This is a genomic window from Leifsonia sp. Ger2509, assembly GCF_055231915.1.
In genome coordinates this window covers 1-54,911 of the sequence record NZ_JBUYVB010000003.1, presented here as the reverse complement: position 1 = coordinate 54,911, position 54,911 = coordinate 1, and the positions used below count along the sequence as shown (strand labels likewise).

Sequence of the window (54,911 nt, the reverse complement as noted above, 5' to 3'; positions counted from 1 at the left end):
CTCGCCTGCCGTAGCAGACGGCCGCTTTCGCGGAGCAGTTTGGTGAGGGGCTTGTTCGCCTCGAACACCTGGAGTCCCGCGACGTCTTCGACGACGGGCAGGAAGCGCGCGCCGTCGTCGACGGAGATGATGACGGGGATGCCCGCCGCCTCGCAGACGCGCTGGTCGTCTTCACCGTAAGCGGGGGCCTGGTGCACGATGCCGGTGCCGTCTTCGGTCGTGACGTAGTCGTCGACGAGGATCTGCCAGGCGTTCTGCGTGCCGAACGTCGACACATCCGCGTAGTAGTCCCACAGCCTGTCGTAGTGGACGCCTTCGAGCTCGGAGCCGAGGATACGCCGGTTGATCGCGGCCAGCGCATCCGCCGCCGAGGCGTAACCGAGGTCCTTCGCGTAGTTGCCGACGAGGTCGACGGCCAGGAGGTACTCCGCGCCGAAGTCCTCGTGCTCGGGGCCGCCGGTGCCGTCGGCCGCGCCGTTCGGTCCTGCCGGAACGACCGCGTACTGGATGTCCGGGCCGACCACCAGCGCCAGGTTCGTCGGAAGCGTCCACGGCGTCGTCGTCCATGCCAGCGCACGCACAGCGGTCAGGCCGAGCGCCTCCGCCTTCTCGCCGACGAGCGGGAAGGTCACTGTGACGGTCTGGTCCTGGCGCATCTTGTAGACGTCGTCGTCCATGCGCAGTTCGTGGTTGGACAGCGGCGTCTGGTCGCGCCAGCAGTAGGGCAGCACCCGGTAGCCCTCGTAGGCGAGCCCTTTGCCGTGCAGCTGCTTGAACGCCCAGATGACCGACTCCATGTAGTTCACATCGAGGGTCTTGTAATCGTCGTCGAAGTCGACCCAGCGCGCCTGCCGGGTCACGTACTCGCGCCACTCGCGCGTGTACCGCAGCACGGAGTCGCGGGCCGCCTGGTTGAAGACCGCGATGCCCATCTCTTCGATCTGGCTCTTGTCGGTGATGCCGAGCTGCCGTTCCGCCTCGAGCTCGGCGGGCAGTCCGTGGGTGTCCCAGCCGAAGCGTCGCTCCACCTTGCGGCCGCGCATCGTCTCGAACCGAGGAAAGACATCCTTGGCGTAGCCCGTCAGAAGGTGGCCGTAGTGCGGCAGCCCGTTGGCGAACGGCGGGCCGTCGTAGAAGACCCACTCCGGCGCATCCGCCCGGTTGTCGATGGATGCGCGGAAGGTGCCGTCCTTCTTCCAGAAGTCGAGGACCTCGGTCTCGATCTCGGGAAAGTTCGGCGACGGCGTGACGCCGCGGGCGGCGTCGTCTGACTGCTGGTCGCCGGGGTTCGACTTGGGGTACGGCATTTCACTCCTGGGCAGGTTCTGTGTCTGCACGAGGACGCCAGGCGCTCGAGGCGCGAGTCGCGGTACCACCCCGCTTGCCGCGACTGCCTTCTTCGGCAGGCGCGACCGCTTGTTCGTTGGCTGTGACGGGCCAGCCCCGTTCGGTTCTACTGGGCGCGAGGTGCTGCGCCGTTCTTCCGAAGACTCACCGGTGATGGCCGGGTCGACGTCTGTGCCTTCGATTCTAGCTGGTCGCCGCCTGGCGATCGAGCATCCCCTGGTATCCGGAGCACACCGGAGTGATGGCATCGGCGACGTAGGGCGTGAGTGCGCCGCGGTGAACGCCGGCGCGCGCCCACACCCCGGCCGCCGCGACCGCGGCACCGATGACGGCGGTCGCGATCGCCTGCGGTTGGAGAGCGCCCGGCCCCATCCTGAGCCGCCGCGCGATGTCGCCGCTGAGCTGGCGCACGACGGCCGTGAACCGTGCCAGCGCCGAAGACTCGAGCTCGGCACTGGTGCCCATCAGGTCGAACTGGGTCAGGGCGATCGGGACCCTCGCCGGGCTGAAGTCGCCCGCGAGCGCCAGGATCGCACTGCGCACGGCCGACATCACCGGTACCTCAGCGGGGACGGATGCGAGGATCTCTCCGAAACTGCGCAGACTGTCGTCGACCTCGTACCAGAGCACGTCGCTCTTCGCCGGGAAGTAGTTGAAGAAGGTGTTCCGGCTCACGCCGGCCCGCTGCGCGATCTGGTCCACGGTCGTTCCAGCGTAGGTCTGCTCGAGGAAGAGTTCGGCGGCCGCCTCGGCGAGCATGGCCCGGGAGGATGCCCGCGGCCGTCCTGTGCCGGCGCGAGGAATGCGGGAATGTTCGGCTGCACACATGCGTTCCCCCTCACGCCTATTATTGGACCCGATCCAAATACTAAGACCGCCACAAGCGACAACAGACAAAGGACCGTTCGTGAGTTCATCCGACACCCTGACCTTCAGCGAGACCGATCGTCCAGGGATCACCCCCGGCACCGCCCGACGCGTCACGATCGCGTCGTTCGTGGGCACTTCGCTCGAATCGTACGATTTCTACCTCTTCGCCTACTTCAGCGCCTTCTTCGTGGGGCCGCTGTTCTTCGCGCCGCTCGGCACCTTCGGCGGAGTCCTCGCGGCGTTCCTCACGATCGCCGCCGGGTTCGTCATCCGTCCGGTCGGCGCCATCGTCTTCGGGCACCTCGGCGACCGCATCGGTCGTCGGGCGACGCTGCTCATCACGATCACCATCATGGGCGTGAGCACCGGACTCGTCGGGCTGCTGCCCACCTATGCTGTCGCGGGCTGGTTCGGAGCGATCGCGCTCGTCCTCCTGAGGCTCATCCAGGGACTGTCGCTCGGCGGGGAGTGGGGCGGATCGATCCTTCTCGCGACCGAGTACGCGAACCCGAAGCGCCGCGGATTCTATGCGTCGCTCCCGCAGCTGGGATCCCCGGTGGGCTCCATCCTGAGCGCGGTCGTGTTCATCGCCCTGCCGCTCATGCTCACGCAGGCTCAGATCGCCGAATGGGGCTGGCGCATCCCGTTCCTCACCGCCATTCCGCTCCTGCTCGTGTCGCTCTACCTCCGCTGGTCGATCGACGAGACGCCGGTCTTCAAGAACCTGGTGGCGACCAACAGCCGCGACCGGTTCCCGCTGGCGGACGTGCTCCGCAACTCGGCCATCCCGTTCGTCATCGCGATCGGAGCGGCGGTCCTCGGGATCGGCTCGTACTCGCTGATGAACACCTACATGGTCAACTACGGCACGAGCACGCTGGGCTTCAGCTTCAACGACCTGCTGATCGCGACGACGATCGGCGGTCTCCTGCAACTGGTGACCATCCCCTTGTTCGGAGTGTGGGCCAACCGCATCGGGTCCGCCCGCGTCGTGGCGATCGGAGCCGTCGGAACGCTCCTCATCACATTCCCCATGTACTGGTTCCTGCAGTTCGCGACGTTCCCCATCCTCGTCGGGACCATGATCATCGGCGGCATTCTCCCGACCCTCTCCTGGGCCGGTCTCGGGGGCCTGATGTCCGACCTCTTCCCGAGCCGCAACCGGTACAGCGCACTCTCAGTGGCCTACAGCATCGCAGCGCTGCTGACCGCGTTCATCCCGGCCATCACCCTCACGCTCGGCCACGCCACCGGGAACGCCTGGTGGCACCCCGGTCTCATCCTCGCTCTCATGTCCGTGATCACGCTGGTCTCGGCGGCACTCGCCGCCCGGCGCAAGCCGATCATCGACGAGCTGCCGCTCCCTGCGCCCGCCGAGACATCGGCCGCGGCCACGCCTGCCACCGCGTAGCCGACCGACCAGTCCGAGCAGAGTGCCCGTTGCGGGCGAGCGTGCCTGTTGTACAGGGCACTCTCGTGCGGAGCGGGCACTCTCGGCGTGCGCCCCTGAGCGTCCGGTACCCTTTAATCACCGCACACTCAGGCACCCCACCATTGACACGGTGCCGCACATATCGATTCGGAGATGCAATGAGCGCCGCCACCCCAGTGCCAGACAAGCCCGCCCTCGAAGGGCTCGAAGCCAAATGGGGCGGCCGCTGGCAGTCCGACGGCGCCTACCTCTTCGACCGAGCGGGTGCCCTGGCAGCAACGGACCGGGCGTGCATCTACTCGATCGACACTCCCCCGCCCACGGCGTCGGGGTCCCTCCACATCGGGCACGTGTTCAGCTACACACACACCGACATCGTGGCGCGCTACCACCGGATGCGTGGCCAGCACGTCTTCTACCCGATGGGCTGGGACGACAACGGCCTCCCGACCGAGCGGCGCGTGCAGAACTACTACGGCGTGCGCTGCGACCCGTCGCTGCCCTATGACGCCGCCTTCACGCCGCCCTTCGAAGGGGGCGACAACAAGAGCTCCAAGGCCGCCGACCAGCTGCCGGTCTCACGCCGCAACTTCATCGAGCTCTGCGAGCGGCTCACCGTCGAAGACGAGAAGCAGTTCGAGGCCCTCTGGCGTTCGCTCGGCCTCTCGGTCGACTGGTCGCAGACCTATCGCACGATCGGCACCGAGTCCCTGCACACCTCCCAGCTCGCGTTCCTGCGCAACATCGAGCGCGGCGAGGCCTACCAGGCCATGGCCCCGACCCTCTGGGACGTGACATTCCGCACCGCGGTCGCGCAGGCGGAACTCGAAGACCGTGAGCAGCCTGGCACCTACCACCGGGTCTCGTTCCATAGGGCCGCAGGCCCCGTGTTCGTCGAGACGACCCGCCCCGAGCTCCTGCCCGCCTGCGTGGCGCTGGTCGCGCATCCGGACGACGAGCGCTACCAGCCGCTCTTCGGCACCACCGTCACGACGCCCGTGTTCGGCGTCGAGGTGCCTGTGCTCGCTCACCACCTCGCCCAGCCCGACAAGGGCACCGGAATCGCGATGATCTGCACCTTCGGCGACATCACGGATGTGGTGTGGTGGCGCGAGCTCGACCTTCCGAACCGCGCGATCATCGGATTCGACGGCCGTATCGTGTCCGAGGCCCCGGATGCGATCACCACCGATTCGGGCAAGGCGGCGTACGGGCAGCTGGCGGGCAAGACCATCTTCTCCGCCAAGCAGGCCGTCGTCGAACTCCTGAAGGAGTCGGGCGACCTCATCGGCGACCCGCGCCAGATCACCCACCCCGTGAAGTTCTTCGAGAAGGGCGACAAGCCGCTCGAGATCGTCTCGACCCGCCAGTGGTACGTGAAGAACGGCGCCCGCGACGAAGAGCTGCGTGCCCGGCTGATCGAGCTCGGGAAGGAGCTCCACTGGCACCCCGAGTTCATGCGCGTGCGCTACGAGAACTGGGTGGGCGGTCTCTCCGGCGACTGGCTCATCTCGCGCCAGCGCTTCTTCGGAGTGCCCATCCCGGTCTGGTACCCGCTCGACGCGGACGGCAACCCGGTCTTCGACCAGCCGATCCTGCCGTCGACCGAGAGCCTCCCGGTGGACCCGTCGTCGGATGCCGCCCCCGGCTTCGACGAGAGCCAGCGCGACCAGCCCGGCGGCTTCGTCGGCGAGCACGACGTCATGGACACCTGGATGACCTCCTCGCTGACTCCGCAGCTGGCCGGCGGCTGGATGCGCGACGAGGCCTTGTTCTCCGCCGTCTACCCGTTCGACCTGCGTCCGCAGGCCCAGGACATCATCCGCACCTGGCTGTTCTCGACCGTGCTCCGCTCGCAGCTCGAACAGGGCGTCGCGCCGTGGGCCCACGCGGCGATCTCGGGCTTCATCGTCGACCCCGACCGCAAGAAGATGTCGAAGTCCAAGGGGAACGTCGTGACCCCGCTCGACATCCTGGAACAGCACGGCTCGGATGCGGTCCGCTACTGGGCTGCCTCCAGCCGACTCGGGACCGACGCGGCCTTCGACCCCCAGAACCCGACCCAGATCAAGATCGGGCGGCGACTGGCGATCAAGATCCTCAACGCGGCGAAGTTCATTCTCGGCTTCGAGGCTCCGGACTCAGACGACCTCGGCCTCGTGACCCAGCCGCTCGACCGCAGCATGCTCCAACAGCTCGCCGCCGTCGTCGCCGACGCGACCGACGCGCTGGACGGCTACGACCACGCGCGGGCGCTCGAGCAGACCGAGACCTTCTTCTGGGCGTTCTGCGACGACTACCTCGAGCTGGTCAAGGAGCGCGCATATTCGACGGCCGGGCCCGCGCAAGTCTCCGCGGTCGTTGCCCTCCGCACGGCACTCTCGTCACTGCTGCGCCTGTTCGCCCCTGTCGCGCCGTTCGCGACCGAAGAGGCGTGGTCGTGGTTCAACGACGGTTCGGTGCACCACGCGGCCTGGCCGACGGCTGCCGAAGTCACGGGAGAGTGGTCTGACCAGTCCGGTGTGCTGTCGTTCGCGAGCGAAGCGCTCACCAGCATCCGACGCGCGAAGACCGACGCCAAGGCATCGCAGAAGACCCTGGTCGACAGCGCCGTCATCGCCGGCCCCGACGAGGCGATCGCCGCCCTCCGGCTGGCCGCCGACGATCTCAAGGCCGTCGGACGAATCGCCGACGTGCGCTTCGAATCCGCCGATGCACTCGTGGTGACCGATATCCTGCTTGCGCCCATCCCCCAGACCGAGGAGGCCCGATGACAACGACCGTGCGCCGCGTCGACGACGGTGAGTTCTTCACCTGGCTTGACCTTTACAGCGGCTACGGCGAGTTCTACGAGACGCCGCTGACCGATGAGAAGGCGGTGCTCGTCTGGAGCTGGCTGTCGGACCCGACGCACGAGCTCGAGGCCTATTTCGCGCTCAACGACGACGGCGAGCCGATCGGCCTCGCCCACGTGCGCGTGTTCTCCCGGCCGCTCGCAGGAAGTCGCGGACTGTTCCTCGACGACCTTTTCGTCACACCGGATGCACGCGGCGAGGGCGCGGCCACCGCGATCTTCGAGACCCTGAAGACCCGCGCCCGCGACGAGGGGCTCTCGGTCGTGCGCTGGATCACCGCCGCCGACAACGCCGATGCGCAGCGCCTCTACGACCGTGTCGCCGAGAAGACCGAGTGGGTCACCTACGATCTCGTTCCGTGACCTGCGCTGAAACCTCACCGTCTCAAACATCGACCATGGGTGTGCCCGCGCGATAGGGTCGAGAGCAGTAACGACTCTCAGCCTGCGGGGTCTGGCGACAGGAGGCACCAATGTCGATAACGGTTCGACCGGCTGCAGAAGGCGATTTCTTCGCCTGGCTCGGCCTGTACGAGAAGTATGCCGCGTTCTACGAGACCGCTCTCACCGATGAGAAGGCACTTCTCCTGTGGAGCTGGCTGATCGACCCCGGGCACGAGGAGAGCGCGCTGGTCGCCGTCGACGACGAGGCGGATGACGGCAGCCAGCTGGTCGGGCTCGCACACTATCGGGAGTTCACCCGCCCGCTCGAAACGGATCGTGGCCTGTTTCTCGACGACCTCTACGTCGACGAGCCCGTGCGCGGCCACGGCGCAGGCAAGGCGCTGATCGAGGCGGTAAAAGGTATCGCCCAGGAGCGCAACCTCGGTGTCGTCCAATGGATCACCGCCCCCGACAACGAGACCGCCATCCATTTGTACGACGAGCTCGGCAGCCGCACGGCCTGGGTGACGTACGAGATCGAACTGTAGATCATGCAGCTCGGCACTCGCTGGCCGGTCGGAAGCCAGTCTCCGGAGTCCCTTCCCGAGGTGGTGGCCTACGCCGTTTCGACGGTCGAAGAAGAGCTGGTCGCCCTCGATGTCGACACTGCGACCTGGCGGTGGACCCTGACCTGGCTCGAAGGGAGACCGGTCGTCGAGCTCGATGACGGCACGGTCATCCGCTACAACCCCACCGAGGATTCCGCGACGATCACGCAGCCAGTCGAGTCAGAGCCCGACGAGTTCGACCGAGACTGACCGCGCCGGCGGGGCATCGCCGCGGAGTCATCGTGGCAGCATCGGGAGGTTCCACGCAGCCGAGTCGCGACGGTTCTCGAATGCGGCCGCCTGGTCGGCGAAGACCGGGATGCTGCGACGCTCGGCCCTGCGGATTCCCCAGATGGCGATGGCCGTGCCCGCGCTGATGAGAAGGCGGTCGAGTCGCGTCGGAGTGGTCGCACGAGGGTGTGCGGCTGTGGAATACGGGATGACGGTCATGATGCGTTCGCTTCCGTTTCGTTCACGTGTTCCGGCACCTGGGTGCCGGCGGAGAGCAGGAGCCGTACTGCGCTGAACGCGAGCACGACGACGACGGCACCGCCGATGACGAACGGCAGCCTGAGGTCGATCCGGGCGACGAATCCGCCCAGGATCGTGGCGATCGGAGTGAGTCCCCACCCGATCGTCCTGATGATGCCCATCGCGCGACCGAGCATGTCGGACGGCACGATGGCCTGACGGAGGGCGCCCCACGGCACATTCCACACGGCGACACCGAAGGCGCCGATCGCGTAGGAGCCGATCGCCAGGTAGACGTTCGACGTCAGGCCGACGCCGAGGAGTCCGGCGCCTCCGACAAGTGTGGCGCCGAACATCACGCGGCCTCGCCCGAATCGTTCGACGAAGATGCTCGAGGTGAGGGCGCCGACGAGGGCGCCAGCGCCCACGGCCGCCGTCACCACGCCGATCGCGGCGGCGGGTACCGAGAAGGTCTGCAGCAGCAGGAGCACGACGCTCCCCTGGGCGAAGGCGAGGGCGGAGGCCGTCACCGAGGTGAGCACGATCATGTTGCGGAGGAACCGCTGGTGGAGCAGGAAGGATACGACGGCGCCGAACGACGGCCGCGGCGTGTCGCCCTCTCCACCGGTGCCAGCGCGGCCCGCCGTGTACCCCCTCGCGGCCGCAGCAGGGATCGCCAGCGCGAGGAGCCCCGCGACGAGGAATCCGCTGCCGGTCAGCCAGATCGGCAGGCCGATCGCCACGGCGAAGAGGAAGCCCGCGATGGGCGTCGCGATGAAGTTCTGAACAACGATCTCCGCCGACTGCATCCGGCCGTTCGCCCGATCGAGCTGGTCACGGGTGACGAGGCTCGGCACCACGGTCGTCGTGGCATTGTCGAAGACGGTCTCGCCCATCCCGAACAGCAGTACGCACGCGTAGAGCCACCAGATCGTCAGCTGGTCCGTCGCGATCAGCACCGAGAGCAGCGCGGCGACAGCGAAGCGGATGGTGTTGGCGATCGCCATGGCGATCCGCCGGTCCACCCGGTCGAGGAGCACGCCGGCTGGGATGCCGAAGATGAGCCAGGGCAGGAACGTGACGGCCGTGAGCCCGGCGATGAGTGCGGGGTCGCGGGTCAACGTCGTCGCGATCAGCGGAACAGCGGTGCGCCCGATCCCGTCGGCCAGGTTGCTGGCGATCGCCGCGCTCCAGAGCCGGTTGAAGCCCGCACTGAACGGCGTGCGCTTCAGCTTCGCAGTGAGGACCGGGGCGGTCATTCGCCGTCACCGGCTTCGTCGTCGACGACGTCGACCTCAGTAACGTCGACCTCAGTGACGTCGTCCTCACCGGTCTCGTCGATCAGGGGGAAAGCATTGAACTGGATCTGCGTGCGGCGAGCACCCGGCGTCTCCTGGCCACGGTACTTCGCCGTGAGGGTCGCGAGAAGGTCCTGGTATTCCTCACCGAACGCCTTGAGCTGCTCCTTGGTCAGCTTCAGGTGGGCGGTGGAGAGCGATGAGGCCTCCATCCAGTCCATCCCGAGCTTGTCGATCCCGTAGCGCATGAAGGCCGTGAGCCGACGCCCGTTGTTGTACTGCCACTCGCGGGAGACCAGTTCTGTCGCTTCGCGGCCGGCCGGCGTTTCGAGGATCTCCGGCGTACCGATGGTGACGCCGCCGGGCGACATCTCCCACCACCGTTCGCGTGCCGACCCCTTGCCCTCGACCTCGCGGATGATGTTGTGCTTCGCGAGCTGGCGCAGGTGATAGCTGGTGGCACCGCTCGACTCCCCCAGGCGGGACGCCAGTCCGCTAGCGGTCAGCGGCCCGAAGTCGGACAGTTCGTTCATGATGTGCACCCGCAACGGGTGCGCGAGCGCTCGCAGCGCCTCCATGCCCAGCGGCTTGAAACGATCGCTGGCCTTCGGGGTCTCATCCGCGGTGCTCATAGCAACAGGCTAAGCCTGCAAAGAGTTCTTTGCAAGCCTTTCTTTGCAATTAGCACTTTGCAATGCTGCGTTTGCAACGAAACGTTTGCACTTTGACCTCCGCGCATCCGGACTGCTACGCCGTGGCGATGATCTCCCCGTGCGGCATCGCGTACCAGCCGTCCGTCGCGGCCGCCCACGCCAGCCATGCATCCGAGATCCGCCTCATGGTCGACAGGTCGGCCAGGCCGGTCTCGATCGCATGGGCGGCGAAGTCCGACTCGATGGAACGAACACTCCACGACTCGCCCCACCATTCGCGGTCGGCGTCGGATGCGAAACACCAGACGGACGCGGAACTCATGACCTCCAGGAATCCGGCTTCGAGCGCCCACCCCTTCAGGTGGCGTCCGGCGAACGGGTCTCCCCCGTTCGCACGCTGCACCGCCTGGCTGATGCGCATCCAGTCGTTCAATCCGGGAAGCATCGGTGCCCAGATGGTCCCGCCCCAGTCGACGTCGCGGGCGGCGACGATCCCACCCGGTTTCGTCACACGACGGAATTCGCTCAGCACCGCGACAGGATCGGCCATGTGCTGGAGCACCTGGTGCGCGTGGACCACGTCGAACGAATCATCGTCGAAATCGAGGCGGTAGGCGTCGCCGACCTCGAAACGCACGTTCTTCAGGCCGTTGTCCTCGGCGAGTCCGGTGGCATGCGCGACGATCCCCGGAGACGTGTCCACGCCGACCACCGCACCCGGCGCTACGCGGCGGCCGAGGTCGAGCGTGATCGTCCCTGGTCCGCTCCCGACGTCGAGGACGGCCAGCCCGTGCCTCAGGTGAGGGATCAGGTAGGCCGCCGAGTTCTCGACCGTGCGCCAGGTGTGCGAGCGGAGGACGCTCTCATGGTGGCCGTGGGTGTAACGCTCCTGGGTTGCCATAGCCACATCGTAGGCACGCGCGGTTCTAGGCTGGGGCAATGGCAGATTCGACCAACCCATTCTTCACTCCGAGTTCACTTCCCTACCAGTTGCCGCCCTTCGCCGACATCCGCGACGAGCACTACCGGCCGGCATTCGAGCGGGGCTTCGAAGATCAGTTGGCCGAGGTCCGCTCCATCACCGCGCAGGCGGAGCCGCCGAGCTTCGACAACACGATGGTGCCCCTCGAGAAGAGCGGCCGGCTCCTGCTGCGCGTCGCGGAGGTGTTCTACAACAAGAGCTCCTCCGACAGCACCGATTTCACAAACGCTCTCGAAGAGGAGATCGCGCCCCTGTTCGCCGCCCACGACGACGCGATCAAGCTCGACCCGGCACTTTACGCACGCATCTCGGCGATCCACGACCAGCTCGGAACACTCGGCCTCGACGACGAGTCGGCCTACCTCGTCCGCCGCTACTTCGCCGAGTTCACCCTCGCGGGCGCCGGGCTGAGCGACGACGACAAGGGTCGGCTCAAGGAGTACAACCAGCGCCTGTCCACGCTCACCACCCGTTTCGAGAAGAACCTGCTCGCCGACACCAATGACCTCGCCATCGTCGTCGACGACGTCGCGGAGCTCGACGGCCTGGCCGAGGGCGAGATCTCTGCCGCCGCCGAGGCGGCCCGCGAACGCGGCCTCGAAGGAAAGTACGTCATCACCCTCGTCCTCCCCACCGGGCACCCGTTCCTCGCTGGGCTGACGCACCGCGGCCTGCGCGAACGCATCATGTCCGCCTCGCGGTCGCGCGGCATCCGCGGCGGTGACAACGACAACCGGGAGCTCGTTCTGGAGATCACACGGCTGCGTGCGGAACGCGCACGCCTGCTCGGGTTCGCGACCCACGCGGCGTATGTCACGGCGGACCAGACGGCGAAGAACCCGGAGGCGGTCGCCGACATGCTGGGGCGGCTCGCACCGGCGGCGGCACGCAACGCTCGCGCTGAACAGGCCGACCTGCAGGAGCAGATCGGCAATGACTTCGCTCTCGCCAGCTGGGACTGGGCGCACTACACCGAGAAGGTGCGCCAGGCGAAGTACGACGTGGACGTCGCTGCGATGCGTCCGTACTTCGAAGCCGAACGTGTGCTCCGCGACGGCGTCTTCTATGCCGCGACCCGCCTGTACGGCATCACTTTCGCCGAACGCCCCGACCTCGTCGCCTACCACCCGGACGCCAGGGTCTTCGAGGTGACGAACGAAGACGGCTCGCCGCTCGGCCTCTACATCCTCGACCTCTACACGCGCGACTCGAAGCGGGGCGGCGCCTGGATGAACCCCCTCATCTCGCAGTCCGAACTGCTGGGCAACCCGACCATCGTCGTCAACAACCTGAACGTGCCGAAGCCTGCCGCCGGCGAGCCCACGCTGCTCACCTACGACGAGACGAACACGCTGTTCCACGAATTCGGCCACGCGCTGCACGGGCTGTTCGCGCACGTCACCTTCCCGAAGTTCGCCGGCACGAACGTCTTCCGCGATTTCGTCGAGTTCCCGAGCCAGGTAAACGAGATGTGGATGCTCTGGCCCGAGATCCTCGAGAACTACGCGGTGCACTTCGAGACCGGCGAGCGCATGCCGCACGAACTCGTCGACAAGCTGAACGCGTCGTCCTCCTTCAACGAAGGCTTCAAGACGAGCGAATATCTCGCTGCTGCGCTGCTCGACCAGGCCTGGCACACGATCACCGCCGACGACGCGGTCGCCGACGTCGCGGCATTCGAAGCGGATGCGCTCGCGAAGATCGGACTCGACAACCCGGCCGTCCCGACACGGTACGCGAGCACGTACTTCGCGCATACCTTCTCGGGCGGCTACGACGCGGGCTATTACTCGTACATCTGGAGTGAAGTGCTCGACGCCGATACCGTTGAGTGGTTCAAGGAGAACGGCGGTCTGACCCGCGACAACGGCGACCGGTTCAGGTCGCGGCTGCTCGGTGTCGGCGGATCGAAGGATCCGCTCGAGGCCTACCGGGACTTCCGGGGACGGGATGCGGTGATCGAGCCGCTCCTGAAACGGCGCGGACTCGACGGCTGACCGGCCGGAGGGCGACAGAGGCAACGCGGATGGATGGGGCACCATGACAGATCAGCCGGCACCGACAGACATTCCGACCATCCGCACCCTTGTCCGGCTCTCGGTCCCCGCCGTGATCGTCGGCGTCGCCTCGGCCCTCGTGCTGTTCGCGCTCGACTGGGTGGCGGACGTCATCGACAAGGGCGTCTGGACGGACCTCCCGAAAACCATCGGGGTGGACCCGTCATCGGGCTGGTGGATCTTCGGCGTCCTCAGCGTCACCGGACTCGCCGTCGGCCTCGTGGTCTGGTTGGTGCCGGGTCATGCGGGCCCCGATTCGGCGACGACCGAACTGATCGGGCCACCGCTCAAGCTGGCCGTCCTGCCGTCTCTCGCACTGGCTACCGTCCTGGCTCTGGCCGGTGGCGTCAGTCTCGGACCCGAGAACCCGATCATCGCCATCAACACCGCCCTGTTGGTGGCGCTCGTGGCACGGCTCTGGCCGCGAGTCCCCTCGCAGCTGATCGTCCTGATCACGGCGGCGGGCACGATCGGCGCGCTCTTCGGCACACCGGTCGCCGCGGCACTGGTCTTCACTGGCATCGTCGCCGCCCTGAAGACGGGGGGAGCCCTCTGGGATCGCCTGTTCCTCCCCCTGGTGTCCGCCGCGGCCGGTTCCCTGACGATGACGCTGCTCCAGCATCCGAAGTTCACCGTCCCGATGCCCGCGTACACGACGGTCCACGCGATCGACCTCGTGTCGGGCGTCGTGATCGGAGTCGTCGCAACCCTCATCGGTCTTGTGGCCGTCTACCTGTTCCCGCTGGTTCACCGCCTCTTCCACGCGATCGGCAATCCGGCCATCTACATCACGCTCGGTGGCATGGTGCTCGGTGTCCTCGGCGCGATCGGCGGGCCGATCACCCTGTTCAAGGGCTTGTCGCAGATGAGTGAGCTGATCCAGACGCGCACGAATTATTCGGCGTGGCAGCTGGCGATGATCGTCATTGTGAAGCTGATCGCGCTGGTGGTTGCCGCGTCGGCCGGCTTCCGCGGCGGTCGGATCTTCCCGGCCGTGTTCATCGGAGCCGCCGTTGGCGTTCTCGCGAACGCAGTGGTGCCATCCGTCCCGATGGCGGTGGCGGTCGGCTGCGGCATCCTCGGTGTGACGCTGGTGATCGCACGGGATGGGTGGATCGCCATCTTCGTCGGTGTCGCAGTGACCGGTTCGATCGCCGTTCTTCCACTGCTGTGCCTGGTGGTGCTGCCGACCTGGTTGATGGTGTCGCGTGCGCCCGAGATGCGTATCAGCCTGCCGGTGGTTCCTGCCCCCGGCCCGAAAGCACCGAGCACGCCGGCGTCGCCCCCGTCAGGAGCGTGAAGCCCGTCAGGAGCGTGAACAGCTCGCTGCTTAGGCGGATTTCTCTTCGCGACGCGGGCGGTGAGGGACGATCGTCGGTGCCGCGTTCTCGAGCACGGCCTCACGGGTGACGACGACACGCGCGACTTCGCTGCTCGAGGGGACCTCGAACATGATCGGCCCGAGCACCTCTTCCATGATCGCGCGGAGTCCGCGAGCACCGGTCTTGCGCAGCACGGCCAGGTCGGCGATAGCCTCGAGGGCCGAGGGCTCGAAGTCGAGTTCGACGCCGTCGAGTTCGAACATGCGCTGATACTGCCGCACGAGCGCGTTCTTCGGCTCGGTCAGGATCTGCATGAGTGCATCCTGGTCGAGCGGGGTCACCGTCGTGACGACCGGAAGCCGTCCGATGAATTCGGGGATGAGGCCGAACTTGTGCAGGTCTTCGGGAAGAACCTCGCTGAAGAGGTTCATATCGTCACCCTTGCTGTGCAGCGGGGCGCCGAAGCCGATGCCTTTCTTGCCTGCGCGCTGGGAGATGATGTCTTCGAGCCCGGCGAACGCGCCGGCGACGATGAACAGAACGTTCGTCGTGTCGATCTGGATGAACTCCTGGTGCGGGTGCTTGCGGCCGCCCTGGGGCGGCACCGAGGCGACCGTGCCCTCGAGGATCTTGAGGAGCGCCTGCTGGACGCCCTCACCGGACACGTCACGGGTGATCGAGGGGTTCTCGGCCTTGCGGGCGATCTTGTCGACCTCGTCGATGTAGATGATGCCGGTCTCGGCCCGCTTGACGTCGTAGTCAGCGGCCTGGATGAGCTTGAGGAGGATGTTCTCGACGTCTTCGCCGACGTAGCCCGCCTCGGTGAGCGCTGTCGCGTCGGCCACGGCGAACGGAACATTGAGACGCTTGGCGAGCGTCTGCGCGAGATAGGTCTTGCCGCAGCCGGTCGGGCCGATGAGGAGGATGTTGCTCTTCGCGATCTCGATGTCGTCGATCGTGTCGGCCGAGGTGATCGTGGACCTCGCGCGAACGCGCTTGTAGTGGTTGTAGACGGCGACGGCGAGGGCGCGCTTGGCAGCCTCCTGCCCGATCACGTACTCCTCGAGGAAGCCGAAGATCTCTTTCGGCTTGGGAAGGTCGAACTCGCTGGTGGCTTCTTCGCCGGCCTCTGCGAGCCGTTCTTCGATGATCTCGTTGCAGAGTTCCACGCACTCATCGCAGATGTAGACGCCTGGACCGGCGATGAGCTGCTGGACCTGCTTCTGGCTCTTGCCACAGAAGGAACACTTGAGCAGATCGGCGCTTTCCCCTATGCGAGCCATCCGTCACCCTCCTCCTTGGGTACTTTCTTCGAGCCTAGCCTGTGCGAGCGACATCGAGCGCGCAATCGTCGAAGCGAAACGGCGCGCCGCCCGAGGGTGACGCGCCGTTTCCGCAGATGTCGCTATTTGACGAGAGCCGGAAGAGTCTTGCGGCTGGTCAGCACCTGGTCGATGAGACCGTATTCGAGTGCTTCCTCGGCCGACAGGATCTTGTCGCGGTCGATGTCCTTGTTCACCTGCTCCTGCGAACGGTTGGAATGACGCGCGAGCGTCTCCTCCAGCCAGGTGCGCATGCGCATGATCTCGTTGGCCTGGATCTCGATATCCGACGCCTGCCCCTGTCCGGCCTCGCCGACGGCGGGCTGGTGGATGAGGATGCGCGCGTTCGGCAGTGCGAGACGCTTGCCCGGCGTGCCTGCCGCGGTCAGCACGGCTGCTGCGGACGCCGCCTGGCCGAGGACGACCGTCTGGATGTGCGGCCGGATGTACTGCATCGTGTCGTAGATCGCGGTCATCGCGGTGAACGAGCCGCCCGGTGAGTTGATGTACATGACGATGTCGCGGTCGGGGTCCTGGCTCTCGAGCACGAGGAGCTGGGCCATGATGTCGTCAGCCGAAGCGTCGTCGACCTGTACGCCGAGGAAGATGATGCGGTCCTCGAAGAGCTTCGCGTAGGGGTCCTGGCGCTTGTAGCCGTAGGCCGTGCGCTCCTCGAAGCTCGGCAGGATGTACCGCGACCCCGGAGCCTGGACTCCGTTGAACGCCTGTCCGCCGAAAGTGGGGATGTTCATGTTCTTTCCTGTTCCTTCCGGTGGTCTACTTGACGTCCGTGCCGCCGCCGCCGACGACCTCGGTTGCGGTCTCGCGGATGTGGTCCACGAAGCCGTACTCGAGGGCCTCCTGGGCGGTGAACCAACGGTCGCGGTCACCGTCGGCGTTGATCTGCTCGACCGACTTGCCCGTCTGGGCTGCGGTGATCTCGGCGAGGCGCTTCTTCATGTCGAGGATGAGCGCCGCCTGCGTCTGGATGTCGCTGGCGGTTCCGCCGAAGCCACCGTGCGGCTGGTGCAGCAACACGCGCGCGTTCGGGGTGATGTACCGCTTGCCCTTGGTCCCCGCGGTCAGCAGAAGCTGGCCCATCGACGCGGCCATGCCGATGCCCACGGTGACGATGTCGTTGGGGACGAACTGCATCGTGTCGTAGATCGCCATGCCTGCGGTGATCGAGCCACCGGGCGAGTTGATGTAGAGGTAGATGTCTCGCTTGGAGTCCTCGGCGGCGAGCAGGAGCAGCTTCGCTGCGATCTCGTTGGCGTTCTCGTCACGCACCTCCGACCCGAGCCAGATGATGCGGTCCTTCAAGAGTCGGTCAAAAACACTCGGTTGCATGCCCGATTCGGCCATGTCTCGCTCCATTTCCTTGTCGCTTCGGAATCGAATCTATAGGAGCCAACACACGGAATCCGGTCTGTTCGCCGTGGGCAGATCAGCGCGCCGTGCAAGCGCGCCGATCTGGCGACGTCGAACCGAAACAGGCACAGTGCCGTGGGCAGGTCAGCGCGCCGTGAGTTCGGATGCGTAGCCGGCGACCGCGCGGCTGTAGAGCGGGAGGTGGGGTGCGAGCGCCGTGAGGGCGGCGGATGCGCCGGCCACGGCATCCCCTCGACTGACGAGCGCGAGCGCGAGGAACGCGCGCATCGCGTCCGCCAGGTCGTGGTCGGGATGCTCGTCCAGCTCGCCTCGCAGCAGTGCGACGCTTTCGTCGGGGCGTCCGAGGTTGCGGAGGGTGCTGGCCAGTTGGATGACCGCCTGGGCACGGTGCGGCTCGGCGAGTCCCAGGGCGAGGGCGCGCCGGTAGCGGGGTTCCGCATCCGCCTCGTCGCCCGCGTAGTCACGGGCGCCCGCCATTTCGAAGATGGCGCGGGCGTCGTCCTCCGGCCGTTCTCCGGCGAGGGCGTCGATGCGTTCGAGAACAGCGGCCTCGCCGAGCGCATCCGCCTGCGCCCAGACAGCGTCGACCCGCGCATCCCAGTCGTTCATCGTCTGTCCTTCGCTCCGCCGCAGATGCAGAACGGGCCGGACATCGTTCGACGTCCGGCCCGTTCTGTGCGGTGCTCTACTTCTTCTTCGACTTCTTGGCCGGCTTCTCGGCCGCCTCTTCAGCGGCTTCTTCGGCCTCTGCTGCTTCTGCGGTCTCGACGACCTCTTCGAAGATGTCTTCGCCGTCTTCGTCGCCGTTGTCCACGGCGGTGAACTCGGCGAGGTCGACCTTGTTGCCGTTCGAGTCGGTCACGTTCGCGCGACCGAGGACGATGGCGAGCGCTTTGTTGCGGGCGACCTCTCCGACCATCGACGGGATCTGGCCGTTCTCGCTGAGCACCTGGACGAACTCGTTGGGCTCCATGCCGTACTGCGCCGCGCCCTGGATCAGGTACTGGGTCAGTTCGTCCTGGCTGACCTTGACGCTCTCGGCCTGGGCGATCTCGTCGAGGAGGATCTGCGTCTTGAAGGTGCGCTCGCTCGACTCGGTGACCTCGGCGCGGTGCACGTCGTCCTCGAGGCGGTTCTCGCTCTCGAGGTGACGGTGCACCTCGTCTTCGACGAGCTTCTCGGGAACCGGCACCTCGACCAGCGCGAGGAGTTTCTCGACGAGCTGGTTGCGTGCATCCGCACCCTGACCGAAGGTCTTCGAGCGCTCGACCTGGCCGCGCAGGCTGCTGCGCAGTTCGCCGATCGTGTCGAACTCGCTCGCGATCTGCGCGAAGTCGTCATCGGCCTCGGGAAGCTCGCGCTCCTTGACGGCCGTGAGCGTGACGGTGATCTGAGCGTTCTCACCCTCGTGGTCTCCGCCCATGAGCGGGGCCTGGAATGTGGTGGTCTCCCCTGCGCTCAGCGAGTCGAGCGCCTCGTCGATGCCCTCGATGAGCTCGCCGGAACCGATCTCGTAGGAGATGCTGTTGGCGGTGTCGACCTCTTCGTCACCGATGACGGCGACCAGGTCGATCTGCGCGAAGTCGCCGGACTTCGCCGGGCGGTCGACCGTGACGAGCGTGCCGAAACGGCTGCGCAGGCGGTCGAGCTCCTCTTCGACGTCGTCGACGCTGACCTCGGCCGCGTCGACCGTGATGGCGACGTCGTTGTAGTCGGGAAGGGCGATCTCGGGGCGCACGTCGACCTCGATGGTCAGCAGCAGGTCGCCGGAGAAGTCCTTCTCGTTCGGCCACTCGGTGATGTCCGCCTCGGGGCGGCCCAGCGGGCGCAGGTCGTTCTCTTCGACAGCCTGGCGGTAGAACCCGTCGAGACCCTCGTTGACCGCGTGCTCCAGGACGGCAGCCTTGCCGACGCGCTGGTCGATGATGGGCGGCGGAACCTTGCCCTTGCGGAAGCCGGGGATGTTGACCTGCTCGGCGATGTGCCCGTAGGCGTGGGTGATGCTGGGCTTCAGCTCCTCCGGCGTCACCGAGATGGTGAGCTTCGCGCGTGTGGGGCTGAGCTTTTCGACCGTGGTCTTCACGTGTTGGGTTCTCCTGATAGTTGAACGATGGTCTCTGCGGAGGTTATGAGGTTGGTCGGGGCGACAGGATTCGAACCTGCGACCTCCCGCTCCCAAAGCGGGCGCTCTAGCCAAGCTGAGCTACGCCCCGGGTTCGTCGACCTCAACCCGCCCGGTCCGTTTCCGCGACGCGAACGAACCCGTCGGGGGCGAAAGACCACGCGCAAGTCTACTGCACTGGCATGGAGCCCGCTGACCCGCTCGGTGCGGTGGTCGGGGCGCCCAGCGAACCTGTACTACGATGTTCGGGTGCCCGGCTGAGCCGGCGCGGGGATGTAGCTCAATGGTAGAGCCTCAGTCTTCCAAACTGATTACGCGGGTTCGATTCCCGTCATCCCCTCCATATGAACACTGGCCTCGCGCCGATCTTCCCGCTCGGCCGTGCCCCCTAATTTCTTTGAGGACGCCCCCACAAGTCGCTACGTCAGCGGGTGTTGTGTAGTCACAACACTAGGTCTAGGCTCGTCACGTGGTCAGCAAGGGGCGTCACCCCAAGAAGGAGATAGCGGACGCGATCTTTGAGCTACCCCGTAGGAAGTTCACTGTCATCGAGATCCACAACGGCCACCGTTGGGGCGTCATCCGATGCATAGCTTGCGGAGCCACCCTCGCCATCTGGTCAACGCCGAGGGTTCCGCAATATCTAGCCGAGGCGATCGCCAAGTTCGCTATCAAACACAACCACTAGAAGGGGCAGGTCATGAGCACTCACACATTTACCGTCATCCTCGATCGTGCGCCGAGTGACGACGACTTTGACCGTATCTTTGATGTCGGTCTCGATGACACAACTCCCGAGGTCTCGGGCGGCCGAGGGCTGCTCCACGTCGCCCGCGATGCTGCGACACTCGATGACGCGATCGTGAGTGTAGTGCTCGACGCCGATCGGGCCGGATTCACCGTGACCGCGATCGAGGACGACGACCTGGTCTCTCTCAAAACGGTTGCCGAGCGCCTCGGCCGGTCATATGAGAGCGTGCGGCTCCTGGCGAATGGGCAGCGTGGCCCCGGCGGCTTCCCGACTCCGCTCTCTGGCGATGGTTGGTCTCTCTATTCGTGGGCCGGAGTCTCCACCTGGTCTCGCGAATATCTGGGGACCGGCGATGAGGTCGATGATCACGCGCGCACCCTCGCCGCGGCCGACCTCCTGGTCCGCGCGCGCCTCTTGCTCCGCGGCCGCGAAGAGCGAGATCAGCTCGGCAATATCATCTTCCTCGACCACCCCCGGGGTGATGATGACGAGCCGGGCGTTGACGTCGACTAGCTTGCCCCTCCCTAACGCACGAGTAGCCCCCCCGGCCGTGAGTGGCCGAGGGAGGGGCTAACTATCTATTCACGGGGCGGAGCTGGAGCCGTCGCCGGAACGGGCGGCACGTGCTTGTAATGGCACGAGTCACACGTCGAGCGGCAGTCGCAATTCGGTTCGGTGCAACGGTGTTGGCGGAGACAGGACATCGCTACTCGGCGGAGTGTTTACGGTCGTAGCCCGGCTTGCGGGCGACGACGAGCAGCCAGCCGAACCAGGACCACTTGCGCTCGAGCCACGAGGCCGCCGTTCACCTACGTGTACCCGCTCGAAAACCGCACGCGCGACGCCGCCGACATCATGGGCGGGCTCGCTCCCGTGCCCACTATCGTGCCCCCTATGTTTGCCACATCGAGCCACATCCAGCCAAACAACGGGGCCGAGATCCGCGGAAGATGGCGGTAGGCGACATCCAGCCACGCGGCCCCACCAAACTTCCAAACTGATTACGCGGAGTCGATTCCCGTCATCCCCTCCCAAGAATCTCCGCGATTTCGGGGTACCGAAGGTGAGCGAGTTCAAGCCCTTTCGAGACAGTCCATGTGGACCGAGGTGGACATCTTTGAGCGAAAGGGATCACGCAAATGGCTACCGCACCACGTGGCGAGCAGATCAGGCGGGCTTACGTTCCTCAAGCCTTAGTTTTTGGATAATCCGAGCTCCGATAACCGCCTGAGCCGTTCGGGGAACGATAAACAGGCTTCCCCATCCAACTCCGACCGGGTAGATCGGAATGTCCTGATGACCCGTTTGAGTGCGGACTCGGATGTTCAGCTTGCCGATCCTGCGAAGGCCAATCTTGGACACACTCGGGAGTACGTCGAGTATTACGCCTTTGGGAATCTTCGTCACCAGATTGGGGTCGCCGACGCCACCCCAAACAAGCAAAGCGTCGGAACGGACCTCGAGTACATAAGACCCTGCGCGTAAGCCTGAGTACTGGTTCCCTAGCGAGATTGCGAGCATCGTGTCATCGCGGCCCGAGAACCCGACTAAGAGCGAATCTGGATGAGCTCGCTGCACAAGAACCCTGCGCCGAGCGGAGATGGAAACGATGACAAACGCGACTCCGAAAAGGAGGACGAGACCAGTGCCAAGACCGAGCAATTGGGGCACAAGCCAGGATGCTGTGTTCGGGGCCGCGCGCACCAGCGACACGGTCACAAGGGCAGAAAAGACGAGGGCTGAAATTCGAAGAACCCATCGATTCCGCGCACTCACGCAACCCTCATCTCACGAATGTCTTTCGGCGTTTGCGGGGAATACCCGTGCCACAGCCCACCACCACGCACCCCTGCAACAGGGACGTCGGGGCGATCTTACGCATAGGAGGCGGTCCCATATTTCATGAGGACCTCACAGAAGTTGACAGCCCGCGTAATCACGCGGAATCACAGAAGGCCGCGTCCCAACAACTGGGGGATGAGGCCGCCGAATTATGCCGCTACGACGTCGCGATCGACTGCGCGATCCACCAGGAGAGCAGGCTCAGCAGGATGCCCGCGAGCGGGTAGACGAACGCGAGGCGCCGGCGGACCAGCGCTACGATCCCGCCGATGACGCCGAGGACGGTGAACACCGGCGGAGCGAACACCCCGAGGAAGAACCCGATCGCGTGCGTACCGGTGGTGTCCCAGAGGAACACGCCGAAGAACAGCCCGATGCCGAGGCCGATCGAGCCGACGATCAGCAGGACGGTGGCGACGACGTCGCCGAGGTGCGCGCTCTCGGGCTTGGCGGGTTGGGTGGACACAGGGAAACCGTAGCGTCCGGCTCCGCGTTGCGTCCAGCATCCACTCTTCTGCAGAGACGCGATTCGTGGCAGCATGCACTCATGTCCCAGAAGCCCGCGGGTCGGGCATGACTCCCCCGGAATCGTCGGCCGTGATCGATGCTGTCGTCGGCGAACTGGATGCGGTGCGTGCGCCGCTCGCAGCATCCGATGGCATCGCGGTCTTCGTCGACGTCTACCGCCAGGTGACGGGCCTCGTCGCACAACGGGTGACGGAGGGGGTCTTCCAGGACCCGCCGTTCACGGAGGCTCTCGATGTCGCCTTCGCGGACATCTTCCTGCAGGTGCCAGCGGCGATCGCGGCGTTCAAGCCGGTCGCGAGAGCGTGGGCGCCGCTCGTCGAAGCTCGGGCATCCGGCCTGTTCCCCATCCAGTACGCACTCGCCGGCATGAACGCGCACATCAACCACGATCTCGCGGTCGCCGTGGTCGAGACCTGCCGGGAGCGCAACCGCGACCCAGAGTCGGGCACGATCCACGCCGACTTCGACCGCATCAACGACGTTCTGGCCGAACTGGTGCGGCCCATCCGCCAGGAGTTCCTCGACAAGACGGTCGTGCAGTACGGAGCGCCGCTGTCGCCGCTGGCCGACATTGTGACCAGCTTCTCGATGGATCGCGCGCGGGACGCGGCGTGGGCGTCGGCGCTGACCCTGTGGACCGTGCGTGACATTCCTGTTGTGGCCCAGGTCACCGAGCAGACGCTGGCGAACACGGTCAATCTGGTCAGCCGGCAGCTGCTGACGCACTTCCCCGTGCCCCCGCTGTAAGAACAGCAGCGCTCAGAGGCTGGCCTCCCAGCCGTCGTATTCGCCGCCGCGGATGGACGCAGCGAGCCCGCCGAAGAACGCGCGCGCATCGCGGATGGCCTCCGGGGTGACGACGGCATCCCGACGCTCGGCGATGACGATCCACTCCTCGCCGACGGCGGGGGCACCGACCCGCTGGAGCACCCATCCGTGGTCGACGGCCGCGGCGCAGGCGGCACGCGCTCCGCTCTCGTCCCGGAAATAGAGGTAGTGCACCCAGTGGCGAGGCGCGCGGATATCGCTCTTCCGGGCGATCAACGCGTACAGCTCGTCGTCCGCAGGGTCGCCGGTCGACGGCACTGGCGCACGCCTGGAGAAGAGACCCATACGGGGAGCGTATCGAGAGCGCAAACGGTCCGACAGCGCCAAAAAGGGAGGACTACAGCTGGTCCCACCCCAGGACAGGGGAGGCGCTCAGCGCTGCAGGAACGCGAGCACCGCGAGGACCCGGCGGTGGTCGTCTCCGGAGTCCTCGAGCCCGAGTTTCTGGAAGATCGCGGTCACGTTCTTCTCGACCGCTCCGACGCCGATGACCAGGCGAGCAGAGATGCCGGCGTTGGTGCGTCCCTCCGCCATCAGCTGCAGCACTTCGCCCTCGCGCGGGGTGAGCGACTCCAGCGGATCCGTGCGCCGGACGAGCAGCTCGCGCACGACCTGCGGATCGAGCACGGTGCCGCCGTCGGCGACGCGGGTGATCGCATCCTTCAACTCGTCGAGCGAAGCGATGCGGTCCTTCAGCAGGTAACCCATCCCGCCGCTGCCGGCCGAAAGCAGCTCCTGTGCGTACGTCCCCTCGACGTACTGGCTGAGCAGCAGCACGCCGATGCCCGGATGCTCGGAACGCAACCGGATCGCCGCACGGACGCCCTCATCCCGGAACGTCGGCGGCATCCGCACGTCGAGCACGGCGACGTCCGGTGCTGCCTCAGCGATCCCGGCGAGCAGGGCCTCCGCGTCGCCGTACGCGCCGACGGTCTCGAAGCCGGCCTCGTCGAAGAGGCGTACAAGGCCCTCGCGAAGCAGCACCGAATCGTCGGCCACCACGACGCGCAAAGCGGGGGGATGCGCAGGCATCCCCCCAGCATATTGCTCAGTCGGTGGGCGCCTCGGGGACCGGGATCCGCACGCCGATCCGCGACGGACCGCCCGCTGGGCTGTCGATCACCAGGTCGCCGCGCAGCCCGTGCGTGCGCTCTTCGAGCCCGGCCAGCCCGTGACCCGAGGTGAGTGTCGCTCCCCCGTGCCCGTTGTCTGTGACCCAGAGGTCGAGCATCCGGGTTCCGGCCGGGTCCGTGGACACATCCACATGCAGTCGTGCAGAGCTCGCACCCGAATGCCGCGACACGTTGGTCAGGAGTTCGGCGGCGATGAAATAGGCACTGCGCTCGATCTCCGACGGCAGGCGCAGGTCGGGTACAAGGCCGTTCTCGAACAGGACGGGAACGGTGCTACGAGCGACCATGGAGTCGAGAGCGGCCGAGAGCCCACGGTCCTGGAGGATGGGTGGCGCAAAGCCCCGCGAGAGGGCGCGAAGCTCGTCGAGGGTGTCCTGGGCCTGCTGGCCGGCCTCGGCGATGATCGCGCGCGCAGACTCGGGATCGCTGTCGAGCTTGCGCTCGGCGCTGGCGAGATCCATCTGGAGTCGGATGAGACGCTGCTGCGGTCCGTCGTGCAGGTCGCGTTCCAGGCGTCGCAGCGACTGGTCCTCGGCGACGACCGCCGCACCGCGCGACGCGGAGAGGTCGGCGACCTCGCGCTGGAGCGACTCCGAGCGCCACTGCCCGAGCACTCCACGGGCGACGACCTGGTGCATGAGCGTCATGCTGTGGGTGATGAACGGCAGCGTGACGAGCAGGATCACACCCAGGACGAACTCCATGACGTTCTCGCCGACGACCGGATTGAACGGCGCGACGGAGCCGGGGAACATCCATTCGTAGATCACCTTCGAGAGGTAGATCTGGCTGTCGGGATGCGGGAGGAAGCGGCTCCAGAACCAGTAGGTGACGCCGCCGAGGCCGACAGACACCCACACGACGGTCAAGACCCAGCTGATCATGCTGATGATCGGGTTGATCACCATGGCGTGCAGAAGGTAGAGCCAGTAGTGCCCGTTCGCATACGGGCCGAAGACGCCGCGCCAGAAGGTCATCGGCTTGCCGCCCGGGTTCCAGTCCGGCTCGCGGATCTCGGGCTGACCCGACCAGCGGAGACGAACGAGTTCGAGGGTCCCGAACCCGCGGGCGATGTACAGCGAGCCCGCGACGAGGAACACCCCGATGTAGATGATGAGTGTGCCGACGCCGGCCCAGAGAACGCCGTTCAGCACGCTGAACGCGACGTAGGCGATAGGCATGGTGAGTATAAGGAACCCGAGTTCGCGAGGAACACCGCGCCAGAGCTCGCCGTAGCCGCGGCGGGACGGTTGCTGTGGTCGGATGCTGCTCACAGCATCCAGAGTGTCAGATGGGTGGGTTGCTGTAGCCGATTGGATGGACATGGTTCAAGCCTCGCGAGTCGGGCGGCGCGTGCGAACCGGGCTCCCCTCCGAATCGGTTCGGGGGTTAACCCTCGGGCCCCTCGACGGTGACTTAGCGCAGCCTCAGCTTGCTTGCGGAATATTCACCGGCGCGTACCGTTGGGAAGCAACGAAAGGACGCCACATGACTGAGACCGTCACTGTTCCCCAGAGTGTTTCCAACCCGGACGTCGCTGCCGGGGTCGCGCAGTTCCTGAGCCCTGTCGTCGTCGACCTGACCGCGATCGTGGTCAACGGCAAGCAGGCGCACTGGCATGTGCGCGGCGCCAACTTCGTCGGGGTGCACGAGCTCCTCGACACCATCGTCGCCCACGCGCAGGGGTGGGCCGACACGGCCGCCGAGCGCATCGTGGCGTTGGGCCTGCCGGTCGACGCGCGCCTCGCGACCGTCGCGGCCAAGACCTCCACGGCGCCGCTCACCGCGGGCTTCCGGCAGTCGAACGACACGATCGCAGAGATGATCGCCCAGCTGGATGCTGCGCTCGCCTCCGTGAACACGGCCGTCGTCGAGCTCGACGAGCTCGACCAGACCAGCCAGGATGTCGCGATCGAGATCGCCCGCGGCCTCGACAAGGACCGCTGGTTCCTCTTCGCGCACATCAGCGAGTAGCCCGGTACGGTTCGAGAGGGTCGCCTTCGGGCGGCCCTCTCGCCGTTAAGGCCACCTGCCGGTCCGCGCGGGCGCGAGAGGATCGCCCACTTGGCACAAATTGCTGTTTCAGCCCCGCTGATAACGGCACCTTCTGCCAAGTGAGCGATGCTCGGCCGGGCGGAGACAGTCAGCCCAGGGCGCGGTGTGTGAAGCGTCCGCCGAGCAGGGTCGCGGCTACGGGCATCCGCCGCAGTTCGGCCAGCGTGCACGCGAGCGGGTCGCGTTCAACGATCGCCAGGTCCGCGACTTCGCCGACGGCGACGGAGGTGCGGACGGATGCGCTGAGCGCCACCTCGCGCGACACCGCGTTCTCCGGATGCCACGGTTCACGATCGCCGCGGGTGCGTGCGACGGCCGACGCGATCGACGCCCACGGATCGAGGGGCGCGACCGGCGCATCCGACCCGAGTGCCAGCGTCACCCCGGCGGCGTGGAGGGCTGCGAGCGGAAAAGCACGGTGCGAGCGTCCGGCCCAGAGCTCATCCGCGACATCCCGGTCGTCCATCGCGTGTTCGGGCTGGACGCTCGCGATGACACCCAGGCGCGCGAAGCGGGCGATGTCGGTGGAGGCCAACAGCTGCGCGTGCTCGATCCGCCCTCCGCAGCCCACCGCTTCGAACGCGTCGAGCGCAAGGGTGTTCGCGTGGTCTCCGATCGCGTGCACGGCGGGTTCGATGCCGGCCTCATGGGCCAGCCTCATGAGCGCGACGAGCTCGTCGGTCGGCACCGTGAGGATGCCGTGCGGATACGCGTCCCCGGCGGAAACCGGGTAGCTGTCGAAGCAGTACGCCGTGCGCGTGTTCAGCGATCCATCGGTGATGATCTTGAACGGGCCCACGGTGAGCAGTCCCGAACCTCCGTCTATCGCGGAGCCCGTGCGGAGGCCGAGGTCGATCGCGCGCCCGAGGTCGCGCGTGTAGATGCCGAACTCGACCCGCAGGCTGTCGTTCCCGTCGTGGATCCGGCGCAGCCACACGTCGCGGTTCCACGCCATCTCGAGGTCGACGACCCCCACGATGCCGCGCTCCGCGGCACGCTCGGCCGCCTCGTGTGCCCACGCATCCGTTTCGCGCTCCGAGCCTCCGAGCGATTCGAGAGCCGCGATCACGGCGAAGGCGTCGTCCTCCCGCAGCACCGCCGCGTCCGACCCCGGAGCGAATCTCGCTGCCGCCGCCGCGTTCAGCCAGCAGGCGTGGAGATCCCCCGCTATGAGCACGACCGGCCGGTTTCCGGCCACGTCGTCGAGGAGCTGCCTTGTCGGCTGGTCCGCCCAGCGCGCCGGGTGGTAGCCGAAACCGACGAGGATCTCGTCGCCACGGCGATCCGCGGCAGCGGCGGCGACGACGCGGGCGGCGTCTGCAGCCGACCCCGCACCCGAGACATCGATGCGTCGTGAGGTGCGCGCCCACTGTGTGAAGTGCACGTGGTTGTCCCAGAGCCCGGGCACGATCCAGCGTCCGTCGACCGACAGGTGCTCGGCCGAACCGGGAATGCTGTGGCCGGTCGGCGCGATCGACACGATCCGGCCGTCGTCGATGATGATGTCGACGAGCCCGTCGTGCTCAGGCAGTCGCGCGCCGCGGAGCGCGAGGCTCATCGGCGCATGCGGTCGCGCACGCGTCGCATCTCGGCAGCAAGTCCCCCGCTCGAGTATGGCCCGTCGCCCTCGAGTTCCGAGATGATTCGGTCCACCGTCTCCGGCTGTCGGTTCTGGCTCATCTTCGACTTCGCCACGATACGGGTCGGGGTCAGGCGCACGCCGACCGTGCCGCTCGAGATGCGTTCGGCGTATTCGGAATTCTCGGGGGTTCCGCGCATGCGTCGCGGTTCGGGCATCCGGTCTTCGAAGTGGTCGACGAGCGACGCGAGCACCTCGAGGTTCTCCTCGTCGCTCAGGATCTCGGGGACGCCGCTGAGGTGCACGACGATGAAGTTCCACGTGGGCACCGCGGGCTTCGGGTCGTACCAGCCCGGCGAGATGTAGCCGTGCGGACCCTGGATGATGAAGAGCACCTCGTGCTGCCCCAGTTCGTGCAGCTGTTCGTCGGGGCGCCCGACGTGGGTGACGAGCGACAGCTCCTCGCGCGACTCGTCGATGAGGACGGGATAGTGGGATGCGACGAGACCGTCGGACGTATTGCTGACGATCGTCGCCCACGGGTTCTCGCGGATGACCCGCGCGATCTCTTCGGGATCGGCGAGGACGAAGCTGGGATTCTGGCGCATGGATCAATTCTGGTCGACGGGACACCAATAAAGCTTGCGGCCGCCCAGAAGTTCCATCACGATGTGGGTTCCGCAGACACGGCACGGAAGTCCCTCGCGCTTGTACACCCAGTGGCGGTCGTCGCGCGATGCCATCGCTTTGCGGTAGGACTCGTCGTCGAGGTCGTCCATGGTCATCATCTGGCCGGTCTCGAACCCGATCCGCAGCAGCGTGACCCAGTCGCGCCAGAGCGCTCTCGCCGCCTCCTCGGTGACCTGTCTGCCCGGCGTGTGCGGGTTCAGGCGCGCCCGGAACAGCATCTCCGCCCGGTACACGTTGCCGATGCCGCTCACCACGCTCTGGTCCATCAGCAGCAGCGCGATCGCGGTCTGCTTGCGCCGCACCCCGGTGACGAATCGCGCCTCGGCCTCGGGGCTGTCGTCGTTGAGCGGGTCGGGCCCGAGCTTGGCGATCACCGCATCGACCTGGGCGGGGTCGAGCACCTCGCACGCCGTCGGACCACGCAGGTCGGCGACGGCCGTGTCCGTCAGCAGCCGCACTCTCACCTGTCCGATCGGCTCGGGCGGAAACTCGGTGATCTCGTCTTCGAGCTTCTCCGACTCTGCCATCCGCAACCGGGTGCGCCGCGGCGCCCCGATGCTGTGCAGCGAGTTCTCCCCCGCGCTGTCGAGCACCGTGCCCCGCTGGTTCGTCTGGCCCATGCGGCCGTTGGCGGATGCGATGGTCGGGTCTATCGAGATCTCGCCCGCGAAGTCCCATGCACCGTAGATCCCGAGGTGGATGCGCAGCCAGAGCCCGTTGTCGAACTCGAGGAACATCTGCTTGCCGACGGCCTTCGCGTCGGTCATCGTTCGGCCGTCGATCAGCGCAGCGCCCTCGGCGAAGCGCCCCTGCGGAGACGACACGGCGATGCGACGCCCGACGAAGTTCTGCGCGAACTGCCGGGCGATGCGGTGGACGGAGTGACCCTCAGGCATCGGCAGCTCCTCTAGGCGTCGACGTGCTTGCCTGCGATGGTGCCGGTCGCCTCGTATTCGGCGAGTTGAGCGATGCGGCGCACGTGGCGTTCTTCGAACGAGAACGGCTCCGCGATGAACGCGTCGATGAACCCGGTCGCCTCCTCGATCGTGTGCTGGCGGGCGCCGATGGAGATGACGTTCGCGTCGTTGTGCTGCCGGGCGAGCTCAGCTGTGCTGAGGTTCCAGACCAGGGCTGCGCGCACGCCGTGCACCTTGTTCGCCGCGATCTGCTCGCCGTTGCCCGACCCGCCGAAGACGACGCCGAGGGCCTGGACGCCCGCCTGCTGGTCGATGACGACCCCCTTGGCCGCATTGATGCAGAACGCCGGGTAGTCGTCGACGGGGTCGTACTCGGTGGGCCCGTGGTCGACCACCTCGTGACCGGCGTCGGCGAGGTGCTGTTTGAGGTGCGTGCTGAAGTCGAGACCGGCATGGTCGGTGGCGATGTGGATGCGCATTCGACCAGTTTATGAGGGGCCACCGTCACGATCGGGCGGGTTCACAGCAGGAGACCATTGATCTTCGAGCCCACAAGGAGCAGAGTCGGATACAACGGTCGATTTGCGCGGAGGCGCCAGATGCCAACTTCATCGGTTCCAGAAGTACTCGTTCCCATCCTCTCCGCCGGAAAGCACCGCAACCCCCGCCGGGGTGCGTGCTTCATGGAGTTCGCCTCCTACCTGGCCGGCGAACGCTGGAGCGATCATCCGTCCTGCACCCACCCGGGCCTTGCCAATCTCGCGCGGGCGGTGAACGACACGATCTCGAACAAGGCGCGCAACACGCTGGCGCCGCTCATCCCGTCGGTGATCGGCCTGACGACCACCGACCCACGGCTCGAGATCATCATCGCGCTGCACGTCGCGTCGGCTGCGCTTCCCATCGCCTCGGAGGCCCGTCAGGATTCGCTGGCGGTCGGAGCGATCGTCTGCGACGCCGTGCTCACCCGGATGGGCGGGGCACCGAACGGAACGGAGGCTCCGATCGCGGAGGCCCTCCACGCCGCACCGGGCGCGGAGTCCTGGGCTCGTGAATTCCTCGGCCGGTACCAGACCAAGCTGCCGGATTCGACGACGCCCCGTCAGACCCAGGCACTGGTGCTCAGCGCTGTCGACGGGATCGCGCACGCGTTCGTCGAGGACAGGGATGAACGTCTCCGCTCGCTCCTGATCTCCACGATCGAGGTCAGCAAGCGTTTCATCCTGCTCGAGCAGCCCGTCGGGTCGAGGGTGCGGGAGCCGGTCGGGTCGCCCTTCGTCGCCTGATCCCTGGGAGGGCCGAACGGTCGGCGCAACCCGCCGACCGCGGTGGTGTGCGTGTCGCATAGGGTGGTGTGTTGGATCCATCCCCACGCCACAAGCGCATACCGAAGGAGTCAGCGTTGCCCGGAGAGAACCTCACCCGTGTCGAAGCACAGGAGCGCGCTGCGCTCATCCGCACCTACAACTACGAGGTCGATCTCGACCTGACGACCGGACCGGAGACGTTCCGCAGCACGACGACCGTCCGCTTCGGTGCCGCCGACGGTGCCTCGACGTTCATCGACGCGATCACCCGCACGGTGCACTCGGTGACCCTCAACGGCGTCGCGCTCGACCCAGCCGCGGTCAGCGACGGCGTGCGCATCCAGCTCGACGGGCTCCAGGTCGAGAACGAGCTCACCGTCGTCGCCGACGCGATCTACACCAACACCGGTGAGGGCCTGCACCGTTTCGTCGACCCGGTCGACGGCGAGGTGTACCTCTACAGCCAGTTCGAGGTCCCGGATTCCCGCCGCATGTTCGCGGTGTTCGAGCAGCCCGACCTGAAGGCGACCTTCCAGTTCACGGTGACCGCTCCCGGGCACTGGCAGGTCGTCAGCAACTCCCCCACCCCGGAGCCGGTCGACGCCCACGACGGTGCGAAGACCTGGACGTTCGCCGCATCCCCCGTCATCTCCTCGTACATCACCGCCCTCGTCGCGGGACCGTACGAATCGGTCCACAGCGAGCTCACCAGCCGCGACGGCCGCACCATCCCCCTCGGTGTCTTCGCCCGCAAGAGCCTCGCCGAGTACCTCGACGCCGACTACATCTTCGAGAAGACGCGCGAAGGCTTCGCCTTCTATGAGGAGAAGTTCGACTACGCGTACCCGTTCGAGAAGTACGACCAGCTGTTCGTGCCCGAGTTCAATGCGGGCGCCATGGAGAACGCGGGAGCGGTGACCTTCACCGAGACGTACGTGTTCCGTTCGAAGGTGACCGACGCGATCAAGGAACGCCGCGTCGTCACGATCCTGCACGAGCTCGCCCACATGTGGTTCGGCGACCTGGTGACCATGAAGTGGTGGAACGACCTGTGGCTCAACGAGTCGTTCGCTGAGTACGCGTCGACGCTCGCCACCGCCGAGGCCACCGAGTGGCACGAAGCGTGGACCACGTTCGCGGCGATGGAGAAGAGCTGGGCCTACCGCCAGGACCAGCTGCCGTCGACCCACCCGATCGTCGCGACCATCAACGACCTCGAGGACGTGCAGGTCAACTTCGACGGCATCACCTACGCCAAGGGCGCCTCGGTGCTCAAACAGCTCGTGGCCTGGGTCGGCCAGGACGACTTCCTCGCCGGCGTGGGCGCTTACTTCAAGGAGAACGCGCACGGCAACACCGAACTGCGCGACCTGCTCGTGCAGCTCGAGGCGACGAGCGGCCGCGACCTCACCGAGTGGTCGAAGAAGTGGCTCGAGACGGCGGGCGTGAACACGCTCCGCCCCGAGCTCGAGGTGGATGCGGATGGCGTCATCACCGCCTTCTCGGTGCTGCAGTCCGCGGCGCCCGACTACCCCACCATCCGCCCGCACCGCCTCGCCATCGGTTTCTACAACCTGGTCGACGCCGGAAACGGTGAGCACAGCCTCGTGCGTGACCACCGCATCGAACTCGACGTCGACGGTGAGCGCACGGACGTCGCCGAACTCGTCGGACTCCAGCGCCCCGACCTCGTGCTGATCAACGACGACGACCTGGCCTACGCCAAGATCCGCCTCGACGACGAATCGCTCGCGGTCGCGATCGAGCACCTCGCCAAGATCGAGAGCCCGCTGGCCCGCTCGCTGGTCTGGGGAGCCGTCTGGGATGCAACCCGTGACGCCGAGACGAAGGCCAGCGACTACGTGCGCCTCGTTCTGGGCAACATCGCCTCGGAGACCGAGTCGACGACCGTGCGCACCACGCTCAACCAGCTCGTGCTGGCCGCCGGCGCGTATGTCGCGCCCGAGCGCCAGAAGGCCACCGCCGAGGAGGCCGCGTCCGCCCTGTGGACGCTGGCCGAGCAGGCGGAGGCCGGAAGCGACGCGCAGTTCCAGTTCGTGAAGTTCTTCGCAGCGCTCGCTTCGACCGAGGAGCAGCTCGCCACGGTGGCCGCCCTGCGCGACGGCTCGACGAAGCTCGACGGCCTCGAGATCGACACCGACCTGGCGTGGGAGCTCCTCATCGCGCTGGCAGCGGGCGGCAAGGCCGGCACGGCGGAGATCGACGCGGCGCTCGCAGCGGACAACACGGCGAACGGCGCGCAGTTCGCCGCGCAGGCGGCCGCCTCGATCCCCACCGCTGACGGCAAGCAGGCCGCCTGGGACTCGGTGTTCGCCTCGGATGCACTGCCGAACACGATCGTGCGGTTCACCGGCCTCGGCTTCCAGCGCGCGGCGGACAAGAACGTGCTGGCCGCGTTCATCCGCCCGTACTTCGAGTCGCTGCAGGACATCTGGACGTCGCGAACCTACAAGATCGCGGAGTACCTGGTGGCCGGCATGTACCCGGCCCCGCTGGCGAACGTCGAGCTGCGCGACGCCACGAGGGCCTGGCTCGACGCCAACCCGGAGCCGGCAGCGCTTCGCCGCCTGGTCGTCGAGAACCTCGCCGGCGTCGACCGTGCGCTCGCCGCACAGGCGAAAGACGCCTCCTAGCGGTCTCCGCCTGACGAAGGGTCAGGTTCCGTCGGTCGGCTCCCAGCCCGACCCGCGGAACCTGGCCCTTTCGCTCGCTTCGGGGGGCTCGGACGGCGAATGCGGTGGTACTGCGGTACCACCGCGGCAGCGGCCAAGACGGGCCCAACGGCGGATTCGCGGCGGGTCCCGTGCTTCCTAGGCTCGAGACATGATCCAACTCGAACGACTGACCAAGACGTACGGCGCGAAAACCGCCGTCAACGACATCAGCGCAACAGTGCAGCCCGGAAAGGTGACCGGCTTCCTCGGGCCGAACGGCGCGGGCAAGTCGACCACGATGCGCATGATCGTGGGCCTCGACCGCCCGACCCACGGAACCGCGCTCGTCAACGGCAAGCGCTACGTGGACCACCGCGCGCCCCTCCACGAGGTGGGTGCGCTCCTCGACGCCAAGGCTGTCCACACCGGTCGCACGGCGTACAACCACCTGCTCGCCATGGCCGCCACGCACGGCATCCCGACGAAGCGCGTGCACGAGGTGATCGCGATGACCGGCCTCGAGGCTGTCGCAGGCAAGCGGGTCGGCGGCTTCTCACTCGGGATGGGGCAGCGGCTGGGTATCGCGGCCGCCATGCTCGGCGACCCGGCCACGCTCATCCTGGACGAGCCGGTCAACGGCCTCGATCCGGAAGGCGTGCTGTGGGTTCGCCAGTTCGCCCGCCAGCTCGCAGCAGAGGGCCGCACGGTGTTCCTCTCGTCGCACCTGATGAGCGAGATGGCGCAGACCGCCGACCACATCATCGTGCTGGGGCGCGGACGCATCCTGGCGGATGCACCGGTCCAAGACATCCTGACCGGCGCGACCCGCAACGCAGTGCGCGTGCGCACCCCGCATCCTGAGCAGCTCGCGAACCTCGTCGCGGGTCCGGATGTGACCATCACGGGCCTGGAGGCGCAACTCTTCGAAGTCGGCGGTCTCACCGCCGCCCAGGTCGGCGAAGCGGCGGCGCAGGCCGGAATCATCCTGCACGAGCTCACTCCCATCAACGCCTCCCTCGAAGAGGCCTACCTCGCCCTGACGCAGGACGACGTCGAATACCGGACGGAGATCTCCCGATGACCACTGCAACTCTCACCTATGGTCGTTCGGCCGGCACGGGCGCGATCACTTTCCCGCGCGTACTGCGGTCGGAATGGATCAAGCTGCGCACCCTCCGTTCGACGGTCTGGTCGTTCGCGATCGTCATCGTCGTGTCCGTCGGCCTCGCGTTCCTGATCAGCCTCGGCATCCCCGCGGGGCACGGCTTCGTGCCCGCAGCCCAGCAGCAGCAGATCGTCCTGAATGCGTCGCTGTTCGGGGTGTTCTTCGGGCAGCTGGTGATCGCAGTGCTCGGGGTGCTGGTCATCAGCGGCGAGTACACCACGGGGATGATCCGCTCCACCCTCACTGCGGTTCCCCGCCGCCTGCCCGCACTCTGGGCGAAGGCCGTTGTGCTGTTCGTCTCCTCGTTCGTGGTCGGGGCCATCGCATCCACCATCGCGTTCTTCGTCGCCTCGCCGATCCTCGGATCGAAGGGTTTCAGCGCGACGTTCGACGGCGATGTGATCATGCCCATCCTCGGCAGCGCGCTCTACCTCGCGATCGTCTCGGTCTTCGCGCTCGGTCTCGGCGCGGTCCTTCGAGCGAGCGCCGGCGGCATCGCCGCAGCGCTCGGCGCGATCCTGCTCCTTCCGATCGTGTTCACGATCGCTCCGCTGCAGTGGATGCACGACTGGGCGCCGTACCTGATGATGAACGCCGGGCTCTCGTCGTTCGGGCTCCGAGGCTTCGCCGGCGACAGCCCGCTGGACACCTGGCAGCAGGTGCTCGTCGTCGCCGGATGGGCGATCGTCTCGCTGGCAGCGGGGGCGATCCTCCTCAAGCGCCGGGACGCGTAAAGTCCCAACCATGACGCAACACGACCTCTCCCTCGGCGGGCCGGCTTCGTCCGCCGAGGGAGATCTGCGTCTGCCGAAGCCGCCGGGCGTCATCCGGCAGTTCTGGGCACGGCACCCCTGGCTCGTGGATTCCCTCATAGCCGGGTTCTACCTGCTCGGAGCGGTCGGGTCGTCGTTCGCCCAGCGGAGCGGGCCACCGACATCCGCCGCCTCGTTCGCGGTGCCACTCGCCCTTGCCGTCCTGTGCGCGGTCGCTCTGCTGTTCCGTCGCCACCGCCCGTGGGTCGTGTTCGCCGTCGGTCTCGCCTCGATGTTCGCGCTGGTACTCGTCGGGCGCGACTTCGACTTCCTGGCGGCACTGTTCGGCCTCTACGCGGTCGCTGCCTATCGGTCGACACGCGAGGGCTGGATCGCCTACGGGGTCCTCAGCGCGTTCACCGCGCTCGCGGGCGTCACTTATGTCGTGCTGCACGGCAACTCCGATGTCGCGCCGCTGGCCGCACCGCCGCTCAACGCGTTCATCCAGGTCGTGGTGCTCGCCCTGCTCGTCGTCGTCATCGCGATCAACATCGGCAACCGGCGCCGCTACCTGCAGGCTCTCATCGCTCGGGCAGGACAGCTCGCCCGCGAACGCGACCAGCAGGCGACGATCGCGACGGCGGCCGAGCGTTCCCGCATCGCCCGCGAGATGCACGACATCGTCTCGCACAGCCTGACCGTCATGATCACCCTGGCCGATGGCAGTGCCGCTCTCACCGCGACGGCGCCGGAGCGCTCGGCTGCGGCGATGCGACAGGTCGCCGAGACCGGTCGCTCCGCGCTCGGCGACATGCGGCGGATGCTCGGAGTGCTCAGCGAGGATGCGGGTGAGGATGCCGCGCGCGGGCCGCAGCCGGGAGCCCGCGACCTCGCGAACCTGATCGAGACGTTCCGGGCCGCAGGTCTTCCCGTGCGGTTCCGGGAGACGGGGACGGCGCCAGCCGACACCGGACAGCAGCTCACGGTGTACCGCATCGTGCAGGAGGCCCTGACGAACGTCCTGCGTTACGCACCCGCCGCATCCACGGTCGACGTCGCGATCACGTATTCGCCGGAGACGGTGACGGTTACCGTCGACGACGACGCAACGGTGCACACTCCGGCCGACCAGGGCGCGGGCCGGGGACTGCTCGGCCTCCGCGAGCGCGTCGGACTGTACGACGGCAGCGTGGAGGCGGGACCGCGCCTCACGGGCGGCTGGCGCCTTCACGCCGAACTCCGAGCCCTTTCATCCGAGGAATCATGATGACCGACTCTCCCATCGCGCATGCCGGCCAGCCCATCCGCGTCCTGATCGTGGACGACCAGCAGCTCGTCCGGCTGGGCTTCCGCATGGTGCTCGAGGCCGAGGCCGACCTGCACGTGGTCGGCGAGGCGGGCGATGGGGAGAGCGCTGTCCGGCTGGCAGTCGCTTCCTCCCCCGACGTGATCCTGATGGATGTGCGGATGCCCGGGCTCGACGGCATCGAAGCGACCCGCCGGATCGTCGCGGCCAACCCTGCCGCTCGGGTCATCATCCTGACCACCTTCGACCTCGACGAATACGCGTTCGGCGGTCTTCGCGCCGGAGCGAGCGGTTTCCTTCTCAAGGACGCACGACCCGCAGAACTCACTCAGGCCATCCGCTCCGTCGCGGCGGGCGATGCCGCCGTGTCCGGACGCGTCACGCGGGCGATGCTCGAGCTCTTCTCCGACCGGCTGCCGGCCGGTGGGTCACAGCGCCCGGAAGCCGATCCGACGGCCGCGCTGACGCCGCGCGAACGGGAGATCCTCCAGGCCATCGGCGAAGGGCTCTCGAACGGCGAGATCGCCCAGAGGTTCTACCTCACCGAGTCGACTGTGAAGACGCACGTCGGCCGCGTGCTGGCGAAGCTGGGGCTGCGCGACCGGGTGCACGCGGTGATCTTCGCCTACGAGAACGGCCTCCTCGCCCGGTGACGACTCAGGGACCGCCCAGAGCGCTCTCGATAAGCTTGCCTCCGTATGGTGATCACTTCAGCTAACTTCTGGTCCGACCTCGGCGCCCACGCAGCGGACGTGGGATGGGTTCTCGCGCAGATCGCGGGCATCATCGTCGGCGCATTCGTGCTGGCCTGGATCCTCCGGATCATCATCCGTCGTGTCGTGAGGCAGATCGTCAACGGCGTGAAGAAGACGCAGAACGTGCAGGACACGCAGGCGCTCGTCGCATCCCCGCTCGCGGCTGTGAGGGTGGTGCAGCGAACGCGCACGATCGGTACGGTCCTCAGCAACGTCGTCAACGTCACCGTCGGCATCATCGCGGTCATCCTCGTGATCAACACCGCGGCGCCCACCGCACTCGGCTCGCTCGCGCTGCTCACCGCGGCCCTCGGCGCCGGCCTCGGTTTCGGCGCGCAGAACATCGTGAAGGACGTTCTGAACGGGCTCTTCATGGTCATGGAGGACCAGCTGGGCGTCGGTGACGTCGTCGACCTCGGCTCTGCCACGGGCGTGGTCGAAGCGGTCGGCATCCGTGTCACCCAGGTCCGGGACGTGAACGGCACGCTGTGGTTCGTGCGCAATGGCGAGATCCTCCGCGTCGGCAACATGTCGCAGGGCTGGGCACGCGTCATCATCGACCTCGCTGTTCCGTACGACACGGATGTCGAGGCGGTCCAGGCGAAGATGCTCGAAACGGCGAACGAGCTGGCGACCAGCCCGAAATGGCGGTCGCGCATCCTCGAGAAGCCGGAGATCTGGGGCCTCGAATCGATCTCGGCCGACGCTCTCGTCCTCCGCATCGTCATCAAGACCCGCACCACCGCGCGTGACGACGTGTCGCGGGAACTGCGCATCCGCCTCAAGGAGACGCTCGACGAGATGGACGTCAAGCTCCCGGCCCTCAACACCATCGTCCTGAGCGGATTCGACGGAGCCGGGAGCGTCACCGGAGCGCGCCCTCCGCGCACGAAACCGGTCGCCGTCGTCGAGCAGCCGAAGGGGCGTAAGGCCCGTGCCACCCGCAAGGCCGCCGGCACCCAAGCGGCGGTGACACCGCGAGCCTCTGCGCCTGCACCCGCAGCCACGTCCCGCACTGCTCCGGCGAACCCGCAGTCGATGCCGGTGGTCGATCCGACGGCGAAGCTTCCGCGGACGACCGCCAAACCGCCTGCGAAACCGGAGGAATGACTTCCATGACGATCCCCCTCGGCCCGATCGAGCCCACCAGCGAGACGGCGGCACCGGCGTCGGTCGGGCCCAGCCCGGTCGTCCTCCGGGTCGGCGAGAACGGACCTGGGGTCGAGGGCACGTTCTATGAGCTCGTGGGCGGTCACGAGACGTTCCGCCGCCTGGTCGCCGAGTTCTATCGCGGCGTCGCGGCCGACCCCGAGTTGCGCGCGATGTATCCGGAAGAAGACCTCGGCCCCGCAGAGGAACGCCTGCGGATGTTCCTCGAGCAGTACTGGGGCGGCCCCGGCACCTACAGCGAGCAGCGCGGCCACCCGCGGCTCCGGATGCGGCACCATCCGTTCAAGGTCAACCCGGCCGCCAGGGACCGCTGGCTGACCCACATGCGCGAGGCCGTCGACTCCCTGCAGCTTCCGCCGCTGCAGCACGAGACGCTCTGGAACTACCTCGAACGCGCCGCCCACGCGATGGTCAACACCTTCGAGGAGTAGGTAGCGACTTCCGCGCCGACCGACCCCGAAAGAAGGGGCCAACGGCGTGTTCCGCCCCGCGCTGGTCGGGGAGGCTTCGACGGATACTGCACAATGGGAATCCAGTGCCGAAGGAGACACCCGAATGACCCGATCCCCCGAACCCCACGCCATCATCGTCGGAGCAGGACTGGCCGGCCTCGTCACGGCGGCAGAGCTGGTCGATGCCGGCAAACACGTGACGATCGTGGAGCAGGAGCCCGCCGCCTCCTTCGGCGGCCAGGCGTGGTGGTCGTTCGGGGGTCTCTTCCTCGTCGACTCCCCCGAACAGCGCCGACTGGGCGTGCACGACTCGCTCGAACTGGCACGCCAGGACTGGTTCGGCACCGCCGGGTTCGATCGGGACGACGACCACTGGCCCCGGCAGTGGGCCGAGGCCTACCTCGACTTCGCGGCCGGCGAGAAGCGCGCCTGGCTGCACGAGAAGGGCGTGCGGTTCTTCCCGATCGTCGGCTGGGCCGAGCGCGGCGGGTACACGGCAGGCGGCCACGGCAATTCGGTCCCACGCTTCCACATCACCTGGGGCACGGGACCCGGGGTTCTCGCCCCGTTTCTCCGCCGCGTTCGTGAGGGCGTCGACGCGGGCCTGGTGACCATCCTGCACCGTCATCGCGTCGACGAGCTGATCGTCGAAGACGGTGCAGTCGTCGGTGTTCGTGGCGCCGTACTGGCGGACGACCAGGCGCTGCGCGGGGCCGCGAGCAACCGTGACGTCGTCGGCGACTTCGAACTGCGTGCGCCGGCCGTCGCCGTCACCAGCGGCGGCATCGGCGGCAACCACGACCTCGTGCGCGCCAACTGGCCGGAGCGCCTCGGCACGCCGCCAACGTTCATGCTCTCCGGCGTTCCCGCGCACGTCGACGGACGGATGCTCGGAATCACCGAGAGCGCGGGAGCGCGGCTGATCAACGGCGACCGGATGTGGCACTACGTCGAAGGGATCCAGAACTGGAACCCGGTGTGGGCGAGGCACGGCATCCGCATCCTCCCCGGCCCCTCGTCCCTCTGGCTCGACGCGGAAGGCAACCGGCTACCGGTACCGCTGTTCCCCGGGTTTGACACGCTGGGAACCCTCGAGCACCTGCGCTCGACCGGGCACGACTACAGCTGGTTCGTGCTCACCCAGAAGATCCTCGAGAAGGAGTTCACGCTCTCCGGAAGCGAGCAGAACCCCGACTTCACGAACAAGGACTATCGGCTGCTCGCCAAACGCGTCTCGCCCGGAGCCCCGGCTCCCGTCGAGGCGTTCAAGCAGAAGGGCGCGGACTTCGTCGTCGCGCAAACACTCCCCGAGCTGCTGGCTGGAATGCAGAAACTGTCGGAGACCCCGCTCGACGTCGAGGCGGTCGAGCGGCACATCCGTGAGCGCGACCGCGAAATGGACAACGACTTCACGAAGGATGCGCAGATCACCGCCCTTCGCGGCGCGCGGAACTACCGTGGCGACAAGCTCATCCGGGTGGCCACGCCGCACAAACTGCTCGACCCGAAAGCCGGGCCGCTGATCGCGGTGAAGTTGCACGTGCTCACCCGCAAGAGCCTGGGCGGCATCGAGACCGACCTGAGCGGGCGCGTGCTGGGCAATGACGGCCAGCCGATCACGGGACTGTACGCGGCCGGCGAGGCGAGCGGCTTCGGCGGCGGCGGGGTCCACGGCTACCGGGCGCTCGAAGGAACCTTCCTCGGCGGATGCCTGTTCTCCGGACGACAGGCAGGGCGCGCGATCGCGCACGCCTGAGAGTCCGTTCAGCCGGGTCCGGCCCGGGAAGGCCGGGTCCGGCCGGGAAGGCCGGGTCAGGGCCGGGAAGGCCGGGTCAGGGCCTGAGCGTCCAGGCCTGGCGGCGGATCAGGATGTGCCCACGGCGCGTCGTGAGGCGGGTCCACGGTCCGGTCTCGTGGATGGTCACGGGCTCGTCCTTCGCGAGGAACCCGAGACTCTCCGCTGCGAACGCTGCCCCGGCCGGGACATACTCGAGCCCGTCGATCGGCCGGCCCCAGACTTCGGCCCGCACCCGCTGCACGAGTTGTTCACCCGTGCCCGACGGGATCGCCTCGGCGACCTCGGCGATCCCGGCCTTGGCCGTCGGCTCCAGCACGTCGGAACTCGTCTCCCCCACGGCACGCCAGCCCCCGCGCGGCGGCGAGATGCCCGCCCAGGTGACGGTGCTCACCTCGAGCGGCATGCGCACCTCGATCGGCGCAGAGGGAGCATCCGCTTCCGTGCCTGCGGCACCGATCGACTCCGTGATGCGCGCCAGCCGGTCGAGCAGGGAACGCATCGGAACGACCGCGTCGAAAGCGACTCCGGGCTGGATGGCGAACGTCCGCAGGCCCAGCACGGTCGGCGTCTGGTCCAGCAGACCGCGCGGATACAGGATGGCCGTATAGACAGCGAGCACGCCGGAGCCGCCGATCAGGCGCACCGAACCGTCCTCAACACGACCGGCACGCGACAGGTACACCTGAAGATCGGACACCGCGAGGGAATCCACAAGGAAGAATGACTGGCTCATCTGCTGTCTAAACTACCAAGGGACACCGATCCGAAAGGCAACATGACAGAGCCCCTCGCTTCATTCCTCACCGCGCTCGACCTGACCGACACCGGTGCCAGAACGAACGAGGACATCTTCACCGGCCCGTCGCAGTGGATGCCGCTCGGCCGCGTGTTCGGCGGCCAGGTTCTCGCGCAGTCCCTAATCGCCGCCATGCGTACCGTGCCGGACGACCGTGTCGTCCATTCGATGCACGGCTACTTTCTGCGGCCGGGCGACGTCAACCTGCCCATCACGTTCTCGGTGGACCGCATCCACGACGGCCGCTCGTTCTCGACACGGCGCACCCAGGCCTACCAGGACGGCATGCCCATCCTGTCGATGATCGCCTCGTTCCAGGACGAAGACGAAGGCCTCGACCACCAGGTCGACATGCCGGCCGACCTGCCGGAGCCCGAGTCGCTGCCGAGCTCGGCCGCCACGCTCGCGCACATCGACCATCCTGTGGCGCAGTACTGGGCCAGCGACCGCCCCTTCGACATGCGCCACATCCCGAATCCCATCTACCTGTCGGTCGAAGGCGAACACGTCGCGCACCAGGCCGTGTGGATCAAGTCGGTCGGTCCGCTCCCGGATGACCCCGACCTGCATCGCGCGGCCCTCGCCTACGCCAGCGACTACTCCATCATGGAGTCGGCGATGCGCCGCCACGGCGTCGCCTGGTCGACACCCGGGCTGAAGGCCGCGAGCCTCGACCACGCGATGTGGTGGCACCGTTTCGGCCGGGTCGACGAGTGGCTGCTCTACACGCAGGAGTCGCCGAGCGCCACGGGTGGCCGGGGACTCTCGCTCGGTCGCATCTACAGCCGCGACGGGCGCCTGCTCGCCAGCGTGGCGCAGGAAGGGATGATCCGGGTTCCCGGCCGGTCCTGATCGGCACGGCCGGAGGGCGAGGTGCGGGTTCTGCGCCAGTGGAAGCCGAATCGAAGGCGAGAGCCCGCACCCCGGTCAATCGAAGGCGGTCCTGAGGAGCACCTGCCCGTTCGCAGCGCGGATGTCGATGGATGCGATGTCCGCCACCGGAACGCTGGTCGTCGCCGTCGGCGACACCGTTGTGCCGGCGGACGCGGTCCAACTCGAAACCGTCATCGACGTGCCCGTACGGTCGGTGACGACCATCGTGTACTTCCACGGACCCTCGGAGGTCGCGCCCTCCCACTCCGCGTACCTGCACGTCGTCTCGATGCGCGTGCCCCACGGCTCGGAGATGAGGCGCACATCCGCGCTCAACGGGCTCGCTTCCACCTGCGACAGGGTGACGTGCGTGCCCTGCGCCTGCGTCGTGTGCGGCGCCAGAGTGCCGGGGAGCACCAGTGCGGCGGCGAACGCGAGCACTGCCGCGGCGACGACCACCGATCCGGCGGTCCACCAGCGGATCCGCGCGCGATGCCTGCGGGCTGCGTGAAGAAGCTTCGGGAGTGCATCCGGAGCGGTACCGACGCGAACGGGCTCGGATGCTTGGCCCGCGCTGGCGCCGGCGCTGGTGCCTATGGCTCCGGGCGAAGCCGCCGGGGCCGGGACCAGCGCGAGCGCCTTTTCCTCGGGAACCCGCGCCAGGAGTCCGGGAAGGGCGGCCAGCTCGTTCACCGACGCGGAGCAGATGGCACACGTCGCGAGATGGGCCTCGTAGGCGCGGCGGTCGGCCGGAGACAGGGAACCGAGCACGTATGCGCCGTCCCAGGTCGCGAAGTCGTCGTGGCTCGTCATCGCTCGGTCACCCCCCTCTCCTGAAGTGCGAGCCGCAGGGCCCGGAGTCCGTAGTGGATGCGCGACTTGACGGTCCCTTCAGGGATGTCCAGTTCGCGCGCGATCTCGGCGATGGATCGGCCGCCGTAGTAGGCGTGCACGATCACGGCGCGGTGCTCCAGCGAGAGCTCGGCGAGAGCGTCCGTGACGAGCCACGACTCGAGCACCGCATCTGCTTGGTTGACGGTCGGCGTCTCCGGCAGCCGGTCGGTTCCGATCTCGTGGGTCGCATGAGCGCTTCGCCGATCGTCGATCACGATGTTCCTGGCCACGGTGAACAGCCACGCCCGCGCCGAGGACTGCGACTGGTCGAGGATCGCCGGTCTCTTCCACGCACGCAGCAGCGTCTCCTGCACCACATCATCCGCCATCGCACGGTCGCCGGTCAGGTAGACGACATAGCGCCACAAGGCCTGCGCGTGCTGATCGTGCAGCTCGCGCAGGAGCTGTGCGTCGTCCTGCGGCATGAACACCTCCACCAATGACACGACCCCGACGGCAGGAAAGTTCACCCTGCTCGTGAACCGTTCGCACTCACGGTCCGTGCATAGCGGTAGTAGCTAAACTACGCCGCAACGGATGGAGCCAGTATGAACGAACCCGCGCCGCTCACACGCCGATCGGCGATCACGATCGGCGGGGCCGGTCTGCTCGGAGTCGGGGCGCTCGCCCTGGCTGCCTGCACGCCCATCGGAGCGGGTTCTGCGGGAGGCGCAGCCAACGGCGGATCGGGCTCCGCGGGCGCGTCTCCCGTCACTCTCAAGCTCTCGGACATTCCGGTGGGAGGGGCGACCTCGGCGACCATGGGGTCGAACCCGATCGTGGTGGCGCAGCCGAGCGCGGGGAAGGTCGTCGCATTCAGCGCGGTGTGCACGCACCTGGGTTGCACCGTCGCCCCGGCGGGCACAGAGTTCGACTGCCCGTGCCACGGTTCGCGGTTCGATGCGGCGACCGGTGACGTGATCCAGGGGCCGGCGCCCACGCCGCTGACGAAGCTGACGGCCACGGTCTCCGGGGACACCGTCACCATCTCCTGACGCGTCGCGCGCACGTCAGCCGCGTTTGGCGAACTCCACGGGGTCGTCGAGGTAGGGCGTCCACGCGGTGCGCTCGTGGGCGTTGATACGGCGCGGGCGCTGGCTTTCGGCGTCCACGAGCACGATCGTGGTCGCGGCCCGCGAGTACAGGGTGCGCGGTTCCATCCCGACGGGGGAGAAGACTTCGTAACAGACCTCGAGGCTGGCGCCGCCGAGCCGCCCGAGCCACAGCTGGACATCGAGCGGCTGACGCAGGTACGGGATCTGCGCCAGGTATTCGATCTCCTGCCGCGCGATGAGCGTCAGGGTGTCGGCGCCCGGCCGCCCGTCGAGAACGGCCGTCGTGCCGCCGACCGCTTCCTCCGCGTCGTCGTTCACCCAGAACGCCTGGATGCGCGCCTCTTCGAGGAGACGCAGCATCGCGGCATTGTTGACGTGCCCGTAGGCGTCGAGGTCGCTCCAGCGGAGCCCGATCGGGACGTGTAGTTTCATGGTCGGCCCGCTTCGCGGTCGCTGGTCAGTCGCGGGTGAGCTTGCGATACGTCGAACGGTGCGGTTTCGCCGCGTCGGCACCCAGTCGCTCGACCTTGTTCTCCTCGTAGGCTTCGAAGTTGCCTTCGAACCAGTACCAACCGGCCGGGTTCTCCTCTGTGCCTTCGTAAGCGAGGATGTGCGTCGCAATGCGGTCGAGGAACCACCGGTCGTGGGTGATCACCACGGCGCATCCGGGGAACTCGAGAAGCGCGTTCTCGAGGCTGGAGAGCGTTTCGACGTCGAGGTCGTTGGTCGGCTCGTCGAGGAGCAGGAGGTTGCCGCCCTGTTTGAGCGTGAGCGCCAGGTTCAGACGGTTGCGCTCACCACCAGAGAGCACGCCCGCACGCTTCTGCTGGTCGGGTCCCTTGAACCCGAACGTCGAGACGTAGGCGCGGCTCGGCACCTCGGTCTTGCCGACCTGGATGTAGTCCAGTCCGTCGGAGACGACTTCCCACAGCGTCTTGTTGGGGTCGATCCCTCCGCGACTCTGATCGACGTAGGAGATCTGGACGGTCTCGCCGACCTTCAGATCGCCACCGTCGAGCGGCTCGAGGCCGACGATCGTCTTGAAGAGCGTGGTCTTTCCGACGCCGTTGGGGCCGATGACCCCGACGATGCCGTTGCGCGGAAGCGTGAAGGTGAGGCCGTCGATCAGCTGGCGGTCGCCGAAGCCCTTTTCGAGGTTCTTCGCGTCGAGGACGATCTGGCCGAGGCGCGGGCCCGGCGGGATCTGGATCTCTTCGAAGTCGAGCTTTCTGGTGCGCTCGGCCTCGGATGCCATCTCCTCGTAGCGGGCGAGTCGGGCTTTCGACTTCGCCTGGCGGCCCTTGGCGTTGCTGCGGACCCAGTCGAGTTCGTCGGAGAGGCGCTTCGCGAGCTTCGCATCCTTCTTGCCCTGCACGGCGAGGCGTTCGCGCTTCTTCTCGAGGTAGGTCGAGTAGTTGCCTTCGTACGGGTAGAGGTGGCCGCGGTCGACTTCAGCGATCCATTCCGCGACGTGGTCGAGGAAGTACCGGTCATGGGTGACGGCGAGCACGGCGCCGTGGTACTTGGCGAGGTGCTGTTCGAGCCAGAGGACGCTTTCGGCGTCGAGGTGGTTGGTGGGCTCGTCGAGGAGCAGAAGGTCAGGCTTCTGGAGCAGCAGCTTGCAGAGGGCGACGCGGCGCTTCTCACCACCGGAGAGCGTGTTGACGGGCCAGTCTCCGGGCGGGCAGCGGAGTGCATCCATCGCCTGCTCCAGCTGGGAGTCGAGGTCCCACGCGTCCGCGGCATCGATCTGCTCCTGCAGGGTGCCCATCTCGGCGAGCAGCGTGTCGAAGTCGGCGTCCGGGTCGGCGAGCGCGTTCGAGATCTCGTTGAAGCGGTCGACCTTGGCCTTGATCTCGCCGACCCCTTCCTGAACGTTCTCGAGCACGGTCTTGGTCTCGTCGAGGACCGGCTCCTGCATGAGGATGCCGACCGTGTAGCCGGGCGTCAGCTTGGCTTCGCCGTTGCTCGGGGTGTCGAGCCCGGCCATGATCTTGAGGATGGTCGATTTTCCGGCGCCGTTCGGGCCGACGACGCCGATCTTCGCTCCGGGCAGGAACGCCATCGTCACGTCATCGAGAATCAGCTTGTCGCCCACCGCTTTGCGGGCGCGCACCATCGAGTAAATGTATTCGGCCATTCCTCAAGTCTACGGGCGCGGACAGCGCCGTCGGGTCGCCGACAGTGCGGTGGACGGTGATGGCTACCAGTCGATGGGGCGGGTGTCGCCGACGAGACAGTTGCCTGTCGCGAGGAGGGGCGTCACCGCGCTCTGGTAGCCGCCGCTGCTCGGACCGTTCTGGCCGATGAGGCAGCCGCCGTTGAAGCGTACGGAGAACTGGATGGAGTTCGCCTTCAGGCCGATCGTCGTGGTGTCTACGGTCAGTTGCATGTCGGCTTTGTGGAACCCCGCCGCAACGAGAGCATCGATGAAGTCGCGCCCTACCGCCGCCGGATTCTTCGCCAGGACCCGGCGATTCACGGAGTCGAAGAATGCTTTGTTGTCGGCAGCGGTCCCGGTCGGGTCGAGAGCCACGCCCGTCGGCTTCGGAGTCGCCGAGGGTGTCGGCGACAGCGTCACGACAGGTGTCGAAGGCGGCGGCGTCGTCTCGGGTGCGGGTGCCGGCGAGGCACATGCGGCGAGCGCCGAAACCACGAGCACGAGACCGGCAGCGGCGACGACAGCGCGAGCGCGGGAGCCAGGTCGTGGCGCATCACCACTCCGCCGCATGTCGCCTCCCCTGATGCATCGGCCCGGATCCTCCTCCGGAAGTCTAAAGGTCACTTCCTGGGGCCACGGCGTGAGCATCCACCTCCGTGTCGTCGACCGTGTCGGCATCACCGTCTGCCACCGTGAAGAGCCCGCCATCGGGCGCGGGCCGGTCGGCTTCATCCCACGCACTCTGCACCCGGCCAACGGCTGATCCTGCCCCGGCGCCGGCGAGGGCCTCATCCGCCGAGTCAGCGCCCTCCGGTGCTGCTCCTCCGGTGTCCCCCGCAGTTCCAGTAGTATCCGCAGCCTGACCGTCAGCGGCCCCGGAGCGCTTCAGGGTGCGGGAGAACGTCGCCGTGCCCCACGTGAGGTCGTGGCCCACGGCATCCGCATCGATCTCGACGACGGTCCCGCTTCGCTCGCCGCTCTCCCAGTCCCTGACCGAGAGCCGCCCCGAGACGACAACGCGGTCCCCTTTTGAGACGCTCGCTGCGATGTTGACGGCGAGTTGGCGGAACGCCGTCACAGTGAACCAGTTGGTCTCGCCGTTCTCCCACGACTGGGTGGACCGGTTGTACTTGCGCTGGGATGCGGCGAGCCGGAAGCTCGTGATCGGCAGCCCTTCACTGGTGACGATGTGGTTGGGCACGGTGGCCACCAGTCCGCGCGTGGACAGGGAATCGTTCATCGGATGTCTCCTCGAGTTCGGAACGCCCGGTGCGGCGTCTCCGTTCGAGTCTCCGTGCGCACGACGCATCGTGATCCCGGTGAACAGAGACCGGTGGAGAACCTTAGGAACACGAGACCTGTGGAGGAATCCCCACACCTCAGGCCGCGATCACGCACTCCGCGTACGAGTGCAGATCTTGTTCATCCTCCTACGATGAAGTCATGACATTCGTTCCCGCCGCGGACCGCTACGACTCGATGACCTACAACCGCACCGGACGGAGCGGGATCGCGCTGCCCGCACTCTCGCTCGGCCTGTGGCACAACTTCGGCCATGAGCGCCCGATCGACACCCAGCGCGCCATCATCCGTCGCGCTTTCGATCTCGGCATCACCCACTTCGACCTTGCGAACAACTACGGTCCGCCAGCCGGGAGCGCCGAGACCAACTTCGGTCGCATCCTCTCCGAAGACCTGCGTCCGTTCCGCGACGAGCTGATCATCTCGTCGAAGGCGGGCTACTACATGTGGCCGGGCCCGTACGGAGAGTGGGGCTCGCGCAAGAACCTGCTGTCGTCCCTCGACCAGAGCCTCGGTCGACTCGGCCTCGACTACGTGGACATCTTCTACTCGCACCGGCCCGACCCGAACACCCCGATCGAAGAGACGATGGGAGCCCTCGCGACCGCCGTCGCCCGGGGCAAGGCTCTCTACGTCGGTATCTCCAACTACGACCCGGAGCAGACGCGCGCCGCAGCGGCCGCACTGGCCGAGCACAAGGTCCCCCTGCTCATCCACCAGCCCCGCTACTCGATGTTCGACCGCCACATCGAGGACGGCCTGTTCCCTGTGCTCGACGAGCTCGGTGTCGGCAGCATCGTCTTCTCGCCGCTGGCGCAGGGGATGCTCACCGACCGCTACCTGGACGGCCGCATTCCCAGCGACTCGCGCGCCGCCACCAGCCACTTCCTCTCAGCCGAGCAGTTGAGCCCCGTCTATCTGGAGCGAGCCAGGGCACTCAACGACATCGCAGCGGACCGCGGTCAGACGCTCGCGCAGCTCGCCCTCAGCTGGGTGCTGCGCCAGCCGCAGGTCACGAGCGCGCTGATCGGCGCATCCAGTGTCGCCCAGCTCGAGCAGAACGTCGCGGCCCTCGATGCGCCCGTGCTGACAGCCGACGAGATCGAGGCGATCGAACCGCACGCGGTGGACGGCACCGAGCACCTCGAGTGAAGAGCACCGCGATTGACGAGCGCTCCCGAGTGAGGCGGCACCTCGGCTGACGCGGCCGCCGAGACGTAGAAGACCCAGTCTGCGACACTGCGGCGCGCATCCGAACGATCCGCGATCGCCCGGGTACCATCCGATCATGCAGTGGTGGAATGACTTCGTGGACTGGCTTCTTTCGTCCGGCGCACAGCCGGTGATCTTCAACGCGGTTGTGCTCGCGGTCTCCGTGATCATCTCCGGGTTGCTGGCAGCCTGGATCGCCAGAGGTGCGATCAAGGGACTGCTCTCCCGCACGGATCGCCAGCAGAAGGCGTCGGCGATCGCCGCCCTCGTCGACGCGGCGACCGAGGCATCCGTCTGGAACTCCCTGACCCCCGGCGAACAGGTCCTCTCGGACCGCGCCGTGGGACAGGCCGACATCATGGTCCGCCTCCTGCCCATCAAGGGTGCGGGGATCGCGGCCAACTGGGCGGGCCACCAGCTCGCCGAGCTGAAGCGCAGCTCTGCGACCTTCGGCTACCAGCTCGACCCGGCCGTCGCGGAGTTCCGCGACCGGCTCATCGAGTGGCAGAACAACCCCGGGCGCGCGCGCCGCATCTTCCAGGGCGACCTGGAGCGGTGGCGGTTCGAGAACTCCGACACCGAGCGCGCTCTGCTGGCGCAGCAGGATGCGTGGGTCGCTCAGCAGCATCACGAGCAGCACGCCGGTGCGCAGCCGGCTCCGGCCGCCCAGGCAGCGGGGCCGGCTTTCCACACGGAGCCGGCACTCACCGCATCCGCCACCGAGGAGAACACGGACACCGCTCCCACCCAGCGCTACACGCCGGTCGGCTAGGTCGACTGACACGAAGGCGGGGCCGGTGGTCGATTCCACCGGCCCCGCGTTCGTCTGCGCAGTGGGAGCTACTTCGAGTAGCCGCCGCGCTCGTGCCACCAGTCGTCGAACATGCTGACGGGAACCCGGCGCTTGTGCTCGGTGGCGAGATAGCGACCCTCGATGGCGGTCGCGACCTCGTCGGCCACGTCTTTTCCTTCGAGGAAGTCGTCGATGTCCGTGTAGCTGAGACCGAGGTTGTCCTCATCGGTCTGACCGGGGGTGTGGTCGAGCAGGTCGGCGGTGGGCGCCTTGAGGTACAGCCGTGACGGCGCGCCCAGGTGCTCGAGCAGAGCGCGGCCCTGCCGTTTGGTGAGCCCCGTGAGGGGCAGCACGTCGGTTCCACCGTCGCCGTACTTCGTGAAGAACCCGGTCACGGCCTCGGCGGCGTGGTCGGTGCCGACGACAAGCAGCCGACGCTGGCCGGCGATCGCGTACTGGGCGATCATCCGTGCACGCGCCTTGGAATTGCCTTTCGTGAAGTCGGACATGTCGTCGTCCATCGCCTCCGCGTATTCGGCTTCGAAGCCGTCGACACCGCGCTGGATGTTGAAGGCGACCGCCCGGTGCGGCTGGATGAAGCCGAGCGCGAGTTGCGCATCCTCCTCGTCGCGCTGCACCGAATACGGGAGCCGCACGGCGATGAATTCGGCCTCGACGCCCTCCTCGGCGAGCCGCTCGACGGCGAGCTGGGTGAGTCGCCCGGCGAGCGACGAATCCTGGCCGCCGCTGATACCGAGGACGAAACCGGATGCGCCGGTCGCCTTCAGGTAGTCGACCAGGAAACCGACACGTTTCTCGATCTGATCGGCCGGATCGATCTCGGCGCTGACGTTGAGTTCTTCGATGATGAGGGCCTGGAGGTCACGCATAGGAGCAGAGTAGTACCGGCGCGTTTCGGCCGTGTGAACGGGCCGTGCGCCGTAGACGCGGAACCGGGTCGGCTCTAGCATCACGGTCATGGTCGACTCACTGAACGCGCTCATCATCGTGCCGTTGCTCGCAGCGGCTGCCCCACTCCTGGCCAGCCTGGTCGGGCGAGTCGCGAAGATCCCGCTCGTGGTCTTCGAGATCGTGCTCGGTCTTGTCGTCGGGCCTTCCGTGCTCGGCTGGGTGCCCCACAGCCAGTTCGTCGACGCTCTGGCCAACTTCGGCCTGGCGTTCCTCTTCTTCATGGCCGGCAACGAGATCGACTTCGGAGCCATCAAGGGGCGGCCGCTGAGTCGCGCGGGACTCGGCTGGCTGATCTCGCTGGCCGCGGGAGTGGTGATCGGCATCCTGCTCGCCCCGACCGTCCCGGCCGGCATCTTCGTCGGCATCGCACTGACGTCGACAGCGCTGGGAACGCTCATGCCGGTGCTGCGGGACGCCGGCGAGCTCTCGACGCCGTTCGGACGCGCCGTCACAGCCGTCGGTGCCGCAGGCGAGTTCGGCCCCCTCATCGCCATCTCGCTGTTCCTGAGCGGACGCCGGCCGGGCGTCGCTGCCGCCGTGCTCGTCGGGTTCGCGATCGTCGCCGCCCTCGCGATGGTCCTCGCGTCGCGCGGGACGCACGCCCGGTTCCACCGGCTGGTGACCGCGACGCTACACACCAGCGGCCAGTTCGCCGTACGGTTCGTGGTTCTGGTGATCGCCGCCCTGGTCGGGTTGAGCATCGCCCTGGGGCTCGACATGCTCCTTGGCGCGTTCACGGCGGGCGTGATCTGCAGGATCCTGCTGAAGGGAGCGGACGAGGCGGATGCCAAACTCGTCGAGGGCAAACTCGAGGCGGTCGCGTTCGGATTCCTGGTGCCGATCTTCTTCATCAACACCGGCATCACGTTCAACCTGAAAGCGCTCGTCTCCGACCCGCGCGCGCTCCTGCTGCTGCCGATCTTCCTCGTACTCTTCCTGATCGTGCGCGGCATCCCCGGCACGCTCGCCCTCCCCGTCGGGTCCACCTGGGCCGACAGGCGAGCGATGACGCTCTACAGTGCGACAGCCCTCCCGATCATCGTCGCGGTCACCAACATCGGACTGAAGGAGGGCGACCTGAGCCCGGGAACCGCCACGGCCCTCGTCGGGGCGGGGATGCTCTCCGTCCTGCTCTTTCCCCTTCTGGCCCTGGGCCAGCGCAGGCGCTCGGCCGACGGCGGCGTGCGGCCACCGGACACGGACATCCACGTGCCCACCGAGGGCTGAGCGCCGCGCGCGTCACGGTGTCTGCGTGAGCGTGCGGCCGATGATGGCCGCGGTCAACGCATCCACTGGTTCCCGGGGCGCGAGCGGGTTGGACAGCAGCGTGAAGTCGACGTGCCCGAGGTCCGGCAGGCCGAAACGGTTCGTCACCTTCACCAGGTCGGACGGGATGAGCGTCTGAGGGAACACCGCGACGCCGATGCCCGCGCGGACCGCCGCGAGCACGCCGTTGACCTCGCGCGTGTTGCAGGTGATCCGCCAGGTGCGCCCGGCGGCCTCGAGCGCGTCGATCGCGATCTGGCGGCTGATGCTCGGACCCTGGTACGCGATCAGCGGCAGGGGCTGGTCGGGGTCGATCAGGGTCCTCTCCTGGCCGACCCAGACCAGCGCATCCGTCGCCACCACCGTGCCGTCGGTCGTCCCAGGGTTCTGTTTGATGAAGATGAGGTCGAGGTGGCCGGACTTCAGCTTGCGGTGCAGCGGTCCGCTCTGGTCGACCGTCAGCTCCAGATTGATCTGCGGATGCTGCTGGCGGAAGTGGCGCAGGATGCGAGGAAGCTGCGTGATCGCGAGATCGTCCGCCGCGCCGAAGCGAAGACGGCCACGCATCGCCGAACCGCTGAAGTAGCTCGTGGCTTCGGCGTGGGCGGCGAGGATCGTGCGGGCGAAGCCGGCCATAGCGTCGCCGTTGTCGGTGAGGCGCACCTCCCGGGTGTCGCGGGCGACCAGTTGGCGTTTCGCGGCCTGCTCCAGCCTGCGGACCTGCTGGCTCACGGTCGGCTGACTGATGCCCAGCCGTGCCGCCGCCCGGGTGAAGCTGCGCGTCTCCGCGACGGCGAGGAAGGTCTGGAGGAGGACTGGGTCGAACATGCGAGCATCCATTCGATAATCCAATAGGAGTTATAGCTTCAATTTACCCTTGGAATGGGTCGCCGGAGCGTAGCGTCGAAGAGTCACCTCGACGACATCCATACGCAACCGCATCCGACTCTCTACTCGCAGGAACGACAGTGACTCCCCCGCACACCGCCGCAGCGCCGCCGACCGGCCCCATGCCCGTCCTGAGTGCACGCCCCCCGTGGCGTGAGACTCTCGTCTCCCTGAAGGTGCCGAACTACCGCAAGTTCGCGGCCTCCAACCTCGTCGCCAACACTGCGGTGTGGATGCAGCGCATCGCCATGGACTGGCTGGTGCTCCAGCTCTCCGGCAGCGTGGCTGCGGTCGGGATCACCGTCGCGATGCAGTTCACCCCGATGCTCGTGCTCGGGCTGTGGGGCGGCGTCATCGCCGACCGCTATCCGAAGCAGCGGCTCCTCATCGTCAGCCAGTCGTCCGCTGCCGTGCTGGCCGCCATTCTGGCCGCCCTCACACTCACCGGGTCGATCGAGGTCTGGCATGTCTATGTCATCTCGTTCGCGCTCGGCCTGGTCACCGTCATCGACAACCCGGCCCGGCAGGTCTTCGTCAACGAGCTCGTCGGTCCGCACTACCTGCGCAATGCGATCAGCCTGAACTCGTCGATCTTCCAGCTCGGCGGTCTCATCGGGCCCGCGGTCGGCGGCATCCTGATCACTGCGGTCGGCGCGGGTTGGTCGTTCGCGATCAACGGCGTTGCGTGCCTGTGCGTCGTCGCCGCGCTGCTCTCGCTCAACCGGTCGCAGCTCCACGCGAGTCCGGCCGCGCCCCGCGGCAAAGGGCAGCTCGCCGAGGGCATCCGCTACGTGCGCAGCAAGCCTGTGATCTTCTGGACCGTCATCATGGTCGCGGTGCTCGCCGTGTTCGCCTTCAACATGCCCGTGTTCCTCGCGGCCTACGCCAACAATGTCTTCGACGTCGGCGCGAAGGGCTACGGGTTCTTCAATGCGCTCGTCGCGGCCGGCGCGCTCACCGGGGCGATCGCATCCACGCGCCGTACGAGCATCCGCCTCTCCATGGTGGTCGGCACAGCGATCGGGCTGGGCATCGTCCAGGCGATCGCCGGTCTCGCACCGAACGAGATCACGTTCGCGGTGCTGCTCGTCGGCATCGGGGTGATGAACCTGCTCTTCATCACCGGCGCGAACTCGCTGGTGCAGATGTCGTCGAACGTGCAGATCCGCGGCCGCGTCATCTCGCTGTACATCCTGGTGCTGCTCGGCGGACAGGCGATCGGCGGCCCGCTCATGGGCTGGGTCGTCGAGCAGTTCGGGCCGCACGTCGCGATGCTCATCTCAGGGGTGGTGCCCGCCGTCGCTGCCGTTGTGATCGCATCGCTGATCGCGCGGAGCGCCCACCTGCGCCTGCGGTTCAGCCTGCGCGGGGCGCGGCCGCAGATCACGATCGTGACCCGCGCCGGAAAGAGCGTCGAGCACCTCTGACGCGGCCGGCGCGATCGCGCGCACAATGGTGTCATGGCGAAAGCGTCGTCCCCGGTCCCGGCAGAGATCCTCGAGCAGTACGAACGGCTCGTCGCGACAATCCCCGGGGTGCCGCGCAAAGGCGCGACCGTGCCGTACACGTCCGTCAACGGCAACATGTTCAGCTACCTCGGCAAGGAGGGCACGCTCGCTCTGCGGCTTCCGGTCGCGGCACGCGAGGACTTCCTGGCCCGGTACGAGACATCACTGACCTCGGCGTACGGCGTGGTGCAGAAGGAGTACGTGGATGTGCCGGCACGGCTCCTCGCGGACACCGACGAACTGGCCCCGTGGTTCGAGCTGAGCTACACGTACACCAGCGGGCTGAAGCCGAAGCCGACGACCCGGGCGAAGACCGGTCGCTGATGAGCGCTGCCAGACGGTGCCCCCGGCAGGAATCGAACCTGCGACCAAGA

The 54,911-nt window shown here is 67.2% G+C and carries 54 protein-coding genes and 2 tRNA genes (1 of these 56 running past the window's edge); 27 read left to right on the top strand and 29 right to left on the bottom strand.

Translation table 11 applies throughout. The features are described from left to right. A protein-coding gene (gene ileS / locus ACV7NN_RS00560; RefSeq protein WP_463347660.1) for an isoleucine--tRNA ligase crosses the window boundary here: on the bottom strand, positions 1-1,307 show its beginning. The gene continues 2,119 nt to the left of window position 1, outside the view; the window shows 1,307 of its 3,426 coding nt (coding positions 1-1,307); the start codon lies at positions 1,305-1,307; its stop codon lies beyond the left edge, outside the window. 223 nt (positions 1,308-1,530) lie between these two features. Then, positions 1,531-2,175, bottom strand: coding sequence for a TetR family transcriptional regulator (locus tag ACV7NN_RS00555; RefSeq protein ID WP_463347659.1), 645 nt, complete (start codon positions 2,173-2,175; stop codon positions 1,531-1,533). Between the two features lie 79 nt (positions 2,176-2,254). Between ACV7NN_RS00555 and ACV7NN_RS00550 the strand changes: the two genes are divergently transcribed. The 5 genes from ACV7NN_RS00550 (at position 2,255) to ACV7NN_RS00530 (ending at position 7,705) form a co-directional block, all read left to right on the top strand. Continuing rightward, positions 2,255-3,628: an MFS transporter gene (locus ACV7NN_RS00550; RefSeq protein ID WP_463347658.1), complete on the top strand. Its 1,374-nt coding sequence runs from the start codon at positions 2,255-2,257 to the stop codon at positions 3,626-3,628. 179 nt (positions 3,629-3,807) lie between these two features. Beyond that, entirely contained in the window at positions 3,808-6,423 is a 2,616-nt protein-coding gene (valS, locus tag ACV7NN_RS00545; protein ID WP_463347657.1) for a valine--tRNA ligase, read from the top strand. After that, positions 6,420-6,866 (top strand): N-acetyltransferase family protein, encoded by a 447-nt coding sequence (locus tag ACV7NN_RS00540; RefSeq protein ID WP_463347656.1) that lies wholly within the window; start codon positions 6,420-6,422, stop codon positions 6,864-6,866. The genes valS and ACV7NN_RS00540 overlap by 4 nt, the downstream gene beginning before the upstream one ends. A gap of 110 nt (positions 6,867-6,976) precedes the next feature. Then, positions 6,977-7,435, top strand: coding sequence for an N-acetyltransferase family protein (locus ACV7NN_RS00535; protein WP_463347655.1), 459 nt, complete (start codon positions 6,977-6,979; stop codon positions 7,433-7,435). Between the two features lie 3 nt (positions 7,436-7,438). Further along, positions 7,439-7,705 carry a hypothetical protein gene (locus tag ACV7NN_RS00530; RefSeq protein ID WP_463347654.1) on the top strand — a complete coding sequence of 89 codons (267 nt, stop codon included), beginning with the start codon at positions 7,439-7,441 and terminating at the stop codon, positions 7,703-7,705. Positions 7,706-7,732: 27 nt separating this feature from the next. Here the strand turns inward: ACV7NN_RS00530 and ACV7NN_RS00525 are convergent, their stop codons facing one another. The 4 genes from ACV7NN_RS00525 to ACV7NN_RS00510 all read right to left on the bottom strand — a co-directional run bounded on the left by ACV7NN_RS00525 (position 7,733) and on the right by ACV7NN_RS00510 (position 10,818). Beyond that, positions 7,733-7,945 (bottom strand): hypothetical protein, encoded by a 213-nt coding sequence (locus ACV7NN_RS00525; protein ID WP_463347653.1) that lies wholly within the window; start codon positions 7,943-7,945, stop codon positions 7,733-7,735. After that, entirely contained in the window at positions 7,942-9,225 is a 1,284-nt protein-coding gene (locus ACV7NN_RS00520) for an MFS transporter (RefSeq protein ID WP_463347652.1), read from the bottom strand. The genes ACV7NN_RS00525 and ACV7NN_RS00520 overlap by 4 nt, the downstream gene beginning before the upstream one ends. Further along, positions 9,222-9,896, bottom strand: a complete 675-nt coding sequence (locus tag ACV7NN_RS00515) for an ArsR family transcriptional regulator (RefSeq protein ID WP_463347651.1) — start codon at positions 9,894-9,896, stop codon at positions 9,222-9,224. The genes ACV7NN_RS00520 and ACV7NN_RS00515 overlap by 4 nt, the downstream gene beginning before the upstream one ends. 115 nt (positions 9,897-10,011) lie before the next feature. Next, positions 10,012-10,818: a methyltransferase domain-containing protein gene (locus tag ACV7NN_RS00510; protein ID WP_463347650.1), complete on the bottom strand. Its 807-nt coding sequence runs from the start codon at positions 10,816-10,818 to the stop codon at positions 10,012-10,014. 38 nt (positions 10,819-10,856) lie between these two features. Between ACV7NN_RS00510 and ACV7NN_RS00505 the strand changes: the two genes are divergently transcribed. After that, complete coding sequence (locus tag ACV7NN_RS00505; protein WP_463347649.1) at positions 10,857-12,896, top strand: M3 family metallopeptidase; 2,040 nt, start codon at positions 10,857-10,859, stop codon at positions 12,894-12,896. Positions 12,897-12,939: 43 nt separating this feature from the next. After that, on the top strand, positions 12,940-14,256 hold the full coding sequence (locus ACV7NN_RS00500; protein WP_463347648.1) for an ion channel protein: 1,317 nt from the start codon (positions 12,940-12,942) through the stop codon (positions 14,254-14,256). Positions 14,257-14,286: 30 nt separating this feature from the next. Here ACV7NN_RS00500 and clpX read toward each other — a convergent pair whose 3' ends face one another. The 6 genes from clpX to ACV7NN_RS00470 all read right to left on the bottom strand — a co-directional run bounded on the left by clpX (position 14,287) and on the right by ACV7NN_RS00470 (position 19,205). After that, complete coding sequence (gene clpX, locus ACV7NN_RS00495) at positions 14,287-15,561, bottom strand: ATP-dependent Clp protease ATP-binding subunit ClpX (RefSeq protein ID WP_463347647.1); 1,275 nt, start codon at positions 15,559-15,561, stop codon at positions 14,287-14,289. 122 nt (positions 15,562-15,683) lie between these two features. Beyond that, positions 15,684-16,352 (bottom strand): ATP-dependent Clp protease proteolytic subunit, encoded by a 669-nt coding sequence (locus ACV7NN_RS00490; protein ID WP_463347646.1) that lies wholly within the window; start codon positions 16,350-16,352, stop codon positions 15,684-15,686. A gap of 25 nt (positions 16,353-16,377) precedes the next feature. Beyond that, positions 16,378-16,965: an ATP-dependent Clp protease proteolytic subunit gene (locus ACV7NN_RS00485; protein ID WP_163289967.1), complete on the bottom strand. Its 588-nt coding sequence runs from the start codon at positions 16,963-16,965 to the stop codon at positions 16,378-16,380. Positions 16,966-17,115: 150 nt separating this feature from the next. After that, positions 17,116-17,601, bottom strand: coding sequence for a tetratricopeptide repeat protein (locus ACV7NN_RS00480; protein WP_463347645.1), 486 nt, complete (start codon positions 17,599-17,601; stop codon positions 17,116-17,118). 76 nt (positions 17,602-17,677) lie between these two features. After that, positions 17,678-19,075 carry a trigger factor gene (tig, locus tag ACV7NN_RS00475; RefSeq protein WP_463347644.1) on the bottom strand — a complete coding sequence of 466 codons (1,398 nt, stop codon included), beginning with the start codon at positions 19,073-19,075 and terminating at the stop codon, positions 17,678-17,680. A 52-nt stretch (positions 19,076-19,127) separates the two neighbouring features. Continuing rightward, a tRNA-Pro gene (locus tag ACV7NN_RS00470) sits at positions 19,128-19,205 on the bottom strand. A gap of 178 nt (positions 19,206-19,383) precedes the next feature. Between ACV7NN_RS00470 and ACV7NN_RS00465 the strand changes: the two genes are divergently transcribed. After that, positions 19,384-19,457, top strand: a tRNA-Gly gene (locus ACV7NN_RS00465). Positions 19,458-19,814: 357 nt separating this feature from the next. Continuing rightward, positions 19,815-20,378, top strand: a complete 564-nt coding sequence (locus tag ACV7NN_RS00460; protein ID WP_463347643.1) for a hypothetical protein — start codon at positions 19,815-19,817, stop codon at positions 20,376-20,378. Between the two features lie 1,486 nt (positions 20,379-21,864). Here the strand turns inward: ACV7NN_RS00460 and ACV7NN_RS00455 are convergent. Next, positions 21,865-22,173: a hypothetical protein gene (locus tag ACV7NN_RS00455; RefSeq protein ID WP_463347642.1), complete on the bottom strand. Its 309-nt coding sequence runs from the start codon at positions 22,171-22,173 to the stop codon at positions 21,865-21,867. Positions 22,174-22,280: 107 nt separating this feature from the next. Here ACV7NN_RS00455 and ACV7NN_RS00450 point away from each other — a divergent pair, with 107 nt between their 5' ends. Further along, positions 22,281-22,982 (top strand): DUF5995 family protein, encoded by a 702-nt coding sequence (locus ACV7NN_RS00450; RefSeq protein WP_463347641.1) that lies wholly within the window; start codon positions 22,281-22,283, stop codon positions 22,980-22,982. Positions 22,983-22,994: 12 nt separating this feature from the next. Here ACV7NN_RS00450 and ACV7NN_RS00445 read toward each other — a convergent pair whose 3' ends face one another. The 3 genes from ACV7NN_RS00445 to ACV7NN_RS00435 form a co-directional block, all read right to left on the bottom strand. Beyond that, positions 22,995-23,348 (bottom strand): ribonuclease E inhibitor RraB, encoded by a 354-nt coding sequence (locus ACV7NN_RS00445; RefSeq protein ID WP_463347640.1) that lies wholly within the window; start codon positions 23,346-23,348, stop codon positions 22,995-22,997. An 87-nt stretch (positions 23,349-23,435) separates the two neighbouring features. Continuing rightward, positions 23,436-24,095 (bottom strand): response regulator transcription factor, encoded by a 660-nt coding sequence (locus tag ACV7NN_RS00440; RefSeq protein ID WP_463347639.1) that lies wholly within the window; start codon positions 24,093-24,095, stop codon positions 23,436-23,438. A 16-nt stretch (positions 24,096-24,111) separates the two neighbouring features. Beyond that, entirely contained in the window at positions 24,112-25,470 is a 1,359-nt protein-coding gene (locus ACV7NN_RS00435) for a sensor histidine kinase (protein WP_463347638.1), read from the bottom strand. Positions 25,471-25,684: 214 nt separating this feature from the next. On the opposite strand from ACV7NN_RS00435, the gene ACV7NN_RS00430 reads away from it, so the two are divergent. After that, positions 25,685-26,170, top strand: coding sequence for a Dps family protein (locus ACV7NN_RS00430; RefSeq protein ID WP_463347637.1), 486 nt, complete (start codon positions 25,685-25,687; stop codon positions 26,168-26,170). A 169-nt stretch (positions 26,171-26,339) separates the two neighbouring features. On the opposite strand, the gene ACV7NN_RS00425 is transcribed toward ACV7NN_RS00430, so the two are convergent. Genes ACV7NN_RS00425 through ACV7NN_RS00410 form a run of 4 tightly spaced genes read right to left on the bottom strand, consistent with a single transcriptional unit; the run spans position 26,340 to position 29,916 of the window. Continuing rightward, entirely contained in the window at positions 26,340-27,809 is a 1,470-nt protein-coding gene (locus tag ACV7NN_RS00425; protein ID WP_463347636.1) for an amidohydrolase, read from the bottom strand. Beyond that, on the bottom strand, positions 27,806-28,438 hold the full coding sequence (locus tag ACV7NN_RS00420; RefSeq protein WP_463347635.1) for an FMN-binding negative transcriptional regulator: 633 nt from the start codon (positions 28,436-28,438) through the stop codon (positions 27,806-27,808). The genes ACV7NN_RS00425 and ACV7NN_RS00420 overlap by 4 nt, the downstream gene beginning before the upstream one ends. Positions 28,439-28,441: 3 nt before the next feature. Further along, positions 28,442-29,416, bottom strand: a complete 975-nt coding sequence (locus tag ACV7NN_RS00415) for an Fpg/Nei family DNA glycosylase (RefSeq protein WP_463347634.1) — start codon at positions 29,414-29,416, stop codon at positions 28,442-28,444. Positions 29,417-29,427: 11 nt separating this feature from the next. Continuing rightward, complete coding sequence (locus ACV7NN_RS00410) at positions 29,428-29,916, bottom strand: ribose-5-phosphate isomerase (protein WP_463347633.1); 489 nt, start codon at positions 29,914-29,916, stop codon at positions 29,428-29,430. Positions 29,917-30,036: 120 nt separating this feature from the next. Between ACV7NN_RS00410 and ACV7NN_RS00405 the strand changes: the two genes are divergently transcribed. The 9 genes from ACV7NN_RS00405 (at position 30,037) to ACV7NN_RS00365 (ending at position 40,775) form a co-directional block, all read left to right on the top strand. Continuing rightward, a complete protein-coding gene (locus tag ACV7NN_RS00405) occupies positions 30,037-30,723 on the top strand; it encodes a hypothetical protein (protein ID WP_463347632.1) in 687 nt (228 codons plus the stop codon). Positions 30,724-30,839: 116 nt separating this feature from the next. Then, positions 30,840-33,398 (top strand): aminopeptidase N, encoded by a 2,559-nt coding sequence (pepN, locus tag ACV7NN_RS00400; protein WP_463347631.1) that lies wholly within the window; start codon positions 30,840-30,842, stop codon positions 33,396-33,398. 190 nt (positions 33,399-33,588) lie between these two features. Then, positions 33,589-34,500 (top strand): ATP-binding cassette domain-containing protein, encoded by a 912-nt coding sequence (locus ACV7NN_RS00395; protein WP_463347630.1) that lies wholly within the window; start codon positions 33,589-33,591, stop codon positions 34,498-34,500. After that, positions 34,497-35,318 carry an ABC transporter permease subunit gene (locus ACV7NN_RS00390; protein ID WP_463347629.1) on the top strand — a complete coding sequence of 274 codons (822 nt, stop codon included), beginning with the start codon at positions 34,497-34,499 and terminating at the stop codon, positions 35,316-35,318. The genes ACV7NN_RS00395 and ACV7NN_RS00390 overlap by 4 nt, the downstream gene beginning before the upstream one ends. A gap of 10 nt (positions 35,319-35,328) precedes the next feature. Then, positions 35,329-36,603 carry a sensor histidine kinase gene (locus ACV7NN_RS00385; RefSeq protein ID WP_463347628.1) on the top strand — a complete coding sequence of 425 codons (1,275 nt, stop codon included), beginning with the start codon at positions 35,329-35,331 and terminating at the stop codon, positions 36,601-36,603. Beyond that, positions 36,603-37,295 carry a response regulator gene (locus tag ACV7NN_RS00380; protein ID WP_463347627.1) on the top strand — a complete coding sequence of 231 codons (693 nt, stop codon included), beginning with the start codon at positions 36,603-36,605 and terminating at the stop codon, positions 37,293-37,295. The genes ACV7NN_RS00385 and ACV7NN_RS00380 overlap by 1 nt, the downstream gene beginning before the upstream one ends. Before the next feature lie 45 nt (positions 37,296-37,340). Next, complete coding sequence (locus ACV7NN_RS00375) at positions 37,341-38,507, top strand: mechanosensitive ion channel family protein (protein WP_463347626.1); 1,167 nt, start codon at positions 37,341-37,343, stop codon at positions 38,505-38,507. 5 nt (positions 38,508-38,512) lie between these two features. Beyond that, on the top strand, positions 38,513-38,998 hold the full coding sequence (locus ACV7NN_RS00370; protein ID WP_463347625.1) for a globin: 486 nt from the start codon (positions 38,513-38,515) through the stop codon (positions 38,996-38,998). Positions 38,999-39,122: 124 nt separating this feature from the next. After that, positions 39,123-40,775, top strand: coding sequence for an FAD-binding dehydrogenase (locus ACV7NN_RS00365; RefSeq protein ID WP_463347624.1), 1,653 nt, complete (start codon positions 39,123-39,125; stop codon positions 40,773-40,775). Between the two features lie 76 nt (positions 40,776-40,851). Here the strand turns inward: ACV7NN_RS00365 and ACV7NN_RS00360 are convergent, their stop codons facing one another. Beyond that, positions 40,852-41,550, bottom strand: a complete 699-nt coding sequence (locus ACV7NN_RS00360; RefSeq protein ID WP_463347623.1) for a hypothetical protein — start codon at positions 41,548-41,550, stop codon at positions 40,852-40,854. A 42-nt stretch (positions 41,551-41,592) separates the two neighbouring features. Between ACV7NN_RS00360 and ACV7NN_RS00355 the strand changes: the two genes are divergently transcribed. After that, entirely contained in the window at positions 41,593-42,465 is an 873-nt protein-coding gene (locus ACV7NN_RS00355; RefSeq protein ID WP_463347622.1) for an acyl-CoA thioesterase, read from the top strand. Between the two features lie 75 nt (positions 42,466-42,540). Here the strand turns inward: ACV7NN_RS00355 and ACV7NN_RS00350 are convergent, their stop codons facing one another. Together ACV7NN_RS00350 and ACV7NN_RS00345 are read right to left on the bottom strand one after the other, a co-directional pair. Then, a complete protein-coding gene (locus ACV7NN_RS00350; protein WP_463347621.1) occupies positions 42,541-43,299 on the bottom strand; it encodes an anti-sigma factor family protein in 759 nt (252 codons plus the stop codon). Next, positions 43,296-43,805, bottom strand: a complete 510-nt coding sequence (locus ACV7NN_RS00345; RefSeq protein WP_463347620.1) for a sigma-70 family RNA polymerase sigma factor — start codon at positions 43,803-43,805, stop codon at positions 43,296-43,298. Before ACV7NN_RS00345 ends, ACV7NN_RS00350 begins: the two co-directional genes overlap by 4 nt. Positions 43,806-43,928: 123 nt before the next feature. Here ACV7NN_RS00345 and ACV7NN_RS00340 point away from each other — a divergent pair, with 123 nt between their 5' ends. Then, the gene (locus ACV7NN_RS00340; RefSeq protein WP_463347619.1) at positions 43,929-44,375 is read left to right on the top strand and encodes a QcrA and Rieske domain-containing protein; all 447 of its coding nucleotides are present in this window, start codon (positions 43,929-43,931) and stop codon (positions 44,373-44,375) included. A 15-nt stretch (positions 44,376-44,390) separates the two neighbouring features. On the opposite strand, the gene ACV7NN_RS00335 is transcribed toward ACV7NN_RS00340, so the two are convergent. From ACV7NN_RS00335 to ACV7NN_RS00320, 4 genes are all read right to left on the bottom strand, one after another. Beyond that, positions 44,391-44,867, bottom strand: coding sequence for an acyl-CoA thioesterase (locus ACV7NN_RS00335; RefSeq protein ID WP_463347618.1), 477 nt, complete (start codon positions 44,865-44,867; stop codon positions 44,391-44,393). Positions 44,868-44,892: 25 nt separating this feature from the next. Next, positions 44,893-46,575, bottom strand: a complete 1,683-nt coding sequence (gene ettA, locus ACV7NN_RS00330; RefSeq protein WP_463347617.1) for an energy-dependent translational throttle protein EttA — start codon at positions 46,573-46,575, stop codon at positions 44,893-44,895. 63 nt (positions 46,576-46,638) lie between these two features. Then, entirely contained in the window at positions 46,639-47,166 is a 528-nt protein-coding gene (locus ACV7NN_RS00325; RefSeq protein WP_463347616.1) for a DUF6993 domain-containing protein, read from the bottom strand. Positions 47,167-47,209: 43 nt separating this feature from the next. After that, positions 47,210-47,836 (bottom strand): single-stranded DNA-binding protein, encoded by a 627-nt coding sequence (locus ACV7NN_RS00320; RefSeq protein WP_463347615.1) that lies wholly within the window; start codon positions 47,834-47,836, stop codon positions 47,210-47,212. Between the two features lie 203 nt (positions 47,837-48,039). Between ACV7NN_RS00320 and ACV7NN_RS00315 the strand changes: the two genes are divergently transcribed. Continuing rightward, positions 48,040-49,050: an aldo/keto reductase gene (locus ACV7NN_RS00315; protein WP_463347614.1), complete on the top strand. Its 1,011-nt coding sequence runs from the start codon at positions 48,040-48,042 to the stop codon at positions 49,048-49,050. A 136-nt stretch (positions 49,051-49,186) separates the two neighbouring features. Then, positions 49,187-49,882 (top strand): hypothetical protein, encoded by a 696-nt coding sequence (locus ACV7NN_RS00310; protein ID WP_463347613.1) that lies wholly within the window; start codon positions 49,187-49,189, stop codon positions 49,880-49,882. Positions 49,883-49,950: 68 nt separating this feature from the next. On the opposite strand, the gene nadE is transcribed toward ACV7NN_RS00310, so the two are convergent. Beyond that, entirely contained in the window at positions 49,951-50,793 is an 843-nt protein-coding gene (gene nadE, locus ACV7NN_RS00305) for an ammonia-dependent NAD(+) synthetase (RefSeq protein WP_463347612.1), read from the bottom strand. A gap of 88 nt (positions 50,794-50,881) precedes the next feature. Here nadE and ACV7NN_RS00300 point away from each other — a divergent pair, with 88 nt between their 5' ends. Continuing rightward, complete coding sequence (locus ACV7NN_RS00300; RefSeq protein ID WP_463347611.1) at positions 50,882-52,102, top strand: cation:proton antiporter; 1,221 nt, start codon at positions 50,882-50,884, stop codon at positions 52,100-52,102. Between the two features lie 12 nt (positions 52,103-52,114). Here the strand turns inward: ACV7NN_RS00300 and ACV7NN_RS00295 are convergent, their stop codons facing one another. Beyond that, positions 52,115-52,969, bottom strand: coding sequence for a LysR substrate-binding domain-containing protein (locus tag ACV7NN_RS00295; RefSeq protein ID WP_463347610.1), 855 nt, complete (start codon positions 52,967-52,969; stop codon positions 52,115-52,117). A gap of 182 nt (positions 52,970-53,151) precedes the next feature. Here ACV7NN_RS00295 and ACV7NN_RS00290 point away from each other — a divergent pair, with 182 nt between their 5' ends. Then, positions 53,152-54,456, top strand: a complete 1,305-nt coding sequence (locus ACV7NN_RS00290) for an MFS transporter (protein ID WP_463351200.1) — start codon at positions 53,152-53,154, stop codon at positions 54,454-54,456. Positions 54,457-54,489: 33 nt separating this feature from the next. Beyond that, positions 54,490-54,861, top strand: a complete 372-nt coding sequence (locus ACV7NN_RS00285; protein ID WP_463347609.1) for a TfoX/Sxy family protein — start codon at positions 54,490-54,492, stop codon at positions 54,859-54,861. Positions 54,862-54,911: the final 50 nt, after the last annotated feature.

Excerpts from the sequence above, each read along its gene's own strand:
- ACV7NN_RS00320 (WP_463347615.1), bottom strand. The coding sequence starts at position 47,836 with ATGAACGATTCCCTGTCCACGCGCGGACTGGTGGCCACCGTGCCCAAC.
- ACV7NN_RS00360 (WP_463347623.1), bottom strand. The coding sequence starts at position 41,550 with ATGAGCCAGTCATTCTTCCTTGTGGATTCCCTCGCGGTGTCCGATCTT.
- ACV7NN_RS00525 (WP_463347653.1), bottom strand. The coding sequence starts at position 7,945 with ATGACCGTCATCCCGTATTCCACAGCCGCACACCCTCGTGCGACCACT.
- ACV7NN_RS00355 (WP_463347622.1), top strand. The coding sequence starts at position 41,593 with ATGACAGAGCCCCTCGCTTCATTCCTCACCGCGCTCGACCTGACCGAC.
- ACV7NN_RS00395 (WP_463347630.1), top strand. The coding sequence starts at position 33,589 with ATGATCCAACTCGAACGACTGACCAAGACGTACGGCGCGAAAACCGCC.
- ACV7NN_RS00310 (WP_463347613.1), top strand. The coding sequence starts at position 49,187 with ATGCAGTGGTGGAATGACTTCGTGGACTGGCTTCTTTCGTCCGGCGCA.
- ACV7NN_RS00385 (WP_463347628.1), top strand. The coding sequence starts at position 35,329 with ATGACGCAACACGACCTCTCCCTCGGCGGGCCGGCTTCGTCCGCCGAG.
- clpX (WP_463347647.1), bottom strand. The coding sequence starts at position 15,561 with ATGGCTCGCATAGGGGAAAGCGCCGATCTGCTCAAGTGTTCCTTCTGT.
- ACV7NN_RS00490 (WP_463347646.1), bottom strand. The coding sequence starts at position 16,352 with ATGAACATCCCCACTTTCGGCGGACAGGCGTTCAACGGAGTCCAGGCT.
- ACV7NN_RS00315 (WP_463347614.1), top strand. The coding sequence starts at position 48,040 with ATGACATTCGTTCCCGCCGCGGACCGCTACGACTCGATGACCTACAAC.
- ACV7NN_RS00390 (WP_463347629.1), top strand. The coding sequence starts at position 34,497 with ATGACCACTGCAACTCTCACCTATGGTCGTTCGGCCGGCACGGGCGCG.
- valS (WP_463347657.1), top strand. The coding sequence starts at position 3,808 with ATGAGCGCCGCCACCCCAGTGCCAGACAAGCCCGCCCTCGAAGGGCTC.
- ACV7NN_RS00500 (WP_463347648.1), top strand. The coding sequence starts at position 12,940 with ATGACAGATCAGCCGGCACCGACAGACATTCCGACCATCCGCACCCTT.
- ACV7NN_RS00535 (WP_463347655.1), top strand. The coding sequence starts at position 6,977 with ATGTCGATAACGGTTCGACCGGCTGCAGAAGGCGATTTCTTCGCCTGG.
- ACV7NN_RS00370 (WP_463347625.1), top strand. The coding sequence starts at position 38,513 with ATGACGATCCCCCTCGGCCCGATCGAGCCCACCAGCGAGACGGCGGCA.
- ACV7NN_RS00335 (WP_463347618.1), bottom strand. The coding sequence starts at position 44,867 with ATGAAACTACACGTCCCGATCGGGCTCCGCTGGAGCGACCTCGACGCC.
- ACV7NN_RS00445 (WP_463347640.1), bottom strand. The coding sequence starts at position 23,348 with ATGGGTCTCTTCTCCAGGCGTGCGCCAGTGCCGTCGACCGGCGACCCT.
- ACV7NN_RS00290 (WP_463351200.1), top strand. The coding sequence starts at position 53,152 with ATGCCCGTCCTGAGTGCACGCCCCCCGTGGCGTGAGACTCTCGTCTCC.
- ACV7NN_RS00430 (WP_463347637.1), top strand. The coding sequence starts at position 25,685 with ATGACTGAGACCGTCACTGTTCCCCAGAGTGTTTCCAACCCGGACGTC.
- ACV7NN_RS00345 (WP_463347620.1), bottom strand. The coding sequence starts at position 43,805 with ATGCCGCAGGACGACGCACAGCTCCTGCGCGAGCTGCACGATCAGCAC.
- ACV7NN_RS00365 (WP_463347624.1), top strand. The coding sequence starts at position 39,123 with ATGACCCGATCCCCCGAACCCCACGCCATCATCGTCGGAGCAGGACTG.
- ACV7NN_RS00380 (WP_463347627.1), top strand. The coding sequence starts at position 36,603 with ATGACCGACTCTCCCATCGCGCATGCCGGCCAGCCCATCCGCGTCCTG.
- ACV7NN_RS00515 (WP_463347651.1), bottom strand. The coding sequence starts at position 9,896 with ATGAGCACCGCGGATGAGACCCCGAAGGCCAGCGATCGTTTCAAGCCG.
- ACV7NN_RS00540 (WP_463347656.1), top strand. The coding sequence starts at position 6,420 with ATGACAACGACCGTGCGCCGCGTCGACGACGGTGAGTTCTTCACCTGG.
- ACV7NN_RS00520 (WP_463347652.1), bottom strand. The coding sequence starts at position 9,225 with ATGACCGCCCCGGTCCTCACTGCGAAGCTGAAGCGCACGCCGTTCAGT.
- ACV7NN_RS00480 (WP_463347645.1), bottom strand. The coding sequence starts at position 17,601 with ATGAACGACTGGGATGCGCGGGTCGACGCTGTCTGGGCGCAGGCGGAT.
- ACV7NN_RS00440 (WP_463347639.1), bottom strand. The coding sequence starts at position 24,095 with ATGCCTGCGCATCCCCCCGCTTTGCGCGTCGTGGTGGCCGACGATTCG.
- ACV7NN_RS00485 (WP_163289967.1), bottom strand. The coding sequence starts at position 16,965 with ATGGCCGAATCGGGCATGCAACCGAGTGTTTTTGACCGACTCTTGAAG.
- ACV7NN_RS00410 (WP_463347633.1), bottom strand. The coding sequence starts at position 29,916 with ATGCGCATCCACATCGCCACCGACCATGCCGGTCTCGACTTCAGCACG.
- nadE (WP_463347612.1), bottom strand. The coding sequence starts at position 50,793 with ATGCGTGACCTCCAGGCCCTCATCATCGAAGAACTCAACGTCAGCGCC.
- ACV7NN_RS00415 (WP_463347634.1), bottom strand. The coding sequence starts at position 29,416 with ATGCCTGAGGGTCACTCCGTCCACCGCATCGCCCGGCAGTTCGCGCAG.
- ACV7NN_RS00405 (WP_463347632.1), top strand. The coding sequence starts at position 30,037 with ATGCCAACTTCATCGGTTCCAGAAGTACTCGTTCCCATCCTCTCCGCC.
- ACV7NN_RS00425 (WP_463347636.1), bottom strand. The coding sequence starts at position 27,809 with ATGAGCCTCGCGCTCCGCGGCGCGCGACTGCCTGAGCACGACGGGCTC.
- ACV7NN_RS00375 (WP_463347626.1), top strand. The coding sequence starts at position 37,341 with ATGGTGATCACTTCAGCTAACTTCTGGTCCGACCTCGGCGCCCACGCA.
- ettA (WP_463347617.1), bottom strand. The coding sequence starts at position 46,575 with ATGGCCGAATACATTTACTCGATGGTGCGCGCCCGCAAAGCGGTGGGC.
- ACV7NN_RS00350 (WP_463347621.1), bottom strand. The coding sequence starts at position 43,299 with ATGACGAGCCACGACGACTTCGCGACCTGGGACGGCGCATACGTGCTC.
- ACV7NN_RS00295 (WP_463347610.1), bottom strand. The coding sequence starts at position 52,969 with ATGTTCGACCCAGTCCTCCTCCAGACCTTCCTCGCCGTCGCGGAGACG.
- ACV7NN_RS00505 (WP_463347649.1), top strand. The coding sequence starts at position 10,857 with ATGGCAGATTCGACCAACCCATTCTTCACTCCGAGTTCACTTCCCTAC.
- ACV7NN_RS00420 (WP_463347635.1), bottom strand. The coding sequence starts at position 28,438 with ATGCGCCAGAATCCCAGCTTCGTCCTCGCCGATCCCGAAGAGATCGCG.
- ACV7NN_RS00325 (WP_463347616.1), bottom strand. The coding sequence starts at position 47,166 with ATGCGGCGGAGTGGTGATGCGCCACGACCTGGCTCCCGCGCTCGCGCT.
- ACV7NN_RS00460 (WP_463347643.1), top strand. The coding sequence starts at position 19,815 with ATGAGCACTCACACATTTACCGTCATCCTCGATCGTGCGCCGAGTGAC.
- ACV7NN_RS00300 (WP_463347611.1), top strand. The coding sequence starts at position 50,882 with ATGGTCGACTCACTGAACGCGCTCATCATCGTGCCGTTGCTCGCAGCG.
- ACV7NN_RS00285 (WP_463347609.1), top strand. The coding sequence starts at position 54,490 with ATGGCGAAAGCGTCGTCCCCGGTCCCGGCAGAGATCCTCGAGCAGTAC.
- ACV7NN_RS00450 (WP_463347641.1), top strand. The coding sequence starts at position 22,281 with ATGACTCCCCCGGAATCGTCGGCCGTGATCGATGCTGTCGTCGGCGAA.
- ACV7NN_RS00340 (WP_463347619.1), top strand. The coding sequence starts at position 43,929 with ATGAACGAACCCGCGCCGCTCACACGCCGATCGGCGATCACGATCGGC.
- ACV7NN_RS00555 (WP_463347659.1), bottom strand. The coding sequence starts at position 2,175 with ATGTGTGCAGCCGAACATTCCCGCATTCCTCGCGCCGGCACAGGACGG.
- ACV7NN_RS00510 (WP_463347650.1), bottom strand. The coding sequence starts at position 10,818 with ATGGCAACCCAGGAGCGTTACACCCACGGCCACCATGAGAGCGTCCTC.
- ACV7NN_RS00530 (WP_463347654.1), top strand. The coding sequence starts at position 7,439 with ATGCAGCTCGGCACTCGCTGGCCGGTCGGAAGCCAGTCTCCGGAGTCC.